We start from the raw sequence: 52,243 nt of genomic DNA, 5'->3' as shown, positions 1-52,243 counted from the left end.
GCGGACTCGTGACCGCCGAGGCGGCACGCGTCCGCGACTCGACGGTCACCACCCCACGACTCAACCCTCCGGGCGGCGGGTGAGGGTGGGGCGGAAGAAGCAGCGGGCGAGGTCGACGTTGCCGGAGGGGCGCAGCGGGGTGGCCTCCTCGAGGTAGGACTGGCGCGCCTCGCCCTGGTGGCTGGGCGGCAGCGACCCGTCGGCACGGACCACCCGCCACCACGGGACACCGCTCCCCTGCCGGGCCATGACCGAGCCGACCTGACGGGGTCCCCCACCGCCGAGCAGCCTGCCCACGACCTCCGCGACGGCGCCGTACGTCGTCACGCGGCCACGCGGGACCTGCTCGACGCAGCGCAGCACGAGCTCGGCGTACTCCTCGGGGTCGATCCGGCCGGTCACCCGGCCGAACCTAGCGTCACGGGATCGCGGTGAACGGGCCGCCCTTGACCAGGTGGAGGCCGTCGATGCCGGAGTGCCGCTGGGCGTAGGCCAGCTCGCGACCGAGGTTCCCGAGACCGTTGGAGCCGGCGAGCGGCGCGATCGCCACGGTCGACAGGGTGCCGACGGCACGGCCCCGTTCGTCGAGGAAGCCGCTGCCGGAGTCACCCGGGATGCCGGGGGTGGCGGTGTAGACGTCGAGGCCCCAGCCGCCGTTGGTCGCCCCCAGCGAGACGCCGGTCTTCGGCGACAGCAGCGTGGTCGGGCGCAGGCTCGACTGGCCGTAGGAGTGGACCTGGCTGCCGGCCGCTGCGGTCGCGGCGAGCCCGGTGGGACCGCCCCAGAACGGGACGGTGGGGCTGACCTTGCCGGAGTCCGCGGCGGCGACGCGGACCAGCGCGAAGTCGTTGGCCGCGCACGCCGCGCGGCTCGCGCCGTGGCGCTGCATCGCCCGCCACGAGCTGTAGACGAGGGTGCCGTGGCCGAGGGTGGTGCCGCCGGTCGCCACGGTGGCGCCCTCGGCGAACCGGACCCGGGTGCCGTAGGGCTGGGAGGCGGTGTCGCACCCGTTGGTGTCGGTGGCCTCGCCCTTGCCCGCGCAGTGGGCCGCGTAGCCGACGTAGGTGCGACCGGCGGCGTCGGCGAAGACGAAGTTGGCGGTGCACTGGGCGCCCGCCGTGAACATCTGGACGCCCGGGGTGATCGTCGCCGCCGCCTGGGCGGGAGGCGCCTGGGTCCCCAGCACGGCGAGGCCGCAGGCGAGCGCGACGAGCAGGGCTCCGAAGGTGGTCCGTGGTGTCCGCATGCCCTCACAACGAGCGCCGCCCCGTCCGGTCACGGACGGGGCGGCGCTGCCGGGGGGGTGAGCTCAGAGGACCGGGGAGAACGGCTCGGTGCCGGGGACCAGCTGGAGCCCGGCGATGCCGCCGTGCTGCTGGGCGTAGGTCAGCTCGCTGTTCAGGTCGCCCACGCCGTTCGAGCCCGCCAGCGGCGCGAGAGCCAGCGTCGACAGCGTGCCGAGCGCGTTCCCCTCGGCGTCGAGGAAGGCCGAGCCGGAGTCTCCGGGGACGCCGGGGCTCACGGTGTAGACGGGGTGGCTCCAGCCGTCACCCTCGGTGCCGAGCGACAGCCCGGTCTTGGGCGACAGCTGCTCGATGCCGGCGCGGAGGCTGGAGTTGCCGAAGGAGTAGACGCGGTCGCCCGCGGCGGTGCCGTCGGTGTTCACGGCGACCGGACCGCCCCAGAACGGGATGCTCGGGTTGACCTTCGCCACGTCTGCGGCGTCGACCTTCACCAGGGCGAGGTCGTTGTAGGCGCAGGTGTTCTCGTCGGTCTCGCCGCGGTCCTGCATCGTGAGCCACGAGCTGTAGGCGAGCGTCCCGTGGCCGACCGTGGTGCCCTCGCTGACCAGGGACCCGCCCCGGGCGAAGGTCACGCGGGTGCCGAGCGGGAGGGAGCCGGCGTCGCAGCCGTTGGTGTCCGTGGCCTCGCCCAGGCCGGCGCAGTGGGCGGCGTAGCCGACGTAGGTGTTGCCGGCGCCGTCGGCGAAGACGAAGTTGGCGGTGCACTGGGCGCCGTCGGTGTACATCTGCACCCCGGGGGTGATGTCCGCAGTGTCGGCCGGCGCCCAGGTGGGGGCGGCGGTGGCCGGAGCAGTGATCGTCAGCGCGGCGACCGCGGCGGCGCCGGCGGCGGCCGCGACGGAGCCGGCGAGTCGGCGGCTGGTACGGGTCAACGACATGGGTGGTTCCCTCCCGGGGTGAGGTGGTGTTGGCGTGACCAACGCCACCGGCCCGAAAGGGTTACGCGCGGGTAGCCCGTTCGGGCCACCCGCGCGTGTGCTGCGCCCGGCGCAGGATCAGTACGACGGCTGCGAGGGGTCGATCTGGTTGACCCACGCGACCACGCCGCCGCCCACGTGGACGGCGTCGGAGTAGCCCGCACCCTTCAGCACCGCCAGGGCCTCGGCCGAGCGGGCGCCGCTCTTGCAGTGGAGGACGACCTGCTTGTCCTGCGGGAGCTGCTCGAAGGCGTTGCCGTTGAGGAACTCGCCCTTGGGGATCAGCACCGAGCCGGGGATCTTGTTGATCTCGTACTCGTTCTGCTCGCGGACGTCGACGAGGACGAAGTCGCGCGAGCCCTCCTCGCGCTCCTTGAGCATGTGCTCGAGGTCGGTCACCGAGATCGTCGATCCCGCTGCCGCGTCGGCGGCCTCGTCGGAGATCGCACCGCAGAAGGCGTCGTAGTCGATCAGCTCGGTCACGGTCGCGTGCTCGCCGCACAGCGCGCAGTTGGGGTCCTTGCGGACCTTGAGCTTGCGCCACTCGAGCTCGAGGGCGTCGTAGATGACGAGCTTGCCGATCGCGGGGTCGCCGATCCCGGTGAGCAGCTTGATCGCCTCGTTGACCTGGATCGAGCCGATCGAGGCGCAGAGGACACCGAGCACGCCACCCTCGGCGCAGCTCGGGACCATCCCCGGCGGCGGGGGCTCGGGATAGAGGCAGCGGTAGCACGGGGCGTCGTCGGACAGGGAGGGCGCGAACACGCTGGCCTGGCCGTCGAAGCGGTAGATCGAGCCCCAGACGTAGGGGATCTTCAGGAAGTAGGCCGCGTCGTTGACCATGTAGCGCGTCGCGAAGTTGTCGGTGCCGTCGACGATGAGGTCGTAGCCCTCGAAGATCCGCATCACGTTGTCGTTGTCGAGGCGCTCGTTGTGCACGACCACGTCCACCAGCGGGTTGACCTCGGCGATGGAGTCCTTGGCCGACTCGGCCTTGGGGCGACCGACGTCGGACTGGCCGTGGATGACCTGGCGCTGGAGGTTGGACTCGTCCACCTCGTCGAACTCGGCGATGCCGAGGGTGCCGACGCCGGCGGCGGCGAGGTAGAGGAGCGCCGGGCTGCCGAGACCCCCGGCCCCGATGACCAGCACCTTGGCGTTCTTCAGCCGCTTCTGCCCGGCCATCCCGACGTCGGGGATGATCAGGTGGCGGCTGTAGCGGCGCACCTCGTCGGTGGTGAGCTCGTCGGCGGGCTCCACGATCGGCGCGAAGGACACAGGCACTCCTCGGGTTGTCGTACTCGGCAGGACCACCCGTCACAACTGTCGTGCGGGCACGGATGTTCCCGTTCACCCCCATGGTGGAGGCGTTTCGCCGTACGCCGCGACCGCTTCCGATATCCGGACGGAAACCGCAAAGTTTGGCAACGATCAGGTGACGAACCCTTGCCATCCCCCGGATCGGCCCTATGAGGTGGCCCGAGTGCGCCATGGCCCGATCGGGCCATGGCGCACTAGTCCGAATCGACCACGGCCCGGCCCCCCGGGACCGTGACTCTCGAAGGGAACACCGTGAGGAGACTCGCACCCGTGCTCGTGGCGGGCACCGCAGCCCTGGCCCTCGGCGCCACCGCGCTGAGCCCGGCCACGGCGGCCACGTCCGCCCCGTCCACCGCCGACCGCGCCGCGACCGGATCACCGGGCGCCGACGGCCAAGTCAGGCGTGACAACCTGCCCAACCCGCTGGCGAAGAAGCAGGCCAAGAAGCGCCGCGAGGCGCTGGAGCTGCTGTCGGCCGGCAAGACCGAGCGCCAGCCGCAGCGCGGCGGCGGTTCCGTCGTGGAGACCCAGAGCGGCGACGCCGTCGAGCTCTTCGACAACGACAAGCAGGCCAACATCTGGACCGTGCTGTCCGAGTTCGGTCCCGAGGTCACCGAGGCCGGCGGGGAGGCCGGTCCGCTGCACAACCAGATGGCCGAGCCCGACCGCAGCCGCGACAACTCGACCCAGTGGACCGAGGACTTCGACGTCGCCCACTACGACGAGATGTTCAACGCCACCGACGGCGAGTCGTTCCGCAACTACTACCTCGACCAGTCCAACGGCGAGTACACGACGACCGTCGAGGTCGAGGACTGGGTCACCGTGCCGCGCAACGGCAACTACTACGGCGACAACGACAACGAGGCCCGCGGCTACTGGGACTTCGTCAACGACACCGTCGACGCCTGGTACGAGAAGAAGAAGGCCGACGGACTCTCCGACCAGGAGATCGCCGCGGAGCTGGCCGAGTTCGACCAGTGGGACCGCTACGACTTCGACCAGGACGGCGAGTTCAACGAGCCCGACGGCTACATCGACCACTTCCAGGCGATCCACGCGGGCGCCGGCGAGGAGGCCGGTGGCGGCGTCCTCGGCGACGACGCCATCTGGTCGCACCGCTGGTACGCCGACTACACCACCATCGGCCAGGTCGGCCCCACCGTCGGTGAGCAGAAGAACCTCAACGGTGGCCAGGAGATCGGCGACACCGGCATGTTCGTCGGTGACTACACCGTCGAGCCCGAGAACGGCGGCCTGGGCGTCTTCGCCCACGAGTACGCCCACGACCTCGGCCTGCCCGACTTCTACGACACTGCCGGCGGCGAGAACAGCACCGCCTTCTGGACCCTCATGTCCTCCGGCTCGTGGATGGGCCACGGCGACGAGGCCACCGGCTTCCAGGTCGGCATCGGCGGCACGCCCAACGACATGGGCGCCGAGGAGAAGCTCTTCCTGGGCTGGCTCGACCCGCAGGTCGTCGAGGCCGGCGACCGCGGCACCCACACCCTCGAGGCCGCCGGCGTCGACGGCAGCAACGACGCGCTCCAGGTCGTGCTCCCCGACGTCACCCGCACCCGGACCGTCGGCGAGCCCTTCGCCGGCGAGATGGCGTGGTACTCCGACTCGGGCGACGACCTGAACAACGCGCTCACCCGCGACGTGCCCGCCGGCGACTCCGTCACTGTCGACGCCCAGGCGTGGTACGACACCGAGGCCGACTACGACTACTGGTACGCCCAGTTCTCCACCGACGGCGGCAACACGTGGGAGAACCTCGGCACGTTCGACGGCCAGTCCAACGGCTGGGAGCCGGTCAGCTTCTCCTACGACGCCGGCGGCGCCGCGTCGAAGTTCCGGTTCCTCTACAAGACCGACGGCGGCGTCAGCAACCCCGGTCTGATGCTCGACGAGATCACGACGACGGTCGACGGCGAGGCGCTCGACACCGACGGCGCCGAGACCGACACCAGCGCCTGGACGCCCACGGGCTGGCTGCGCACCACCGGCAGCATCACCCAGACGTTCCCGCGCTACTACCTCATGGAGAACAAGTCCTACGCGGGCTACGACGACACCCTGCGCACGGGTCCGTACAACTTCTCCGAGGCCGTGACCCGTCCTGACTGGGTCGAGCACTTCACCTACCAGGACGGCCTGCTGGTCTGGTACGTCAACCACTCGGTGGCCGACAACAACGTGTCGCAGCACCCCGGCAGCGGCTACGCCCTGCCGGTCGACGCGATGCGCAAGCCGCTGCGGTGGAGCAACGGCGAGGTCGCCCGCAACCGGATCCAGGCCTTCGACTCGACCTTCGGCCTGCAGCGCACCGACCGGACCGTGCTGCACCGCCAGGTGGGCAAGGGGAGCTCCGGCAAGTACCGCTCCGAGCGCCTCGTGGCGCCCACGCGGTCGATGGCGTCGACGTTCAACGACCGCAAGGCACGCCGCTACTGGACCAACGCCAACCCGGGCGCCTCGGTGAAGGTCGCCGGCGTGGGCGTGGTGGCCAAGGTCCTCGAGCAGACGGCCGACACGATCACGGTGCGGGTCTCCAACCCGCAGCAGTGACCCCCGCCCCCGGCTGAGCGCCGGTGGCAGCCAGGGGCGGAGGATCCGGAGACGGGTCCTCCGCCCCTCGTGCGTCCACTGCCCGGACCGCTGGTGACCAGCCGGTAGGGTTCAGCGCGGCACCCCCGGTGCCGACGATCGGAGGAGACCACACGTGACGGCGTACGACGACGCAGCCACCCGCCCCCGCGGCGGCCGGATGCCGCGCCGCGAGCGGCGCGCCCAGCTGCTCGAGTCCGCGCTCGAGGTGTTCGTGGCGCAGGGCTACCACGCGGCCGCCATGGACGACATCGCCGAGCGCGCCGGGGTCTCCAAGCCGGTGCTCTACCAGCACTTCCCCGGCAAGCTCGACCTCTACCTCGCGCTGCTCGACGCCTCCTGCGACGCGATCATCGACAACTGCCGCAAGGCGCTGGAGTCGACCCCGGACAACAAGCAGCGCGTGGCGGCCACGATGGAGGCGTTCTACGACTACATCGGCAGCAACGACGGCGCCTTCCGGCTGGTCTTCGAGTCCGACCTCACCAACGAGCCGGCCGTCCGCAACGCCGTCGACCGCGTGACCAGCGACTGCGCGGCGCTCATCACCGAGGTCATCCACGAGGACACCGGCCTCACCGACGAGGCCTCGCGGCTGCTCGCCGTGTCCCTCGTGGGAATGGCGCAGGTGAGCGCACGGTTCTGGGTGACCGACGCGGGCGGCATCAGCCGGCCCGACGCCGTGGCCCTGGTGTCGGGGCTGGCCTGGCGGGGCATCCGCGGCTACCCCCTCACCGACGACCACTGACACCTGTCGACCGACCGGTCGACCACCCACGAAGGGACCATCCAGCGATGGAGATCAAGATCGGCGTCCAGCAGGCGCAGCGCGAGCTCGTGGTCGAGTCCGAGGCCTCGGCCGACGAGGTCCAGAAGCTGGTGGCCGACGCGCTCACCGCCGGCGGCGTGCTCACCCTGTCCGACACCAAGGGCCGCACCGTCGTGGTGCCGGTCGAGAAGCTCGCCTACGTCGAGATCGGCGGCGGCGTCGCGGGTCAGGTCGGCTTCCGCTCCTGACGCCGTAGCCCGGCGGGGACTCGTCAGGAGTCCAGGCCCAGCTTGGCCATCCGTTCGGCGTGGAGCTCGGTGATCCGGGCGAACATCCGGCCGATCGCGGCCAGGTCGAGCGCCGGGCGGTCGACACCGCCGGCGAGGAGGGCGGTGAGCGCGTCGCGCTCGGCCGCGACCCGCTGGGCCTGGGTGAGGGCCTCCCCCATCAGCCGGCGGCCCCAGAGGGCGAGTCGGCCGCCGAGGCGGTGGTCCTCGGCGATGGCGGCCTGGACCCGGTCGACGACGAAGTCGGAGTGGCCGGTGTCGGCGAGGGAGGCGATGACGACGTCGCGGGTGCGCGGGTCGAGGTAGGCCGCGATCTCGCGGTAGAAGTCGGCCGCGAGCCCGTCACCGACGTAGGCCTTGACCAGGCTCTCCCACCAGTCCGCGGGTGCCGTGTGCTCGTGGAAGCGGTCGACGGCGGCCCGGAACGGCGCGAGCGCGGCGTGGGGGTCGGCGCCGAGCTCGGCGATGCGGGCCTGCAGCAGGTCGACGTGGCCGAGCTCGACAGCAGCCATGCGCGCGACGGCGAGCTTGTCCTCGAGCGTCGGCGCCAGCAGGGAGTCCTCGGCGAGCCGGTCGAAGGCGGAGATCTCGCCGTAGGTGATGGCCGCCAGCAGGTCGACGACTGCTTCGCGGTAGGCAGGATCGGCGAGCGCGCCGGTCTCGGGAGCGGGCTCGACCGGGCCGTCCGCGTCGCGCGATGCAGTCATGCGAGGAGCCTACCGATAGCATGGACCGCGGAGCCGACGCGCGGACCGCGTTCCCCGACCGGCTCGTCGCCCCACCGGGGCGGCCGCATGTGCGCGGCTGAGTGTGGATCAGCCGCTGGCTGACCACATCTCACGAAAGCGAACAGAATCATCACTACCTTCCGCGAGCTCGGGGTCCTCCCCGAGATCTGTGACCCGCTCGAGCGCGCCGGCATCACCACGCCGTTCGCCATCCAGGAGATGACCCTCTCGGTCGCCCTCCTGGGCACCGACCTCATCGGCCAGGCCCGGACCGGCACCGGCAAGACGCTCGCCTTCGGCATCCCCGTGCTCCAGCGCTCGGTGGCGCCCAAGGACCCCGACTACTCCGAGATGCCGCAGGGCAAGCCGCAGGCGCTGATCGTCGCCCCGACCCGCGAGCTCGCGCTCCAGGTCTCCGGCGACCTCGCGCTCGCCGGTTCCGACCGCGGTCTGCGCGTGCTGACCGTCTACGGCGGCGTCGGCTACGAGCCCCAGCTCGACGCGCTCAAGGAGGGCGTCGACATCGTCGTCGGCACGCCGGGCCGGCTGATCGACCTCGCGGACCGCCGCGCGCTCGACCTGTCCCACGTCCACGCGCTCGTCCTCGACGAGGCCGACGAGATGCTCGACCTCGGGTTCCTCCCCGACGTCATCAAGCTGATCTCCAAGACCCCCGAGACGCGGCAGACCATGCTCTTCTCGGCCACGATGCCCTCGGCGATCGTCTCGCTGGCGCGCATCCACATGCGCCACCCGATGAACATCCGCGCCGAGTCGTCCTACGAGAACGCCACCGTCCCGGCGACGGCACAGTTCATCTACCAGTGCCACGACCTCGACAAGCCCGAGATCATCGGCCGCGTCCTGCAGGCCGAGGACGCCGGCAAGATGATCGTCTTCACGCGCACCAAGCGGCAGGCGCAGCGGATCGCCGAGGACCTCGACGAGCGCGGCTTCAAGGCCTCGCCGCTCCACGGCGACATGGCGCAGGTCGCCCGCGAGAAGGCGCTGACCAAGTTCCGCGAGGACAAGATCCAGGTGCTCGTCTGCACCGACGTCGCCGCCCGCGGCATCGACGTGCAGGGCGTCTCCCACGTCATCAACTACTCCTGCCCCGAGGACGACAAGACCTACGTCCACCGGATCGGCCGGACCGGTCGCGCCGGTGCGACCGGCACGGCGATCACCTTCGTCGACTGGGCAGACCTCCACCGCTGGAAGATGATCAACAAGGCGCTCGACCTGCCCTTCGACGAGCCGACCGAGACCTACTCGACCTCCGAGCACCTCTTCCACGACCAGGGCATCGCCCCCGGCACGAAGGGCCGGATCGCCGACCCGAAGCCCCGCGAGGAGCGGTCCTCCGAGCGGCCCGAGCGGTCCGCCGACCGCCCGCCGCGCAACCGCAACCGCAGCCGTACGCGCACCCGCGGCGGCCAGCCGGTCGCGGAGGGCGCGGCGACCACCGCGTCGGCCCCGGCCTCCTCCTCCGAGTCCACCGGCGGCTCCTCGAGCAGCTCGCGCCGTCGTCGTCGGCGCCGTTCCTCGGGCGGTTCCGGAGGCTCGGGGTCCAGCGAGTCCTGACCCGCGGACCTCGTTAGGATCGCGGCCATGGCCGACCGGTTGCTCCACCTCCACATCGGCGCGAGCAAGACCGGCACCTCCTCCCTGCAGCGCGGGCTCTTCGGCTCGGCCGACGAGCTCGCGGCGCAGGGCATCGGGGTGCCGCTGGGCGGCCGGCCCTCCCACGTCGAGCGGCTGCTGCGGCCGCTCGGGTGGGTGACCGCGTCGGGGTTCGTCGACGACTACCCCTCCGACGCGCTCGCGCCGCTGGTCCCGGTGCTCAAGGGCACCAGGGGCGACCGGCTGCTGATGACGTGCGAGGACCTCTGCGAGGCCGATCCCGGGCGGATCGAGGTCGTGCGGCACCTCGCCGAGCGCGCCGGTCTGCGGCTGCGCGTGGTGCTGACGCTGCGCGGGCTCGCGAGCGTCGTACCGTCGGAGTGGCAGCAGTACCTCAAGCACCGGATGACGCTCGACTACCCGACGTTCCTGGAGAAGCTGCGCGACGACCAGGGCCGGTGGGCGAAGCACTTCTGGCTGCGCCAGGACGCCGTGGAGATCTGCCGTCGCTGGGGCTCTGTGGTGGGCGACGACGCGATCGACGTCATCGTCACTCCCCCGCGCTCGCGCGACGCCGAGGGGCTCTACCGACTGTTCGGGTCGGTGGTCGGGTTCGACCCGGCCGCGATGCAGTGGCCCGAGAAGGACGTGAACTCGTCCTGGGGCTACACCGAGGCCGAGCTCTACCGGCGGGTCAACGAGGCGCTGGGTGGGCGGCTCAAGGACTACGAGAACGTCTACCAGCCGGCGGTGCGCTGGCCCTTCGTCAAGGGCGTGCTGCGCAAGGGCGCGAGCGCCCGGATCCCGCTGCCGCCGGAGGCGCTGCCGTGGGTCACCGAGCGCGCCGAGCAGCAGGTCGCCTGGCTGCGTGACTCCGGCATCCGGGTCCACGGCGACCTGACCGACCTGGTCCCCGGCCCCGACGCGGCCACTCCGCTGCCGGAGATCGACGACGCCGAGCTGGCCGCTGCCGCCATCGACACCCTGGCCAACCTCGCCGTCCACCAGCGACCGCGTCGCCGGCAGCGGGGGTGACGCGATGCGCGCCGTGAGGGTCTGCACCGGCTTCGTGCTGGTCGCCTCCGGCGCGCTGATGTACGCCGCGTCGTGGCAGCGCTGGTCCGGCGCGTGCGGATGGGGGCAGGAGGAGGGTGCGACCTGCGGGCCCCTCCAGGACCACCGCTACGACTTCGTGGTGCCCCGTGCCCCGTGGGAGCCGGTGGGCGACGCGGCGACCCTGGCGGGGCTGTCCCTGCTGGCGTTGGCACTCGCGGTCGTCGTGCTGCCGGCGGCACTCGCCGGCCGCCGCCCACACCTCGTGGTCTCGGTCGCGGCGGTCGCGCTCGGGCTCGCGGTCGCCGACGCCGGCCTCGCCACGGTGCGCTCCGGGATCGCTGGTCAGGTGATGAGCACGTGGGGCGGTGGCTTGTCCGGGGCGCTGGGGTTCCTCGTCCTCCCGGCCATGCTCGCGGGGCTGGCCGTCGTGACTCGCGGCTGGCCGTTGGCAGCCGCCGTGCTCCTCACCCTCGCGTCGCCGCTGGTCGCCGCGTTCACCTACGCCGTCGGGCCCTACGACGCGCAGCCGTGGTGGGAGGCGGTGTCCGGCACCTTCACCGCGGCCGCCGGCCTCTGCCTGGTCATGGCCGCCCGCGGCGTACGACGCCCGTCGGCGTCCGGCCTGTCGCCGACGCCGGTCAGGACCTAACGCGGAGGAAGACCAGGGCGGAGTCTTCGATCGCTGCGGCCGACCAGGTTTCAGCGGGCTGCTGAGGCCTCGAGCCGGTGCTCGACGATGGGCCGCCAGTGCCGTGCCCGCAGCTCCGGGCGCGCGTCGTCCAGCGACACCCACGACCCGGTGACCACCGGGTCGACCTCGACGGTCGGCTCGAACACGGGCACGTGGGCCCACGGTGTCGGATGCGGGTAGGTCGCGTCCGGGACGGGGACGACGTTGCGGACGTAGCCGACACAGGCCAGGTCGACGTCGGCGTGGCCCAGGGTCTGCACCACGAGCTGGGCCAGCCCCTCGTCGACGCTGACCCTTCCCGGCCCGGGACCGAGCGGCTTGGTCGGCAGGTCGAGGCCTCGGGCGGTCGGGACGCAGAAGAACCGGTGTCCCTCGGAGGTCGTCCGGGGGAGAAGCAGGCTGACGATGATGCACGGATCGGGGACCTCGACCGCCGTCCCCGCCCACACCTCCGCCGTGCTCCCGTCCGACAGCCAGGGAGCAGCGGGTGTCGACGTCACGAGCTCGACCGGGGTCACGGCACTCATGCGATCACTCGTAGTAGCCGGGCCTGGCGACGAGGACCGACTCGAAGTAGCGCCCTTCCACGTCGTCGGGACCTTCAGGGAGCGTGGGGCGCCAGAACGCCACGAGGAGGTCGGGCAGCGTGACGGCGCGCCCCTCCTCGTCGACCTCGACCACGTGGTCGGCCCTGAGGACCTGGATCAGTTCCTCCGCCGACGCCGCGAACACGTCATGGCCCGAGTAGACGACGAGGTCCTCGTCGCTGTCGGGGCGACCGATCTCGATCGCCTCCACTCGGTCGTCCGAGTCGAAGTACACGAACAGGGCCAGCCCGCTCGGCCGACGTACGACGAGGGACGGCGTCCCCTCTCCGCCACGACGGAACTCCTCGGGGTCGCCCAGCCGTGCACACCGGTCGCGGGCCACGCCGCGCGGGGATCCGAGGGCGACGCCGGCGACCTCCCGGGGCGGGAGCAGGTCGAACTTCACCCGGCGAGTAGACCACCGCATCGGGAGCAGCGGAAAGGTGCTGGGCCCACGAACGTCGTGCCGCCATCCGCCCAGCGGCATGAGCGTGCACCGTTCGGCCTCGTAACGGAACCGGCACAACGGGTGCTGCGCCTTTCAGCTCCCCTCATGGGGTAGGCGATGTGGACGGTTGTGCCGGTTCGGTTACGGCGAGCACGACAGCGCTCATCGGCATGACAGTGCCCCAGTCCCGAGCCATCTCCTGACCGAGCAGGGGCGCAACGGCTCCGGTGAGCAGGCCTACGACCGTGCTCTTCTCGGCATGGCCGATCAGCGACATGACGGGATACGACTGAGTAGCCTCCGCCACGTGGAGGAGCAGTGGCACCTGCCGGAGGACACTCGGCCCGTCGAAGCGCCGAAGGTTGCCGAGCTGATCCAGCGGCGAGTCTCGGAAGGCACGATGACCACCTGGCTCGAGAGCTCTCGAGGTCGCACGATCGTCCTGGTCAGCAATGGCTCACGGGCGATGGTCATGCTCCTCGACCACGGCAATGGTGACCCCGGGGAGCATGCGACCGACCCCACCGCAGCCGGGTCGAGTGACGGGTTCGTCCTGGAGAACGGGCAGGTCGACGAATACCCGGACCACGACACCGTGCCGATGAGGGAGGCCTTGAGGATCGTGACTCATCTGGTGGCCGACGGGACGCCACCGAGTGATGCGTCGTGGCACGTGGATCGATAGTGCACTCGCAGGGCGACCGGGCGGCAGCTGGTTCGCCGGAGCTGTCAGACCCTTCACCTAGAATCGAACACATGTTCGACACGCTCGCTGACGCCGACACCGGGGCCGCCACGGCCGCGGACGTCCTCGCGCGAGCCGCGTCCGAACGCTCCGCCGCCGATGCTGCCGAGGCCCGTCTGCTGCAGCAGGCTGCGGTGTGGGCCGACCTCCACCCGCCCGAGTCGATCCACCACGCCGCGACCTTCGGGCACGCCGTTCCCGGTTCCGAGCACGAGGTCCCCATCGCCGGTGCCGGGTGCCCGCTGGTCGCGGAGTTCTGCATCGCCGAGCTCGCCGCCGCCCTCGCGATGTCGACCACCGCCGGCAAGCGACTCATCGGCCACGCCCTCGAGCTCAGGCACCGACTCCCCCGCCTCTGGGCGACCGTACACAGCGGGCAGGTGCCCGCCTGGCGCGCCCGCCGCGTCGCGGAGGCCACCATCCACGCCGACCTCACCCCCGCCGGGGCGACGTTCGTCGACCAGATGGTCACCCCGTTCGCCCACGCGGTCGGGATCGCCCAGCTCGACCGGATCATCGCGGAAGCCCTGCAGCGTTACGGCACCCACAGTCCCAGCCCCGACCCCGAGGGTGGCGACAGGGTTCACGATTCGCGGTTCGTGCAGATCGACCCGCCCCTCGACCCCTACGGCGGTACCGCCCTGCTCCGCGGCGAGCTCGACCCCGCCGACGCCCTCGACCTCGAAGCCGCCCTCGCCACCGGCGCCGCCGCATTGAAGGACCTCGGCTCGCAGGCGTCGCTCGACGTACGCCGCTCGATGGCCCTCGGCGACCTCGCCCGCCGCCAGAACAGCCTCGACTACGACCACGACGAGGAGTCCGCCGGTTTCGAGGCTCGCTCCGCTCGCACCTCAACCACCGGACGATACGTGGTGCTGCGGGTCGGACTCGCCGCCGCCGTCACCGGTGAAGGCCCCGGCAGCACCGTCGAGTTCGACAGACTCGCGACCCTCGACCAGGGTCAGCTCCAGGTCCTCCTCGACCAGGTCAAGAGCTGGTGCGCCGCGACCCACACCGCCGTGACGGTCCAACCGGTGCTCGACCTCGCCGCCCGCATCAGATCCCGCGGCTACCAGCCCTCCGCGTTCCTCCGCGAACAGGTCATCGAACGCGACCGCACCTGCGTCTTCCCCTGGTGCTCACGTCCCGCCCGCGGCTGCCAGCTCGACCACATCGAGCCCTACGACCCCGACCCCGACGCCGACGCCGACGCCGACGGACCCTCCGGCACCCACACCGACAACCTCGCCTGCCTGTGCACCTTCCACCACCGCCTCAAGACCCACGGCGGCTGGACCTACCGCATGCTCAGCCCGGGTGAGTACGAGTGGACCTCGCCCCACGGCCACCACTACCTCCGGGACCACACCGGCACCCGACAACAACCCCGCCCCTGACCCCACCAGACAACTGGTGGCGCCCTCGGCACGCCCGCAGGCGGCTACGGGGTGACGACGACGGTCGTACCGGTCTGGGCGAAGGCCCACATCGCCTTCGCGTCCGACCGCTTCTGCCGGATGCAGCCGTGGGAGGTGGGTGTGCCGAGCTCGTCGACGGTCTGCACCTTCTCGCCCTCGTCGACCGGGATGTCGTGGAAGCCGATGGCCGCACCGCTCGGACCCTGGGTGAAGCGGACGAAGTACTTCATGGTCCCCGAATCGTCGATGCCGATCGCGCTCTCGGAGCGGCTGTAGACCTGGTAGGTGCCGGGGTCGAGGTTGTCGTGGATGCTCCCCGACACGAGATAGGTCCGGACGACCTTCTCGCGACCGTTCACGATCCAGACCCGCTGCTGGCCCTCGCTGAACACCGCGCGGCGCCCGACGCCGGAGTCCTCGGGGAGCAGGTCGGCAGCCGTGACCCGCTGCTGCTCGCCCCGCGTCGACAGCGACCGCTCCCCGGCGTCAGGGCCGGGCGCGGGAGAGGGAGAGGAGGCCCGCGGAGCAGCAGCCGTCGTCCGGAGCGCATCGCGCGGCCCTGGTTCGTCCGCGGCGGACGGCAGCATGCCGGTGCCACCGAGGACCGCCACCGTCGTCACGCCGAGCGACGAGACGGCCGCCGCCAACCGCCCGTAGCGCGGGCGGAGCTGGCGGCGGTGGTCGGTCATGCGCTCAGCGCTCCGCCCGGGCGAGCAGGTTGGCGGCCACCTCGCGATAGGCCTTCGCACCCTTGCTGCTCCGGCTGGTCGCGAGGATCGAACGGCCCCGGGCCGGGGCCTCGGCGAACTTGATCGTCTTCGGGATCGGCGGCTCGACCACGTCGAGGTCGTAGGTCTCCGAGATCGTGTCGAGGACCGTCCGCGCGTGGTTGGTGCGGCCGTCGTAGAGGGTCGGCAGCACGCCCCACACCTCGAGGCCGCGGTTGGTGAAGCGGCGTACGTCGTGGACGGTGTCGAGCAGCTGGCCCACACCGCGGTGGGACAACGTCTCGCACTGCAGCGGGATCAGGACGCCCTGAGCGGCCGTCAACGCCGCGACCGTGAGGACACCGAGCGACGGCGGGCAGTCGAGCAGCACCCAGTCGTAGGCGTCCTCGAGCGGCTCCACGGCCGCCTTCACCGCGTGCTCGCGACCGGTGCGCGTCAGCAGGTCCGCCTCGGCCCGGGCCAGCTCGATCGTCGCCGGCAGCAGGTCGACGCCGTCCTCGGTCTCGAGGATGACCTCGTCGGGGCTCGTGCCCTTCGTCAGCACGTGGTGGACCGACACCTCGAGGTCCTCGGGATCGATGCCCAGGGAGAACGTCAGGCACGCCTGGGGGTCGAGGTCGACCAGCAGGACGCGCTGGCCGAGCTCGGCGAGGGCCGCCCCCAGGGAGGCGACCGACGTCGTCTTGGCAACGCCGCCCTTCTGGTTGGCGACCGCGAGCACGGTGGTCATGGTGAGGCCCATCATGCCGGAGCCGGTTGCCCGATCGTGGACGACACCGCTTCGATGGACGGCATGTCGTCACCAGGAACGCGTCCCGACACCGCCCTCGTCACCGGCGCGACCGCCGGCATCGGCCTCGAGTTCGCCCGCCAGCTCGCCGCCCGAGGCCACGACCTGGTCGTCGTCGCGCGCGACGTCGAGCGCCTCGAGAAGGTCGCCGCCGAGCTCCGCTCGACCGGTCGCGACGTCGAGGTGCTCCCCGCCGACCTCACCGACCGGGCCCAGCTCGCCACCGTCGAGGCCCGCCTGGCCGACCCCGACCGCCCGGTCGACCTCCTCGTCAACAACGCCGGCTTCGGCCTCCTCGGCCGCTTCCTCGACAACTCCGTCGAGGACGAGACCCGCATGCTCGAGGTCCTCGTCACCGCGCCGATGCGCCTCTCCCACGCGGCCCTCGGCGCGCAGGTCACGCGCGGCCGCGGTGGCGTCATCAACGTCGGCAGCGTGGCGTCCTTCTTCCCCCGTGGCTCGTACGGCGCCGCGAAGGCCTGGCTGAACCGATTCGGGGTCTGGGCGGCGGCCGAGTACGGCCCGCGGGGCGTCCACGTGATGACGCTCTGCCCCGGCTTCGTGAAGACCGAGTTCCACGAGCGGCTCGGTGGCAGGCGCGGCAGCGGCCGGATGTGGCTCGAGCCCGAGTTCCTCGTCACCGAGGCGCTGTCCGACTGGGACCGGCGCCGCACCTTCTCGATCCCGGGGCGCCAGTACAAGGCGCTCACGATGGTCGGGAAGGTCGTCCCCGCTCGCCTGATGCTCCGCTTCCAGAACGTCGGCCGTCGCTGACCCCGACGATCAGCCCAGCCCGTCGAGGTAGCGCGCCACGGCGTCCGGCGGCCACTCCTCCTCCAGCGCGGCGACGACCCGGTCGAGCACCTCACCGGGCGAGCCCTCCGACGCCGTCCAGGCCGAGCGCTCCCAGCCGAGGAGGTAGTCGTCGGCACCCGTGTCGCCGAGCCGCATCGCCGCCTCGTCGATCGCCGCCTGGAACCGCGGCGCCAGCTCGGCCTTGACCACCTCGTCGCCGGCCCGTGCCGCGACCATCGACGGAAGCTCGCGCCACCGGGTCACCTGGTAGTCGGTCATGCGCCGAGCCTAGTGGCCCGTGGTCAGCCCTCGCCCGCGATGAACGCCCGCACCGAGTCGGCGACCAGCTGCACCGCGATCGCCGACAGCAGCAGACCGGCGATCCGGGTCACCAGGAGCACGCCGGACTCGCGGATCACCCGCAGGATCGGCAGCGAGTAGCGCATCGAGGCCCACAGGCACACGTGCACGGCGATCACGCCGAGGGCGACGGCGAGGAACTCCGACAAGCCGCCGATCCCCTGGACGAACAGCATCACCGCGACGATCGCGCCGGGGCCGGCGAGCAGCGGCGTCCCGAGCGGCACCAGCGCCACGTTGGTGCCTGCGGCCGCGGTCGGCTCCTGCTCGTTGTCGGTCAGCAGCTCGAGCGCGACCAGCAGGAGCAGCAGCCCACCGGCGCCCTGGAGCGCCGGCAGCGAGATGTGGAGGTAGCCGAGGATCTGCTGGCCGAAGAAGGCGAACAGGCTGATCACGAGGAAGGAGACCGCGACCGCCTGCCACGCCGCGCGACGCGCGGAGGCCTGCGACCGACCGCCGGTCAGCGACAGGAAGATCGGGACCGTGCCGACGGGGTCCATGATCACGAAGAGGGTCACGAAGACCTCGACGAAGAGCACGGTGTCCACGAATGAGAATCGTAGGACCGCGGAGGCCCACCGCGCCCAATCCGCGACCCCTCCGGGCAGGGAGATGCTGCTCACCCCCTCGGGCCGGGGTGGTTGACTGCTCGCCATGGGCGACGGTTGGGGCAGGGTCGAGCGCCCTGACGCCGAGATCTGGTTCCTCGACACCGGGCCCACCGACGACGAGCGCCCGCTGGTGGTCCTCCTCCACGGGCTCGCCGGCTACGCGCTCGAGTGGGGCTCGACCATCGCCGCCCTGCGCGAGGACTTCCGTGTCGTCGCCGTCGACCAGCGCGGCCACGGCTCCAGCACCCGGCGTCCCGACGACGTCTCCCCCGCGGCGTACGTCGCCGACGTGGTCGCCGTCCTCGACGACCTGGACGCCACCTCGGCCACCCTCGTGGGCCAGTCCATGGGCGGTCACACCGCGATGCTCGTCGCCTCCCACCACCCCGACCGGGTCGACCGGCTGGTCCTCGTGGAGGCCGGGCTCGGGGGCGACGACCCCGGCGGCGTCGAGGCGGTGACCCGCTGGCTGCGCGGCTGGCCGGCACCCTTCGCGGACCGGGAGGAGTTCCTCGCCTTCTTCGGTGGTCAGCGGCTCGTGGCCGAGGGCTGGGCCGACGGGCTGGACGAGCGCGACGACGGCCTCTGGCCCCGGTGGGACGCCGACACCCTGGGCCGGGCGCTCGCCGGCATCTCCACCCACGAGCACGTCGACGAGTGGGCGCGGATCACCGCCCCCACGCTGGTCGTCCGCGGCGAGCACGGCTCGATCCCGGAACGCCAGGTCGAGACCATGCGGGCGCTGCGCCCCGGGACACAGCTGGCCGTCCTGTCGGGAGCGGGCCACGACCTCCACCTCGAGGCGGCCGACGCGCTGCTCCCGGTCCTGCGCCGGTTCCTCGCCGACGACTGAACCCTCACCAGACCGGTCCGGGCCCCTCGCACGGCATCTCCACGAGGTGGGGCCCGTCGTCGGCGACGTCGCGCAGCCACCACTCGTCGGCGAGCAGCAGGACGGCCGACGCGGGGTGCAGCACCAGCCACAGCCACCGGCCGGTCACCTCCCCCGCCACGACCGAGCGGTCGAGGTCGACGTCGGCGCCGGCCGTCGACACCGGCCACAGCGCCACCCCCTGGCTGCCGACCCGCACCCGGACCGTCGGCGGCCCGTGTCCGAAGTCGGGGCCCGGGTCGGTGCCCTCCAGCCCGGCGCACCGGCCGCCGAGTCCGATGCCGGGCTCCTCGACGACGACCAGCACGTCGACCCGGCCGTCCGGCCCGGTCGTGCCACTGACGCACGTCACCGTGGCGGCCGGGCCGTCGTCGCCCGCGACGACCCCGAAGTCGGAGACCCGCCACCCCGACCCCATCGGCCAGGGCAGGTAGGTCGGGAAGCCGGCCGCCCGCTCGAGGTGGGCCGTGAACGCGTCGTAGGAGGTCACCTCGGGACGCCACAGCGGCGGCTGCTCGCCGTGGGCCGGGCACTCGCGCGGCCCGTCGGCGGCGAACCGCTCGCGGCAGCGCGGGCACCCCGCCTGCAGGGTCACGCGTTCCACCGCAGCACCACCGGGGTCTCCCGCTCGTGGCCGAGCACTGACACCGTCGACGTGTCGAGCCGCAGCAGCCGCCCCTCCGACACCGGAAGCCCCAGCCACCGGGCGCTCAGCGCGCGCAGGGCGTGACCGTGGGCGAAGAGCAGGACCCGCCCCTCGACCCGGCGGACGCGCTCGACGACGCGGTCGAGCCGCTCGGTCACCTGTCCCGCGCTCTCGCCCCCCGGCACCGGGTGGGTCCAGACCGACCAGCCCGGCACCGTCTCGCGGATCGTCGCGGTCGTGACACCCTCGTAGTCGCCGTAGTCCCACTCGACGAGGTCGTCGTCGACCCGGGCGTCGCCGCGGCCCGCCAGCTCCGCCGTACGCCGGGCGCGCTGGCGGGGGCTGGTCAGGACCAGGTCGAACGCCTCGCCGACCAGCCGGGGCCGCAGCGCGGCTGCGGCCTCCTCCCCCAGCGGGGTCAGCGGCAGGTCGGTGGTCGAGGTGTGGCGGTGGTCGCGGCTCCACTCGGTCTCGCCGTGCCGGACCAGCCACACCTCGCTCACGTCAGGCCTCCTGGGCTCCGGGCCAGTTCTTGTCCGGCTGCGGCACGGGTCGGCCGGGCTGCTCCCCACCACGGGCCTCGAGGTAGCTCTCCTTCGGCACCATCACCTTGCGGCGGAAGATGCACACGACCTTGCCGTCCTGGTTGTAGCCGATCGTCTCGACGTGGACGACCCCCCGGTCGTCCTTCGAGGTCGACTCCCACTTGTCGAGCACGGTCGTCTCGCCGTAGAGCGTGTCGCCGTGGAAGGTCGGCGCGACGTGGCGCAGCGACTCGATCTCCAGGTTCGCGATCGCCTTGCCGGAGATGTCGGGCACCGACATGCCGAGCAGGATCGAGTAGACGTAGTTGCCGACCACCACGTTCTTGCCGAACTGCGTCGTCTCCTCCGCGTAGTGCGTGTCGAGGTGGAGCGGGTGGTGGTTCATGGTCAGGAGGCAGAAGAGGTGGTCGTCGTACTCCGTGACCGTCTTCCCGGGCCAGTGCTGGTAGGTCGCACCGACCTCGAACTCCTCATAGCTGCGGCCGAATTGCATGAGCGACATCGTGCCGCCACTGCCGCTCCACGGCTAGGCCTCCGGCGCCGCGGGGCGGGTGGGAAACCTCACCCGCGGCCGGCGTCAGTAGCCGAACACCTGGTAGTCGCGGGCGTACTTCTCCTCGACGATCGACCGCAGCTCCGCCGAGGCGTTGTGGCGGCTCACGCCCTGGGGCTGCGACTGGTTCTGGCGCACCGGCTCGCTCCAGTGGAGCCCGATCGTCGAGCAGACCGTGCTGAAGTCGGAGCCGAAGGTCTCCATCCGGCCGAGGAAGTCGACCTGCGAGAGGTCGATCAGCCGCGACTGCAGCGCGATGTGACGGTCGGTCGACGCGAGGTCGCGCAGGTCCTGCTCGGCGACCCAGGCCGCGAAGTGCTCGATGGTCTTCATCCGCTCCCACCGTCCGGGAGAGAACTTGAAGTGGTTCTGCTGGTGGACCTTGTCCTGCCAGGCGGAGATGAACCGGTCGAGCGGGTCACGCACGAAGCCGAACTTGAAGTAGTCGGCGAAGGCGGCCGTGGGGTACTGGGTCCGGGACAGCACGAGCAGCCGGTCGTCGACCTGCTGGTCGTCGAGGAACCCGAGGATGGTGCGGGTGCCGACCTTGGCGTTGCGGAACCACACGAACCTGTGGGGGTGGCTGACGGTGACGTTGTAGGTCAGCGGCGACAGCGAGCCGGAGGCCCGGTCGAGGTCGCGGAGCTCGTTGAGCAGCGCCGCCGAACGACGGGTGAGGACCTTGGGGTGCCCGCGCGGCGACTTCAGCGCCGTCGGGTCGACCCCCGCGTCCAGGGCAGGGTGAGGTGGGCGGTCGTCAGACCGCTCGGGGTGGTGGTGCGCCACGGCGGCACCGTATCAACCGGTGTGGCGCACCCCGCCCGCTGCGGCTCAGGACCCGCCGCCCCCGGCCTTGCGGCGGTGCATCTGCGGCGCCGCGCTGCCGGAGACCTCGGAGCCGTGGACCTTCTCGTGGAGCGGGCCCTCGTCCTCGTGGGCCTGCTGGCGGCCCTTCTTCGCGTCCAGCGCCTGGCGCATCTTTTCCTTGAGGTCCTCGTTCATGCGTGTGCCTCCCGGGATCGTGTGCGGATGGCCCACTGTGCCATCCGGCCACGGCCGGGTCGAGGCGGTTTCCGGTCCGGCCCTACGCCGCCGCTAGCCTCGGTCCGGTCGAAGGGAGCCACCGTGGCGCGTCGCCTGTTCCTGCACGTCGGCACGATGAAGTCCGGCACGTCCTACCTCCAGTCGTTGTGGTGGCAGAACCACCGCACGCTGGCCGAGCGGGGCCTGCTGCTGCCCGGCGACCGGCGCGGCGTCCACTTCCACGCCGCGACCGAGGTGTGCGGCCGCGCCGACGTGAGGGCGCTGATGAGCGAGGAGCACCGCGGCTCCTGGGACCGTGTGCGCCAGGAGGCTGCCGCCAGCGACACCGACGTGCTGGTCAGCCACGAGCTCTTCTCACGTGCCACGCCCGACGAGGCCGACACCGCGCTCCGCGAGCTGGAGCGGGTGTCCGAGGAGGTGCACGTCGTGCTCACCGCCCGGGACCTGTCCCGTCAGCTGGCCTCCTCCTGGCAGCAGGACGTCAAGCAGGGCTCGACCGACACCCTCGAGCACTACTGGCGTCGCGCCGCCGACGACACCGGACGGACCGGGGAGTTCTGGACGCTCCACGACGTCCCGGCGATCCTCGAGCGCTGGTCCCGGGGACTCCCCGACGACCGTGTCCACCTCGTGGTGCTGCCGGGCCCGGGCGCACCACGCGACTGGCTCTGGCGTGCGGTCTGCGAGCTCACCGGGGTCGATCCCGCGGGACTCGACGACGACGCGCAGCGCAGCAACGACTCCCTCGGGCTCGCGGAGGTCGAGGTGCTCCGCCGCGTACAGGCGTCGTTGCCCCCGGAGTCCCGCCACCTGGAGACGACGCGCTTCCTCAAGGGCTTCTTCACCCGGCAGGTGCTCGCCGGCAGCGGTGACGGGGAGCGGTTCGTGCTCGGGCCGGAGCGGCATGCGTGGGCCCGCAGCCTGGCCGAGGACCAGGTGGCCGACCTCCGGACCCGGCCGTGGCACGTGGTCGGCGACGTCGCCGACCTGCTGCCGCCCGAACAGCCCCTCCCCGGCCGGACGCCCGAGGAGGTCTCGGCCGAGGAGGTGGCCGACGCCGCCGTGAACTCGCTGGTCGGTCAGCTGCTGCGCAGCCACGAGCAGCGTGACCGGGTCAGGTCGCTGCGCGAGGAGGTACGCCGCCTGCGGGGCTCGTCGTGAGGTCCGGGTCAGCGTGACCGGAGGCGCCGCTTGACCCTGCCCGCGACCGAGCGCGCCCGGGCGACGGCTCCCGTGGGAGCCGCCGCGGCCCGGCGGTCCTGCTGGCGGGCCGTGCGCTGGGCCTCCTGGCGAGCCTGCTGTCGCTGCTCCTTGAGCAGCTTGCGACGGGCGTTGCGGGCACCGGCGCGCCGGGCCTCCTCGGCCGAGGACTGCGCGAGCGCCTCGGCGTCGACGTACATCGAGACGTAGCGCTCGCGCACGACGTCGAGGCGCGCCTGCGCCTCGTCGTCGAAACCGCCCGACCCGGCGAGCACGAGCAGCTGGTCCCAGACCTCCTGGGCCATCTCGCGTACCTCGTCGGGGCAGTCGATGTCGCTCCACTCGGTCCGGACCCGGCGCAGGTCCGGGTCGACGAACTCGTCGATCTCGGCCTGCTGGGCCTCGCTGAGGTCGGCGGGCCCGGTGAGCTCGAGCTCGGCCGCGACCCGGGCGACCTGGCCGCGCCAGTCGGCCAGCAGGTCCTCGTAGACCACGAAGGTGCGGCTCGCGTCGCGGGTGGTGGCCTCGGTGAAGAGGGCGACGTTGAGCCAGCTCGCGACCCGCGTGGTCTGCGCCTGCCGCGGCGACTCCCCCGCGTTGGTGTTCTTGTAGTACTTGTCCTTGCTGCCGACGACCTCGGCCGGGTGGCGCAGCATCGTCAGGAAGGCCACCTCGGCCCCCGCGTCGGTGGCCGCCGTGCGCCACATCGGCAGGAACCAGCTGTCGCGCGGGTCCTTGACCAGCAGCTCACGGCTCTGGGCGAGGTGCTGGCGCACCCAGGCGCCGACCTCCTCGCGGACCTCGGGCTCGGCGGCGACCTTCGCGGTCTCGTCGAAGGCGGCCGGCCGGGAGTCGGTGAGGACGACCGAGGAGCGGCGGAGCAGCTTCGTCTGGAACTCGACCGCCCACTTCGGCTCGAAGAAGCCTCGGGGGTTGGTGCGGTTGCCGGGCACCTCCGGCGGTGGGATGAGCAGCCCGGCGGACTTCAGGACGCCGGCGATGGTGCTGGTGCCGCTCCGGCCGGAACCGGCGACGACGACCACCTTGGCGGTGCTGGTGGCCGGGCTGCCAGGGGTCGTCATGGGGTGCCTTCCGTCGAGCCTGCGGGGGCGGGTCGCGCCCGCGACGCACACCCTAGACTGACCGCGACCGAAGTGAGGAGCCCCCTTGGCACAGCGCGTGTACCTGCACGTCGGGACCCCGAAGTCCGGCACGACCTACCTGCAGGCCGGACTCTGGCAGAACCGCGAACCGCTGCGTGACCTCGGGATCCTCTTCCCCGGTCGGGGACCCTTCGACCACAACCGCGCCTCGATCGTGGTCCGCAAGGGCAGGCACCTGCCGGGCCGCAAGAGGGGCGTGCCTCCCCTGTGGCGCCGCTTCACCGATCAGGCGGCGGCGTACGACGGGACGGTGGTGCTGAGCAACGAGTGGTACCTCGCCGCCGACGCCGACCAGATCACCGCCGCGGTCGACCAGCTCGGCGGCGAGAAGGTCCACGTCGTCGTGACCACCCGCACCCTGGTCCGGCTGGTGCCGGCTGCGTGGCAGGAGAGCCTCAAGGTCGGTCGCGGTCACAGCCTCGCCGACTTCGTCGACGGCCTGGGCGACGGCCGGACCAAGTGGACCTGGGACGTCCTCGACCCTGCCGCCGTGGCGCGGCACTGGGCCTCGGTCGTCGGTCCCGAGCGCGTCCACGTCGTGACCATGCCCGAGAGGCCGACCCACGCCGGCCAGCTGTGGGAGCGGTTCGCCCGCACCGTCGGCTTCGACCCCGAGGCGGTCGAGCTGCCACCGCGCGAGGCCAACGAGTCGATGTCGGTCCAGGCTGCCCGGTTGATGCAGGAGTTCGGCCCGGCGCTGCGCGCGGAGGTCGACGGGCACGACGCGAGCTGGCGCGGGCACGCCCGCTGGCTGCGCACCGCCGTCGTGCGCCGCGTGCTGGCCGGCGTGCCGGGCGACCCGATCGGCGTCGGCGAGGAGCTGCGCGGCGACCTGCTGGCCCGCGGCGAGCGGATCGTCGCCGACCTGCGTGCCCTCGGCTGTCCGGTGACCGGCGACCTCGAGGAGCTGCTCGGCGGCACCGACCGCGAGGGGTCCCGCCACCCCGACTCCGTGACCGAGGCCGAGCTGCTCGAGGTCTCGCGACAGCTCGCCGTGGGCCTGCTCGCCGGTCAGATCGACCGGGCCGCAGCGGACGGCGACGGCCACGACCACGACGAGGAAGAGGACGACGAGTGACGCCGACCGACCGACCAGGCACGGGGCGGCGCAAGCAGCGTCGCGCGCCCGGCGTCGACTACGCCGACACGATCGCGACCCACCGCGGCGACACCACGGGGCTCACCCGCCGGTGGACGTTCCTGGTGCCGTCGGCCTACGCCGCGGGCGGGATCGCACGCACGGTCTTCACGACCGCCAACACCCTCGCCGAGCGGGGCCACGACGTCCGCATCCTCACCCTGGGCCGCTCCTCGGCCGAGCCGAAGTTCCGGCTCGACCCGCGGGTCGAGCTGGTCGCGCTCCAGGACCGCTACGACCCCGCCAACCCCGGCAAGCCGCGGCGGGCGACGAAGAACGACCCGCAGGCCGATCCCGCGCTGCGCGAGCTCGACCGGGCCGAGTCCCGGCTCGTCGACGGTGCGAAGAAGACCTTCTCGGCCCTGGTCGACCGGCTGCTGCGTGAGCAGCTGGAGGGCCGGCCGCCGGGCGTCGTGGTCAGCACCCGCCCGGAGTTCGCCGTCGCTGCTGCGCTCTGGAGCGACCCGGGCTCGGTGCTCCTCCACCAGGAGCACCTCTCGTTCGTCCCCCGCCCCGAGCCGCTGCGTGCCGCGCTGCGCGACCTCGCCCTCGGGCGTGGTCCCGCTCGCCCGATCGACGCGCTGCTCACGCTCACCGAGGCCGACCACGAGCGCTGGACCGACTACCTCGGTGACACCTCCGTCGCGCCGTGGCTGCGCACCGGCGTGATCCCCAACCCGACGCCGTTCCAGGTCGGCGAGCCCGCGCCGCTGGAGAACAAGGTCGTCATCGCGGCCGGCCGGCTCACCGCCCAGAAGGGCTTCGAGCGGCTCGTCGACGCGTGGACCCCGCTCGCCACCAGCCACCCCGACTGGCAGCTGCGGATCTACGGCGACGGCCAGCGGTGGGACGACCTCAACGCCCAGGTGGCGGCCGCCGACGTCGGCGACCGGATCCTCATGGGCGGGGTCACCGACCAGCTGGAGTCGGAGCTCGCGAACAGCTCGATCTACGCCATGTCCTCGCGCTACGAGGGACTGCCGATGGTGCTGCTCGAGGCGCTCAGCAAGGGCGTGCCCCCGGTGTCCTTCGACTGCCCGGAGGGCCCGCGCCAGCTCATCGACGACGGCGTCAACGGGCTGCTCGTCCCCGAGGGCGACGTCCCCGCCCTCACCGCGGGGCTGCGCCGCCTCATGGACGACGCGGAGCTGCGCCGCCGCCTCGGCGTCCGTGCCCTCGACACCGCCCGCGACTACGAGGCCCCCGCCGTCGCCGACCGCTGGATCGCCCTCGCCGAGGAGATCCTCGCCGACCGCTAGGGCCTCATGCGCTTGAGCCGGTCGGTGATCTTCTGGCCGGTCTTGCGGGCGCCCTGCTCGGCGATGCGCCGGGTGACGGGCTGCCTCTTCGGGGCGGGACCCTCGGTGAGGACCAGCGGCACCAGGACGTCGAGCGAGCGCTCGAGGAGCTGGGCGTCGGTGACCTCGTCGGGCGAGGTCCCGGCCGGGTCGAACGCGGGCTCCAGGTCGGCGAGGTCGCCGACGACCGGGCAGCCGTGGCCGCGGATCGCCTCGAGCATCTCGGCCGACACGCGGCGTACGTCGTCGTGGTGGGCGGGCGGCACCGACAGGCTGCCGCCGGTCTTCTCCTTCACCAGCCGCTTCTGGGCCAGCCGCCGCTTCACCTGGCGGGAGTAGGTCGGCCACGCCAGGTCCTCGGGCAGCCGCGCCACGACGCGGCGCAGCAGCTCGGTCTCGACGGTGCCGAGCGAGGGGTTGCGCGGGACGTCGGGGATCTCGTAGTCGACGTCGGGCAGCCCGACCGCCTCGACGAACCTGCGCCACAGCACGTCCTTGTCGGCGCCCGACGGCGGCACGGTCACGATGACCACGTTGTCGTGGCCCACGACCGAGCCCCAGCGGTCGGCGACCGAGGCGAGGTTCTGACCCCGCCACATGCCGGCCGAGGCTCCCGGCCCGTCCCAGCCGTCGAACGACTCGGCCAGGAAGTCGGCGTAGGTGACCGTGTCACCGTTCTTGACGCCCTCCTGCCAGACGGCCGGGAACTGCCGGCCGAGGTCACGGCAGGTGATGACGACCCGCAGCCGGCGCCCGGGCAGGCTGTCGGCGGCGCGCTGCACGATCCGGCGCTTGGAGCCGCCGAGGATCTCGTGGCTGAGGAGCGTCGGGCCGTCGTGGGCGAGCACCTCGGCGACCGTACGGTCCCAGGCACCCTCGGCGCTCTCGAACTCGTGGCCGCGGAAGCCGCCCTCGCGCAGGCTCATCGCCTCGATGAAGTGGCCCTGGTTCTCCCCGGGGTAGAGAAAGCCGTGGGAGCGCAGCAGCGCGCGGTTGCCGGCCAGGATGTTCTGGAGCGAGGTCGTGCCGCTCTTGGGGGTGCCGACGTGGAACGTGACGGGGTGGCCGTCGTGGGAGGGCATGGGCGAGACGCTACCGGCCGTGCCGGCGGACCAGCCGCCGGCCGAGCCGCTGCGCGAGCTGGTCGGAGCCGGCGTCGGGCACCGGCACCTGCGGCAGGCAGTGCTCCCACGCGGCGACCAGGGCGCGACGTACGTGGGCAGGATCGGGTGGCGGCACCTCGGCCGGCGCGCCCGGCCGCGGCTCGGTCGGCAGCTCGTCGGCCGACCCCACCAGCCGGACGTCGTGGCGCGTCACCGCGTCGAGGATGTCGGCGTTGAGGGCGGCCGCGAGCGCCGCGCCGGACTCGGGGAGCACCGGCTTCCCCTCCTGGGACCGCAGCGGCAGCAGCGCCTCGAGCAGTCGCTTGCGCGCCTGGGTGTAGCCCCGCTTGTCCAGCGGCTCCAGCGCGCGGTTGAGCCGGACCAGCGCGTCGCAGGAGGCGTAGCCCAGCGACTCGTTGGACCTCCGACCGGCAGCCTCGGGGTCGCCCGCCTCGACGCCGGCGGCCTCGCAGAAGCGCCGCCACAGGGCGGTCGGCTCGGATCCCGACGGCGGCACCACGACGACGGTGGTGCTGACGTGGTCGCCGAGGCCGTCCCACCGCCGCAGGATGCCGGCGACGTCCTGGGCACGTCGGAAGCTCTTCACCGCCTTGCCGCGCCGGCCCTTCCGGCCGCCCGCCATGCGCTGCAGCCTCTGCACGTAGCCCGCCCAGTCGTCGAGACCGCGGTTGCGGGTGAAGCTCTGCCACTGGGCGGGGACGGCGCCGTGCTGGTCACGCACGGCGACGACGACCTCGACCGGCGTCCCGCCGAACGAGTCGACGATCTGCCGCGCCCTCGGCGGACGGGCGAAGCTGAGGAACTCCTGGCTGAAGACCGCGACGCCCTCCCGGCCGTTCGCCTCCTCGGCGAGCGCCTGCCACTGCTCGGGGCGCCGCTGTCCCTCGGGGCGCAGCAGCCGCCGGACGGCCGAGGTCTGCGCCCCGAAGGTGCCGCCGACGTACCAGCCACCGGCGGGCTCGAGGACCCCGCTGCTGAGCACGTCCTGGAGGTAGGTCGTGCCCGACTTCATGGTCCCGATGTGCAGGACGACGCGCTCAGCCACGAGGGCTAGTCAACCTCACTTCAGCGCGTAGTCCTTCAGCAGGCTCCGCCCGATGATCATCTTCTGGATGTCGGAGGTGCCCTCGCCGATCAGCATGAACGCGGCCTCGCGGTAGAGCCGCTCGATCTCGTACTCCTTGGAGTAGCCGTAGCCGCCGTGGATCCGGAAGGACGCCTCGACGACCTCGTTGCAGTACTCCGACGCGAGCATCTTGGCCATCCCGGACTCGACGTCGTTGCGCTCGCCGGAGTCCTTCATCCGGGCCGCGCGGACCATCATCGAGTGGGCGGTCTCGACCTTGGTCGCCATCTCGGCGAGCCGGAAGAGCACGGCCTGGTGCTGGGCGATCGGCTTGCCGAAGGTCTCGCGCTGCTGGGAGTAGGCGATGCCGAGCTCGAAGGCACGGTTGGCGATGCCGCAGGCGCGGGCGGCCACGTTGACGCGGCCGACCTCGACGCCGTCCATCATCTGGTAGAACCCCTGGCCGGGCGCCTCGCCGAGGACCTGGTCGGCGCGGAGCCGGTGGCCCTCGAACACCATCTCCGTGGTGTCGATGCCCTTGTAGCCCATCTTGTCGATCTTGCCCGGGACGGTGACGCCCTGGGCGGTCTCGCCGAAGCCGGGCTCCTTCTCGACCAGGAAGGTCGTCATGTTCTTGTAGACCGAGTCCTCGCCCTCGTCGGTCTTGGCCAGCACCGCGACCAGGGTCGAGGAGCCGCCGTTGGTCAGCCACATCTTCTGCCCGGTCAGCTCGTAGCCGCCGTCGTCGGTGCGGGTGGCCTTGGTCTTGACCGCCGCGACGTCGGACCCGAGACCGGGCTCGGACATCGAGAAGGCGCCGCGGATCTCGCCGGCCGCCATCTTCGGCAGGTACTTCCGCTTCTGCTCCTCGGTGCCGTGGCGCATCAGCATGTAAGCGACGATGAAGTGGGTGTTGATGACGCCCGAGACGCTCATCCAGCCGCGAGCGATCTCCTCGACGCAGAGCGCGTAGGTGAGCAGCGACTCGCCGAGCCCGTCGTACTCCTCGGGGATCATCAGCCCGAAGATGCCGAGCTCCTTGAGGCCCTCGACGATCTCGGTGGGGTACTCGTCGGCGTGCTCGAGCTCGGTGGCGACGGGAAGTATCTTCTCCTCCACGAAGGTGCGCACCGCCTTGAGGATCTCCTGCTGGTCCTCGGTCAGTCCGTCGGTCTGGCACAGGCGGCCCATGGTGATGCTCCCTTCGTCGCGCCCCGTGGTCGGGTCCGCAGGAAGGCTACCGGCGAGTCACGTCCCCGGCTCCTGACTGTGACCCTTTCCACGCTCCCGGACTCGACCCTGCCACCGGACCAGCGGTCCGGGCTTGCGCCAGGTCGTGGCGCGCAGCTCGGCCACCTCCGCGGCGAGCGCGTCGCGCTCGGTGGTCAGGGCGGCGACGTCGCCGTCGAGCCCCTCGGCGCGGGCGCTGACCTCACGGACCCGCACCAGCATCTCCGCCAGCACCTCGGGGAGGTGGTCGAGCTGGGCGAGCCGGTCGACGTCGTCGGGATGGGGCGACCCCTCCGGCGCCGCGACCGGGAGCAGGTCGTCGAGGTCGCCGTGGACCTGGTAGCCGCCGGCCCGGACCGTGTCGATCCAGTGGCGGGACACCGGGGTCAAGCACTCGGCGAGCTCCGACGGGGTCGCCGGCTTCGACGACCGGCCGCGCGTGAGCAGCGTCTGGGCGAACCAGCGCTTGGCGATCCGGGAGTGCCACGGCTGGGGCAGCCGGTCGCCCACCTCGACGAGCACCTCGCGCAGCAGCGCGACCTGCGCGGTGCCCAAGGACTCGTTGCTGCGCGGCACCCGGTCGAGGTCGACGACGTCGACGGGGAGGCCGACCGCGTCGGCGAAACGCTCCCAGAGCTGCGACTTCGGTGCTCCCGGCCCGGGGCAGGGCACGACGTGGGTGTGCTCGGGCGGCGCGACGGCCGACCAGCGCTCGAGCAGCCGGCCGAGGTTCTGGGACCGCCAGAAGCCGGCGTCGTCCGCAGGATCCTCCGGCAGTCCGTCGAGCAGGCCGGCGGTGAACTCGGCGAAGGTGTCGGCCTCGCCGTTCTTCACCTGCTCCTGCCACTCGGCCGTGGCCGTGCGGCCGAGGTCGCGGGCGGTGACGACGAGGTGGACCTCGAAGCCCTCGAGCTGCTCACGCATCGCCTCGATCCGGTTCGGCCCGGCGGACCCGAAGATCTCGTGGCTGATCACGACCGTCCCGCCGAGGCGACGGCCCCGGCGCAGCAGGTGGGCGAAGGTCCCGGCGACGTCGTCGGGGTCCTGGCCCCACCGGCGGGCGCTGCCGACCATCTCGACCGCGGCGAGGAACATCCCCTCCTGCCGCACGTAGGGATAGACGAAGCCGCGGTCCTTGAGCGCCTCGCGGTGGTTGCCGAGCGCTGCCTGCAGATAGGTCGAGCCGCTCTTCGGGAGTCCGATGTGGAAGTAGAGCCGCTGCCGTCCCTCGTCGGGGGTCACGAGCACAGACTAGGACTCGTCGTCGTCGAGGTCATCAGGGGCGGCGTCGCCCTCGCGACCCCCACCCGCGAGCCTCCGGAGGCGCCCGCGGAGGCCGCCCTCCCGCTCCCCCGCCGTACGCCGCCGCACGGCCGCCTCGGAGCGCTGGGTCAGGACGGTGCCGAGTGCCGCGACGGCCGCCGCGGCGACGTCGGGCTCGGCAGGAGTCGGGTCGCCCGGGTCGAAGGCGGACTCGAAGCAGCGGAGGTCCTCCAGCGTGCCGACCACGTCGTAGCCGGCCTCGCGGATGGCCTCCGCCTGCTGCTCGGCCACGGCCACGCACCAGCCCCGGACGTCGTCCGGCACCAGGATCCGGTCGCCCTGCTGCTGTCCCAGGACCTGGGAGGCGAAGAACCGCTTGCCGACGTCGCCGTAGACCTGGCGCCGCCGGTGCTCCGCGCTCAGCTCACCGTTGACCCGGCGCAGCAGCTCGGCCTGGGCCATCCCGAGGCTGGTGTTGCTGGCCCGAGCGGACGGCTCCAACGTGGCGGGGTCGACGCCGAGGACCTCGCAGAAGCGGGCCAGGAGGAGGTCGGTGCGGCTGCCGCGGGGCGGCACGGTGACGACGTGGATCCGCTCCGGCGCGAGGTGCTCGGCCCAGCGTGCGAGCACCGTCGGGGGGTCGAGCTGGATCCACGGGTGCCGCGTCAGCCCGCGCTCCTGGTAGTCACGCAGCCGGGCGAGGTAGTCGCCCCACGACTCGGTCTTGCCGGACTTGAGCTCCTGCTGCCACGACGACGGGAGCTGGCGCGCGAGGTCGCGCACGGTGAGCACCACGTGGACCTCGCGGTCGCCGCACGCGTCGAGCAGGCGGCGTACCTGGGGCGGCCGCGAGGCCGCGAGCGACTCCTGGCTCACCAGGGCCCGGTCGCCGGGGGCCGCGTCCAGCGCCGCGGAGAACCGCTCCAGGGCACCCGCCGCGCTGGCGGGATCGCGCTCGGGGTTGAACCGGTCGCGGACGACCAGCATCAGCTCGAAGGCCTCGCGCCGGCCGGCCGGCAGCAGGTCGAGGCCCTGGTCGGCCAGGACCCCGGCGTTCTGCTGGAGCACGCCCTGGAGGTAGGACGTGCCGGTCTTCTGCAGGCCGAGGTGGAGGAAGACGCGTCGGGGCGTCCCGGTGTCGGGCATGGGGACACTCCTACGGCAATCGGGCGACCCGCGGCAAACCCCGGTGGGGGACGGCGACGCCTGCTCAGCGCAGCTGCGCGAGCAGCTCCTCGCCCTCGGCCAGCCCGATCTCACCGGTGCGCACCACGACGCGGGTGCGCTCCTGGAGCATCACGCTGGTGAGGATGCGGTTGGCGTCGATCCGCTGGACCGCGCGGCCGCCACCGCTGCGCAGCACGAAGGTGCGGGACATCCCGGACTTCCGCCACGCCCGGAGGCAGTCGCCGGTGCACTGCTCGACGCTGCTCGTGCCGAGCTCCGCCGCGACGCGGGTGAGGCCGCGCTCGCGGCGCGTCAGCTCCGGGCTGCGGGTCAGGTAGCGCACCTCGACACCGCGCTTCATCGCGGAGCGCAGCTTGCGGAAGACCACGCGGATCGCGAGCCCGGTGCCGACGACGTCGAGCCGGTCGCCCGGCTCGGTCGCGACGACGGCCTCGGTGATGGCGCTGATCGCGCGTCGCTTCTCCGCGGCGTCGCCGGCCGGGTCGCTGGCGAGGCGCTGGGTGTCCTCGGGGCTGTCGGTGGTCCAGTCGAACCCGCCGACCACGGCGTCGTGGTCGGAGCGGAGCTCGACCGGCTTGTGCTGGGTCGCCCCGAGCAGGTCGGCGCCGCGGTTGAAGAGGTAGTCGATGGTCGCGCCCTGGTGGTCGCCGGTGGCGAAGAAGCTGTCGAGGGTGTCGTAGGTCGGCACCATCCCGGCCTCGGTCAGCAGGTCACGGGGGTAGCGGCCGCTCTTGTAGTGGACGTTGAAGTCGCCGCCGACCAGCACCGGCCCGGAGGCCGACAGCTGCTCCACGAGCCCACCGATCCGACGGACCGAGGGCCGCAGCAGGTCGGGCATGTTCCGGTCCAGCGGCGCGACGTGGGCGGCCACCACCGACATGGTGCGGCCGTCGGCGTCCTGGAGCGTCACCCAGTTCGCGAAGCGCAGCCCGAGCATGATGTTGCGGTTGCGCGGGACCTTCCGGTAGTTCGAGACCCGGATCGTGCCCTGGTCCACCGCGGTCCACCGGTCGCTGCGCCACGCCACCGCCGTGGCCTTGGTGTAGCGGTTCTTCATCTTGCGGTAGACGTCGTAGCCCTCGGGGGCGAGCACGTCGTCGTAGCGCAGCGGCACCTCGTTGTAGGTGACCACGTCGGGGCGCATCGCCAGGACGTCGGCGACGTCGGCGCGGAAGCGCTCCGTCGACAGGTCGGACTTGATGTTCGCCTGGATCGCGACGACCGCGCTGGGGGTGGCGAACGGCGCTCCCTCCGTCTCGCCCGCGGACGCCGGGGAGGGCGCGGCCAGCAGGGCGGCGAGGCCGGTCGCAGCGGCGGCGACGCAGGCGGTGAGACGGGCGGCGGCGGACTTCACGCGGGGCCTGGACGAGGGCGGCGCGGGAGGCATGGGGGGCTCCTCGGGGGACGGCGGGAGGCCGGGGGGAAGAGGCCTGCCGGGGGGCTGAGTCACAGGAATCACACCATCCCCAGAGGTCACACGCAATCGGTTCCAGGGAACTACAGACGTGTAGTTTCCGCAGGTCAGAGGGGGTGTCGGTCCGACTCAGTCGGCGGCCGAGTCGGCTCCCGCGAGCCGCGGCAGACCCAGCCGCTCGGCCAGCGCCGGCGCCAGCCAGCGTGCGTAGTCGGGCGTCACGTGCTCGGAGTCGCGCATCGTGATGAAGTCGCCCACGACGGACGGGCAGAGCCCGTCGGCGCAGAACCACGGCTTCGCGTCGACCACCACGACACCGGCGTCGCGGCCGGCCGCGAACGAGGTCCGGGCCTCGCGCGCGGCGTACTTCCCGGGCTCGAAGGCGCACTCCCCCAGGTCGGGATGGCCCTGGCTCAGGCAGACGCCGGTCTCGCGGGGGAGCTTGGGGGTGCCGCCCACGATCGCCACGTCGCCGGACACCGCGTCGAGCTGCTCGAAGAGGTCGCGCCAGCCCTGGCGGAGCAGCTCGTGGTAGCGCACCAGGTCGGGGCTGCCGGCCACGGTGGCGCCGTTCTCCGGGTCGCGCAACCGTCCGGCCGAGGTGGAGACGACGACGAGCTCCGGCGCGAGGTCGGCGATGGTGTCCATCGCCCAGTCCTTGAAGTCCTCGCACTCGGTCCACGCCCGCCCGGTGCTGCGCTCGATCTGGGTGAGGCTGGTGGCCATGCACCCGCTGTAGACCAGGACGTAGACGCGGTAGCCGTCCTCGCGGCCGATCTCGTCGATCGCCGGCGACAGCGCGCGGGCATGGCTGTCGCCGAGCACGACGATCGACTTCTCCGCGTCCTCGTCGCCGATCGGGCACAGCTCGGTGGTGCCGGTGCGGTAGTCGCAGTCGCCGAGCGACGCAGTCTGCTCCCTCAGGTCGAGCAGGCCCGGGACCAGGTCGCTCGGGACCGGCCGTCCCTCCTCGGCGGCCAGCACCGAGGCCTTGACCAGCGACGTCCAGCGGTCGCGACCGACGACCTGGGGGTCGTAGTCGGAGCTGGTGATGGCGGGCTCGTCGGTCCAGCCGCCGAGCCGCCACGTCATGACCTGGCTGCTGGCGACGACGGTGAGCACCACCGCGAGCACCGACGCGGGATAGATCGCCAGGGCCGGCCGCAGCCGCTGCCACGGGCGGCCCTTCCGGAAGGGTGTCTCGACCCAGCGGTAGGTCGCCCAGCTGAGCACGAAGACGGCCGCGAGCACGAGCAGCCGGACGGCGATGCTGTCGAAGCGTTCGGGTCCGATGTTGCTGCGGACCAGCACGATGACCGGCCAGTGCCAGAGGTAGAGCGAGTAGGACCAGTCGCCGACGCGCACCATCGGCGCGCTCCCGAGCAGCCGGCCGACGACGGAGGGACGTTCGCGCACGCCCTCACCCGCCACGACCACGGCCGCCGTGGCCAGGACGGGCAGCAGCGCGGCCACGCCGGGGAACGGCGTCCGGAGCGTGTAGGTCCACGCCGTGGCCGCGATGACCACCAGGCCTCCGGCGGCGAGGAGCAACCGCACCCGGTCGGGCAGCCGCAGGGTGCGCGGCAGCAGCGCGCAGGCCGCGCCGATCGCCAGCTCGTGGGCGCGGGTGAAGGCCGAGTAGTAGGCCGTCGTCGGCGATGCCCAGGTCGCGTAGACCGACCAGGCGAGGCTGGCGACCACGACGACCCCGAGCAGGAGACCGGCAGCACGGCGCAGGTCGGCGGCCGCACCCCCGCGGCGGCGTACGAGAAGGACGCAGGCGAGGAGCAGCAGCGGCCAGACGAGGTAGAACTGCTCCTCCACCGCCAGCGACCAGTAGTGACGCAACGGGGAGGGCGGCTGACCCTGGGCGAAGTAGTCGGTGCCGGTCAGCGCGAGCCGGACGTTCGCGGCGAAGCCCGAGGCCCACAGCGCGTCGACGAGCACGGTCTGGGTACGCAGCAGCGAGAGCGTCAGCAGCGAGCCGACGACCGTCACGAGCGTGACCAGGGTCGCGGCGGGCAGGATCCGGCGGGCGCGCCGGGCGTAGAAGCCGGCGAGCGAGACCCGACCGTCGCGGTCGGCCTCGCGCAGCAGCAGTGCGGTGATGAGGTAGCCCGAGACCACGAAGAAGACGTCGACGCCGATGTAGCCGCCGGTGAGGAACGACGGCGCGACGTGGTGGGCGATGACGAGCAGCACCGCGATCGCGCGGATGCCCTGGATGTCGGGCCGGAAGCCGAGCGGACCAGGTCGGGTGGCGGCCTCAGCCACCGAAGCTCGCCAGCGCGCTGATGAAGTAGTGGTCGGAGGTCCGCTGCGTCACCGGCGTCGTGTCGCGCCAGTAGCCGCTCCAGCCGACGTCGTAGCCGAGCACCCAGTCGACCGGGAGCGGGCTCGCGGGCGGCCGGCAGCCGCCGGAGTAGCTGCCTCCGTTGGAGGCCACCAGGCCGGTGCGCGGCGGCACGCTGCAGTAGAACGCCTCGCGGTCGTTCATGTCCCCCGTGACCAAGACCGGCACTCCCTCCGCCTTCAGGTTGTTGACCACCGACACCAGGGCGTTCTGGCCGGCGGAGCGCTCCGCGGCGTAGCGGCCCCCGCCTGCGGACGGGTGGGTGTTGACGACGTAGAACTCGCGACCGGTCGCGAGGTGGCGCAGCCGCAGGATCGGCTGCGGGTGGGGATGGCCCATGAAGGTGATCGTGAACTGGCTGCCGCTGACCATCTCGAAGACACCGGGGTCCCAGAGGATCGAGTTGTCGGTCTCGGTGCTGCCCCACGCGTTGCCCGGGTAGGCGGCCATGCCCGTGCGCGAGGTCAGCGCGGCGAGCTGGTCGGCCTGGAGCTCCTGGGTGCCGAGGATGTCGACGCCGTGCTTGCCGATCAGGTTGACGGCGCCGACGTTGCGCGTCGAGGCCGGTGGGTAGCGCTGCCGGTCGCCGCCCGGCGCGGTGTGCTGGCTGCCGAGGACGTTGAAGCTGCCGACTCGCACCTCGAACGGTTCGTTGCTCGTGGCGGCCTTCTCGGCCTTCTCGGCCTTCGCGGCCTCACGCTCGGCGCGCAGCGCCTCGAGGTCGATCTTCTCGACCTCGGTCGCGGCCACGACGCGGCGTACGGGCACCAGCTGGCGGGCGTCGACGAGCTCTTGGACCCGCGGCAGCGACTGCGCCGCCGCGGTGGCTGCCCCGGCGTCACCGTCGAACCGACGAGCGATCACCACACCGGCCACCACGGGCACCACCAGCACCACGGCGAGGAGGGCCGCACCCGCCCGGGAGAGGCGCCTGGCGCCCGTCTCGGGCGCCCTGTGGGAGGGGTTCGGCATCGGCGCAAGTTATCACGGGCGACCCCCACCGACCGATCCGTCGCGAGGCGCTCGCGGGCCTGCCCTAGGGTGACGGCCATGCTGGTCACGGCCTCCACCGTCATGGACTCCCCCGGCAACGTGAGGTTCTTCGTCGAGGCGAACCTCGCCTCGGGGGTCGACCACATGCTCGTCTTCCTCGACGCGCCGCAGGAGCCGGGGCAGCAGGAGGTGGCGGCGATGCTCGACGCCGAGCGCCGGGTCACCTGCATCCGGACCGGCCGCAAGCAGTGGTGGACCGACGGGCGCCCCTCGGGCCTCAACGACCGCCAGCGCATGAACGCCAACTGGGCACGTGCGCTGCTCGAGCCGTTCGGGTGGGCGGAGTGGCTCTTCCACATCGACGGCGACGAGGTGGCCCGGCTCGACCGCGACGCCATCGCCGAGGTGCCCGCGGAGGCCGACGCGATCTGGCTGCCGCCCTGGGAGGCCGTCAGCCAGCCGGACCCCGACACCCGGCCCACGCGCTTCAAGCGGCTGCTCGACGAGGACGACCTCACGCTGCTCCACGTGCTCGAGGCCATCCGCGAGCCCACCAACCAGGCCTACTTCCACGGCCACGTCATGGGGAAGTCGGGGATCCGTCCCCGCTCCGGTCATGCGCTCAGCCTCCACGGGGCGCTCACGGCCGACGGCGACCGCCTGGAGCGCCACGAGGACCCGCGGCTCGGCGTGCTGCACTACGACGCCGTCTCGGGCGAGGAGTTCGTCCGCAAGTGGCAGGCCCTCGCGCGCGCGGGCCACGCCCGCTACCGCAAGTCGCGCCAGCCGATGGCGCGGGCGCTGCGGACCCTGATCGCCAAGGACCTGCCCGAGGAGGTCAGGGCCCGGCACCTGCGGCGGATCTACGACCTCACGACCCGCGACGACGTCGACCTGCTCGGTGAGCTCGGGCTGCTGCTCGAGCTCGACCCGTTGACCGACCCGCTGCCCGCCCGCCCGCTGGCCGACGACGACGCCCGGGCGCTCGCTGCCCGGGTCGAGGAGCTGCGGGCCGTCCCCAAGCACGGGTTCCACGTGGCCGACAAGGTCGCCGACAAGGCGCGGGAGGCCGGCGCGGGCCGCGCCGCCCGGGACGCGGGCCGCAAGCTGCGCCGACTGACCGGCCGCAGCTGATCAGCCGCGGCGGCGGCCCACACGCAGCGCGCGGCCGGCGAGACGCCGCAGGCCGCCCGGCAGTCGGCGGACGACCCGGGAGCCGGTGGCTCCCGGGGTGCGCGCCTGCCTGCGCCGCAGGGTGCGTACGTCGCCGAGCATCGTCGCGACCAGGTCGACCGCGACCCCGGCCACCTCGGCGTCGGTCACCGAGCCGGTGAGGCGGCGTTCCTCGAGCTCGTCGGGGACCCGCAGGTGGTCGAGGTCGCCGACGACGTCGTAGGGCGCCGACCGCAGGTGGGCGACCGCGGCCTCGCCGCGACGACGGCAGTCGGCCACCTGGTCGGGCTCGGGCCAGAACCGCTCGCCGCGGCGCGGCACGAGCCGCTCGTCGGCGAGGAACGTCCGGATGTAGACCCCGCGGTCGAACGCGGAGCGGAACCCCTCGAGCGAACCGTTGACGCGACGCAGCGTCTCGGCCTCGGCGACCCCCATCGAGGTGTTGGGGAAGGAGCCGGACAGGTCGATCCCGTCGGGCGAGAAGCCGACGACGTCGGCGAAGCGGCGCCACACGTCGTCGCGCGGTGCCCCCGGGTCGAGCACGACCACGTGGATCCGCTCGGGCGGCACCGCCTGCGACCACCGCTCGAGGACCAGCCGCAGGTCGAGGGTGCGCCAGTTCCAGATGGCGGTGGGCTTCGGCGACTCGTCGCGGCCGTAGTCGGGCATCGGGGTCGTGGCGCCGTTCTTGAGGCTCTCCTGCCAGCTGGCCGTGAACAGGCCGAGTGGCTCGCGCGCGGTGACGACGAGGTGGACGTCGTCGGTCGGCAGCTCCGCCACCATCGCGCGGGCCTGGTCGGCCGAGGCCGCCGCGAAGAACTCGTGGCTGACCAGGCCGGTGCCGTCGCTGGTGCCGAGCTCCTCGACCAGCCGCCGCCACGCGGTGCGGTGGTGCTCGGGGGCCCGCCGCTGCGCCGGGTCGTGGCGGACGGTGCGGGAGGCCCAGAGGTGGTCACGCCGCTCGGATCCGGGCACCACGACGCCACGCTCGCGCAACGCGTCGCGCTGGGACCAGAGGATCGTCTGGAGGTAGGAGGTCGCGGTCTTCGGAAGGCCGACGTGGACGAAGACCCTCGCGACCACTACAGGGACTTCCGGAACCGCTCGACCGCGGCGTCGACCGCCTCGCGGTCCTGCTGGGCCACCGGGACGAGGAGCTCCTGCACGACGTCGGCGAGCTCGGCCAGCCGCAGCTGGTGCTGGCGCATCTCGGCCAGGTCGGCCTCGAGGTCGGCGACCCGCTCCTCCAGCCGTCGTACGGTCGAGCTCGAGCTCGGCCGCAGCGTCCTCAGGTCCACGCTGACCACTCTCCCACCATTCTCACTGTCGTCCGGTCGCGGTTCGGCAGCCGCTTGGTCACCACGCGTGTGGCGCCGTACCTCCGCAGCAGGGTAGCCACCGCCTCGGCGTCGGGGCGCCCCACCATCCAGTCGGGAGCGTCCTCGCCCGGGTCTCCGGGCCGGTCCCCGCCCGCGGCGTCGTCGACCACGTGGAGGTCGGCGAGCAGCCGACCGCCCTCGCGCAGCGCCATCGAGCACAACCGCGCCAGGCTCTCGCGGCCGAACGCCGACGTCGCGTCGAGGACGTGGCGCGCGAGGACCACCCGCGGCCGGGGGTCGTGGGCGAGGTGGGCCCCCTCGGCGAGGACCGAGCGCCACTCGGTGAGGTTGAGGGGACGGACGTCGAGCGGCAGCTCCTCGGCCGCGGCGACGTCCACCGCGTCGCGCAGCCCACGCGGCACGTAGTCGTAGGCCGTCACGGGCACGCCCTGGCGCGCCAGCCAGACGCTGTCGGCACCGCGCCCGGCACCCACGTCGAGCACCTCGGCGCCCAGCTCCCCGGCCAGTCGCGCGGCACGGCGGGCGAGCACCGACGGTTCCCGGAAGCTGCCCCTGGTCGACGCGGAGGCGCGGCGCTCCCAGTAGCGGATGCCGGGCTGGGTGCCGCGGAACCACCCCTCGAGCGCTCGGGTGGTGCGGGCCGGCGTCGTGAACTTGAACGCCGGGTCCGGCACCTTCCACCCGGCGCCGTACATCGCCTCGAGCAGGTGCTCGGGCTGTGCCGGGACCGGGAGCGTGCGGCCGCTGAGCTGGGCGGTCGTCAGCGGCCACAGCCACTCCTCGAGGAACGGGGTGCCGACCTCACCCATGAGGTAGAGCCGACCGCGGTCGAGGAAGCCACCGAAGACGTCGAGGCCGCGCGTGACGCCGCCCTCCTGGACGTCGACCCGGAACGCGCCGCCGCTGTAGCGGTAGGTGGCGAAGCCGCGCTCGGCGAGCTCCCGCTGGACGCGGAACGACTCACGCGCGACCTGGACGGGGGTGTCGTGACGGCTCACGTAGCCGAGGTCGGCGTCGGAGTCGTGGCCGAGCACCCGACCCTCCCGCACGGCACCGAGCAGGGTGCCGTAGGCGAGGAACGGCTCGAGCCCGCACTCGCGCAGGGCGGCGACGACGGCCTCGGTCGCGTCCAGCAGCGAGCCCAGGTCGCGCTCGGACCGGCCGGCGAAGGTCGGCACGAGCTTCCCGGACTTGTCGAAGCCGAGCTCGACACCCTTCGGGCTGACGACCTCGACCCGGCCCGCGCCCGACCCGAGCGCGAGCTCCTGCTCGAAGTAGGTCGCGCCCGAAGCCGAGTCGCGCACGGCGACGACGCTGCGGCCGTCGAGGTGCTTGACCAGCGGCCGCGGCCACGCGACCCGCCGCAGCGGGCCGGTGCCCTCGGTGTCGCGCAGGGTCCAGAAGGTCCAGACCCGGCGGCCGTCGAAGCAGACGTCGAGGGCACGGTCGTCGAGGGCGCGCAGCCGCAGGCCCTGGTCGTCGACCCTGCTGATCCCGGGCCGGATGCGCGCCCCCGCCACCGCTTCTCCGCTCAGTCTTCCGGCTGCGAGGCGAACGGGTCGTAGGCGCCGTTCGAGACCGAGGTGCCGTCCTCGTAGACGGCGTTCTCGTCACCGCCGAAGATCAGCTGGTCGTTGTCGGCCGCCGCCTGGCGCGCCAGCGTCCCGGTCGGGCAGTTGCGCTTGCCCCAGATGTTCTGGCCGTACCAGTAGTCGAGGTGCTTCTCGTAGCGCAGGACGCGGCTCTTGCTCCGGTAGATCCCGAGGTTCTCGTCGCTGACCTTCGCCAGGCCGGACCAGTTGGCCGAGCCGTTGACCAGGGCGTAGCCGGACCGGTCGCCGTAGTAGTTGCCGCGGATCGTCATCGACTTCAGGTGGAAGTAGTTGTCGAACTCGCCGTCGCAGTTGTTGTCCTGCGTCAGGTGCTTCATCGGCACCGGACCCCGTCCGCTGCTGTCGCGGAGCATCTTGCCGATCGAGATCCCGACCACGGTGTAGCCGATGCGGATGTTGCAGCCGTTGTTCCACATCTTGCGCAGCTTCTTGGCCAGTCGCATGCCGCGGTTCTGACGGATGACGTCGGGCGCGATCTGGATCTTGGTGCGGCCGTTGGCGGTGTTGGTGGCGCCCTTGCAGCTGACCCGGTTGAGCGTCTGCATGATCGGGTCGACCGCGTTCTTGCCGCGGATCGGGAAGGCGATCATCCGGAACTTGTCGAGCTTCTTGTCGGCGTAGGCCGGGAAGACGGGCTTGTCCTTCGCCGCCTGGTGGAAGATCCGCTGGTAGAACTTCCAGACCTGGCGGTTCTTGGTGTGGGTGTAGATGTCGTTCCACTGGTTGGTGGTCGAGGCCACCGTGAAGTTGGCCGACCCCTGCATGACCACGCGGGGGGTCCTGCCCACCTTGGAGAAGGTGAAGAACTTGGTGTGCGCCGAGCCGTTCTGGCTGCGGCAGGTGCCCTCGCACAGCCGCGCCCAGCTGTTGGGCTTCTTGGGGTGGTTCTTGTTGTAGGTGCGCAGCCCCGCCCGCAGCTGCGGGAACGACGGGTTGTCGATCTGGGTGACGTTGCGGTCGTCCATGATCAGCCGCACGGTCACCCCGCGGCGGGCCGCGCGGAGCAGCGCGTCCTTGCCCTGCTGGGTCAGGAAGTTCCAGGAGAAGATGTCGATGCTCGACCCCTTCGGGCTGGAGTTGATCGCCCGCATGATGCGGTTGTAGATCTTGCGCTGCTGCCCCTGGTCGCCGACCGCGCTGTTGAAGGTCGGTCCGGGCTTCGGGTTGAAGGCGTCCGGCGCGGCCTGGGCAGGCGCGCTCGTGGGCAGCATCAGCCCGGCGGTGGCGAGCATCAGGGCCAGAGTCCTGACGAACATGGAAGGTTCCCCTCGTGACGACGACGTGACAGGCGACCAGCGGGCCGCACTGGTGTGACTCAGGCAGCGCACCGCCGGGTTGCGTCCCGGTAGTCGCGATCCTGGTCGAGCGAGCCGTCGGCCTCGTAGACCGTGCCGCCCTGCACACCCCAGAAGCGGTCGCCGAAGACGACGAGCCGCTGCCCCGAGGAGCAGCCGACGGAGTCGCGCTCGACGTAGCCGCCGGACTCGTCGACGCAGCCCCGGTAGGTGCGTGCGATCTTCCCTCCGGACACCCACACCTCGCCGCACACGGGTGCATCGGCCGGCGCGTCGGAGGATTCCGACTCCGCCGGGTCCGAGGACTCCTCCGTGGTCGACGACGCGGCGGTGCCGGGGTCCTGGGCCTCGTCGGTCGAGCCGCCACAGGCCGTCAGCGCGGAGAGCGCGACCGCCAGCAACCCCGACGCAGCAAGGCGTCGTACCGTCGTGTGACCCATGTGGCGCACTATACGCGGCGGGGGCCGGACGGCCGGTAACCTCGCCCCGTGAGCACCACCCCCACCCGTGTGTACGCCGCCCGGCTGGTCGGGCTGCCGATCTTCGACCCCCAGGGCGACCAGGTCGGCAAGGTGCGCGACCTCGTCGCCGCCGTGCGCTCGGAGGTCAACCAGCCGCGGGTGCTCGGCCTCGTCGCGGAGGTCTTCGGGCGCCGCCGGATCTTCGTGCCGATGACCCGGGTCACCAACATCGACAGCGGGCAGGTCTACACGACGGGCCTGCTCAACATGCGCCGGTTCGAGCAGCGTCCGACCGAGACGCTGGTGATCGGCCAGATGCTCGAGCGCACCGTCACCGTGCTCACGACCGGCGCGACCGGCACCGTCTACGACATCGGGATGGAGCACGCGCGCAACCGTGACTGGGTGCTGTCGCGGGTGGCCGTCCAGGAGCCCGGCAGCACCTTCCGGCGCCGTGGCCAGACCCACGTCGTCGAGTGGGCTGACGTCGAGGGGCTCACCCGGCGCGACCGGCCCCAGGGCGCGACCCTCCTGATCGCCCAGCTGGCCGACATGAAGGCGGCCGACGCGGCCCAGGTGCTCCACGACCTGCCGGTCGAGCGTCGGAGTGCGGTCGTCGCCGCGATGGACGACGAGCGGCTCGCCGACGTGATCGAGGAGCTGCCGGAGGAGGACCAGGTCGAGGTGCTCGAGCACCTCGAGGCCGAGCGTGCCGCCGACGTCCTGGAGGAGATGTCGGCCGATGACGCGGCCGACCTGATCGCCGACCTCCCGCCCGAGACCGCCGCCCGGCTGCTCGAGCTGATGGAGTCCGACGACGCCGAGGACGTGCGCCGGCTGATGTCCTACGAGCAGGAGACCGCGGGCGGCATGATGACGCCGGAGCCGGTCATCCTCGGCCCCGACGCCACCGTCGCCGACGCGCTCGCCCACGTCCGCAACGCCGACCTGCCCGTGTCGCTGGCAGCGATGGTCTACGTCTGCCGCCAGCCGCTGGAGACCCCCACCGGCAAGCTGCTGGGCTGCGCCCACATCCAGAAGCTGCTGCGCGAGCCGCCCTCGTCGTTGGCGGCCGCAGCGGTCGACCCTGCGCTCGACGCCCTCCACCCCGAGGCGACGATCGACGAGGTGGCGGCCCACTTCGCGACCTACAACCTGGTCGCGGCGCCGGTCATCGACGAGGAGGGCCGGTTGCTGGGCGCGGTGACGGTCGACGACCTGCTCGACCACATGCTCCCCGAGAACTGGCGCGACGCGCCGCTCCCCGTCGCCCCGGCCGGCGGTCGCGCCCAGGGGGTGGGTCGTGGCTGAGCGGCGGCGCGAGCCGCGCGGCGCCCGCAAGGGCCTCGACACCCCCACGGAGGTCCGGCGTCCGCTGGTGCGCCGTCCGACCTACGACGCCGACGCCTTCGGCTCCTTCGCCGAGCAGTTCGCCCGCTTCATGGGCACCGCCCGCTTCCTGCTCTACATGACGCTGTTCGTCGTCGTGTGGCTGGTGTGGAACGTCGTCGCGCCCCCCGACCTGCGGTGGGACCCCTACGCCTTCATCTTCCTGACCCTGATGCTCAGCCTGCAGGCGTCGTACGCCGCCCCGCTGATCCTGCTCGCGCAGAACCGCCAGGAGGACCGCGACCGGGTCATCGCCGAGCGCGACCGCCAGGCCAACGCGCGCGCCCACGCGGACATGGAGTTCCTCGCGCGCGAGGTCGCCTCGCTGCGGATGGCGATCGGCGAGGTCGCCACCCGCGACTACCTGCGCTCCGAGCTGCGCTCGCTGCTCAGCGAGCTCGACGAGCGGGCCCGGGACGACGAGACCGACGCCACGTCGGAAGACTGAGGAGCGGCAACTACGCTGGGGGCATCATGAGTAGCTCCCTGCTGGACCGCGTCAACGCCGCCCTGGCCACCGTCAACGACCCGGAGATCAAGCGCCCGATCACCGAGCTCGGCATGGTCGACTCCGTCGACATCGCCGAGGACGGCCGGGTCGCCGTGAAGGTCCTCCTCACCGTCGCCGGCTGCCCCCTCAAGGACACGATCAACCGTGACGTGACCACCGCGGTCGGCAAGGTCGACGGCGTCACCGCGGTCGACCTCGAGCTCGGCGTCATGACCGCCGAGCAGCGCGCGGGCCTCAAGGAGGTCCTCAACGCGGGCCAGGCGCAGCGCGAGATCCCCTTCGCCCAGCCCGGCTCACTGACCAAGGTGTTCGCGATCGCCAGCGGCAAGGGCGGCGTCGGCAAGTCGTCGGTGACGGTGAACCTCGCGCTGGCCATGGCCAAGCAGGACCTCAAGGTCGGCATCCTCGACGCCGACATCTACGGCCACAGCGTGCCGGCGATGCTCGGCGTCGCCGACGAGCGGCCCACGCAGGTCGACGACCTGATCATGCCCGTGCCGACGTCCTCGGGCGTCTCGGTCATCTCCATCGGCATGCTCAAGCCGCGGCGCGACCAGGTCGTCGCGTGGCGCGGCCCGATGCTCGACCGAGCCTTGGTGCAGATGCTCTCCGACGTCTACTGGGGCGACCTCGACGTCCTCCTCCTCGACCTGCCCCCGGGCACCGGGGACATGGCGATCTCGCTGGGCCAGCACCTCCCGGGTGCCGAGGTGGTCGTGGTGACCACGCCGCAGGAGGCTGCTGCCGAGGTCGCCGAGCGTGCCGGCACGATGGCGTCGATGATGCACCAGCGCGTCGTCGGCGTCGTCGAGAACATGAGCTTCCTCGCATGTCCCCACTGCGGCCCCGAGCACGAGATCGACGTCTTCGGGTCCGGCGGCGGCGACCGGGTCGCCGGGACCCTGTCCCAGCGTTTCGGCTACGACGTCCCCGTGCTCGGCCGGATCCCGTTGGAGACCTCGCTGCGCGAGGGCGGTGACGCCGGCAAGCCGATCGTCGACTCCGACCCCACCGCGGCTGCGGCCACGGTCCTCACCGATGTCGCGGGCCGGCTCGCCGGCCGGGGTCGCGGGCTGGCCGGCATGCAGCTCGGCCTGACTCCCACCTCCAAGCTCTGACCACCGGGTAGGTTCTGGCTCGTGTTCGGCATCGGGCTCGGAGAGCTGGCGGTCATCGCGCTCGTCGCGATCATCGTCTTCGGACCCGACAAGCTCCCGGACTTCGCACGGCAGGCGGGGCGGTTCCTCCACCGGATGCGCGTCTTCGCCACCGGTGCGCGTGACGACCTGCGCTCGGAGCTCGGGCCCGAGTTCGCCGACCTCGAGCTGCGCGACCTCGACCCGCGGGCCATCGTGCGCAAGCACGTGATGGAGGCGATGGAGGAGGCGGAAGCCGAGTCCAAGAAGCGGCCCCAGCGCTACGGCCTGCGCCCCCTCGGCGAGGGCGAGGTGCCTCCCTACGACGCCGAGGCCACCTGAGCCGAGGCGGGTCAGCCCCGACTCTGGACCGACGCGATCGAGGCGAACGCCACCAGCTCGACCCGGCCGGCGGCGACCTCCACCTCGCAGAAGTCCTGGCCCACCCGACGTACGACGCCGTCGGAGCGGCCGCCGTCGACCCGGTGGACCACGCACCGCTCCCCCGCCTCGGCGAGCCGTCGCAGCGCGGAGCCGACCCCCAACCGGGTGATCGGCGACCAGGCGACCTCCGGCACCGAGCGCGATGACGCCCCCGTGACGGCGACGACGGCGTCGAGCAGCACGACCCACTCCGAACCGGCCGCCTCCAGCAGCAGCCAGCCGGTGGCGACGCGACGCAGGGTCCCGGACAACCGGCCGACCCCGCCCACCTCCAGCGACACCTCGTCCTCGAGGCTGGCCATCAGTCGGCTGGCGAGGGTGACCGCGCCGTACTCGGCGCGGGTCCGGTCGGCGACCTCGGCCTCGCGATCGGCGTCGTAGAGCGCCTCGGCCTGCTGCTCGAGCTCGTCGAGCACCGCGAACAGCTCCTCGTCCCAGCCCACGGCGCGAGCCTGCCACACGGCGACGGAGTCCGAGCCTGTGGACAAAGGGTTGCAATCAGCCTTCGGTCGGCGTTTTCTGATGCAAACAGAAGCAAACGAAAGGATCAGGAGATGACGTTCTCGGGTCGTCCTCTCGCCGTCGCCACCCTGGCGACCACGCTCGCCGCCGCTCTCCTCGCGCTGCTGCTGCCGGCCCTCGTGCCCACCGGGCCGGGCTTCGTGCCGGTCCTGGTCGCCGGTTGCGCGGCAGCCGGCGCGGTGGGCACCTGCTGGCTGTGGATGCTCACCCTGCTGGTCCTCCTCGACGTGCTGCGCGGTCGCACGGTCCGAGACGGCGTCCCCCGGATCGTGCGCCGCGTGGTGCTCGCCGCGTGCGGGCTCTCGCTGGCGGGGAGCCTGGCTGCCCCGGCGTACGCCGATGCGGGCAGTCCCGGAGCGCTGTCCGGGCTCCCGCTCCCCGACCGGACCACCACGACCACCCAGTGGATCGGCTCGCTCAGCCGCGACGCCCACGAGACCACCCCGCAGGACCATGCCCGGGACCGTGACCCGGCCGGCGGTGAGGTGCGGGTCTCCCCCGGCGACACCCTGTGGCAGCTGGCCGAGGCGGACCTCGGAGCCGGCGCAGAGCCGGCGGACGTCGAGCGGCGGTGGCGACAGATCTACGCCGCCAACCGCGACGTCGTGGGCGCCGACCCCGACCTCATCCGTCCCGGCCAGCGGCTGGCGCTGCCGGCGACGTCCGACGCGACCCGGAGGGGCTGACGATGACCACGACGCTCGACCAGCTCTGCCACCAGAAGGTCGTGCCGCTGCGCCGACCCACCCCCGTCGCGACCGTCCAGGGCACCCTCGCCCTCGACCTCGGGCGCGGGCCGGAGGAGCTCCCCGAGCCACCGCCGCTCAGCGTGGTGCCCACGGACTCCCCGGACCACCGGCGGTTCGAGGCGTGGGCCCACCGCTACACCCAGGCCGCGGTGGAGATCGCCGGCGGCGACCGGCCCGTCAGCCAGCTCCTGCGCTGGACCTCCCCGCGGGTCTACCAGGACCTCGCCCGACGCGCCCAGCTCGTGCGCTCAGCCGCCCTCCGCGACGCGAGCACCGCCCGGGTCCAGCACGTGCGGCCCGCCGTCGAGACGGTGCACGCGACGTGGCTCGAGGAGGACGTCGCCGAGGTCTGCGCGCGCGTGCGCTACGGCCGCCGTTGCCGGGCCGTCGCGCTCCGCTTCGAGAAGCGCGCCGGTCGCTGGCAGGCGACCGCTCTCGAGTTCGCCTGACCCCTCAGCCGTTGGCGCGGGCGGTGAGCCCGGTCGGCCCACCCGGTGCGCCGTGGCACTTCTTGAACTTCTTGCCCGAGCCGCAGGGGCACTCGGCGTTGCGGCCCACCGACGCATAGGGGTCGTCGGCGTTGCTGGCCGGGGTGTTGACGGCGGAGTTGTCGTCGCCGACCTCACCCACGCCCTCCTCGGGCCCGGAATAGGTCAGGCGCTGCGGCTGCTTCGGGGCGTCGAGACCCTTGGCCCGGATGTGGGGGGCCTCGCGCGACGCCGCCGGAGCCTCGGGAGCCGCGGCAGCGGCCGCCGTCAGGTCGGGCACCTCCTGCATCAGCGGCTCGGCGACCTCCTCGGCCTCGCCGGTGTCGTCGTCGTCCTCCTCCTCGATGGTCACCTCGAGGTTGAACAGGAAGCCGACCGACTCCTCCTTGATGCCGTTCATCATCGCGGTGAACATGTCGAAGCCCTCGCGCTGGTACTCGACCAGCGGGTCGCGCTGGGAGTAGGCACGGAGGTAGATGCCCTCGCGGAGGTAGTCCATCTCGTAGAGGTGCTCGCGCCACTTGCGGTCGAGCACGGAGAGCACCACGCGTCGCTCGAGCTCACGCATGACCTCCTCGCCCACGGAAGCCGTGCGACGGTCGTACGCCGCCTGCGCGTCGGCCTGCAGGTCGGCGACGAGCTGCTCACGGGACAGGCTCGCGCGGCCGCCGTTGTCGGCGACGTACTGCTCCTGGGTGATGCCGACCTCGTAGAGCTGGCCCAGCGCGCTCCACAGCGCGTCGAGGTCCCACTCCTCGGCGAGGTCCTCGGTCGTGGTGGCGACGTAGCCCTCGACGACGTCGTCGAGGAAGGAGCGGACCTGGCTCTCGAGGTCGGCGCCCTCGAGGACCTCACGACGCTCGGAGTAGATCACCTTGCGCTGGCGGTCCATCACGTCGTCGTACTTGAGGACGTTCTTGCGGGACTCGAAGTTCTGGGACTCGACCTGGCCCTGCGCGTTGGCGATCGCGCTGGTGACCCGCTTGTTCTCGATCGGGACGTCGTCGGGGATCTTCATGACCTGGAGGATCCGGTCGACCCACTCGGACTTGAAGAGCCGCATCAGCTCGTCCTGGAGCGAGAGGTAGAACCGCGACTCGCCCGGGTCGCCCTGGCGACCCGAACGACCACGCAGCTGGTTGTCGATGCGGCGCGACTCGTGGCGCTCGGTGCCGACGACGTAGAGGCCGCCGAGGTCCTTGACCTCGTCGTGCTCGGCCTTGACCTGGGCGCGGATCTTCTCGACCATCGCGGGCCACACGGCGTCGTAGGACTCGCTGTCCTCGGCCGGGTCGAGACCCTGGGCGCGGAGCTCCTGGTCGGCGAGGAACTCGACCGAGCCGCCGAGCATGATGTCGGTGCCTCGACCGGCCATGTTGGTCGCGACGGTGACCGCACCCTTGTGACCGGCGAGCGCGACGACCTTCGCCTCGTCGGCGTGCTGCTTGGCGTTGAGCACCGTGTGGGGGATGCCCTTCTTCCTCATCAGCTGCGAGAGGTGCTCGGACTTCTCCACCGACACCGTGCCCACCAGGACCGGCTGGCCCTTCGCGTGCCGCTCGCCGATGTCCTCGACCACGGCGAGGTACTTCGCCTCCTCCGTGCGGTAGACGAGGTCGGGCTGGTCGGTGCGGGCCATCGGCCGGTTGGTGCGGATCGGCGTGACGCCGAGACCGTAGATCTTGTCGAACTCGCTGGCCTCGGTCATGGCCGTGCCGGTCATGCCGGAGAGCTTCTCGTAGAGGCGGAAGTAGTTCTGGAGCGTGATCGTGGCGAGGGTCTGGTACTCCTCGCGGACCTCCACGCCCTCCTTGGCCTCGATCGCCTGGTGGAGGCCGTCGTTGTAGCGGCGCCCGGCCAGGATGCGGCCGGTGTGCTCGTCGACGATGAGCACCTCGCCGTTCATGACGACGTACTCCTTGTCGTTGCGGAACAGCTCCTTGGCCTTGATCGAGTTGTTGAGGAAGGAGATGAGCGGGGTGTTCGCCGACTCGTAGAGGTTCTCGATGCCGAGGTGGTCCTCGACCTTGGTGATGCCGGGCTCGAGGACCGAGATGGTGCGCTTCTTCTCGTCGACCTCGTAGTCGGTGTCCTTGGTCATCTTGGCGGCGATCTTCGAGAACTCGCCGTACCAGCGGACCTCGTCCTGCGTGGGGCCGCTGATGATCAGCGGGGTGCGGGCCTCGTCGATGAGGATCGAGTCGACCTCGTCGACGACGGCGAAGTTGTGGCCGCGCTGGACGCAGTCCTCGAGCGCGCCGGCCATGTTGTCGCGGAGGTAGTCGAAGCCGAGCTCGTTGTTGGTGCCGTAGGTGACGTCGCAGGCGTAGGCCTCGCGCCGCTCGGCCGGGCGCATCGTCGGCAGGATGACGCCGACGGTGAGGCCGAGGAAGTGGTGGACACGGCCCATCTGCTCGGACTGGAACTTCGCGAGGTAGTCGTTGACCGTGACGACGTGGACGCCCTTGCCCGAGAGCGCGTTGAGGTAGGAGGGCAGGACGGCGACGAGGGTCTTGCCCTCACCGGTCTTCATCTCCGCGATGTTGCCGAGGTGGAGTGAGGCACCGCCCATCACCTGCACGTCGAACGGTCGCAGGCCGAGCACCCGCTTGGCGGCCTCGCGGACCGTCGCGAACGCCTCCGGCATGATGTCGTCGAGGGTCTCCCCGTCGGCGAGCCGCTTGCGGAACTCGTCGGTCATCCCGCGCAGCTCGTCGTCGGTCATCGCGACGAAGTCGTCCTCGATCGCGTCGACGGCCTGGGCGATCGACTCGAGCTGCCGGAGGATCTTGCCCTCGCCGATGCGGAGGATCTTGTCGATGATGGCAGGCACTGGGGACTGACTCCTGGAGTTTGACGTCTCGGTGGCCCGGCGGACGGGTTCGTCCGGCTGCGGGCCATCGGCCATGCTACCCAGCAGTCGAAGTCACGCCACCACCCGCGGTGAAGACTCAGGGACCCTTCAGGTGAGCGCGGCACCGAGGGGCCCGGCGAGGTCGCCCCGGGGCGCGACGACCACGTCGTCGAGCTCCAGCCACCCGGCGAGCCGCTGCAGCTCGACGGCGAGCTGCTCAGCGGTGTCGGCCGGCGCGCCGTCCTCGCCGTAGGCCGCCTGGACGAGCAGCCGGCGGGCCACCCGGTCGGCCTTGAGGTCGACCCGGCCGACGATCTCGTCGCCGAGCAGGAAGGGCAGGACGTAGTAGCCGTACTGGCGCTGCGGGGCCGGGACGTAGATCTCGATCCGGTAGTGGAAGTCGAAGAGCGTCTCGGTGCGGTCGCGTTCCCAGACCAGCGGGTCGAAGGGGCTCAGCAGGGTGCGGGCGCGGACGGCCCGCGGGCGCCGGGCGGAGGTGTGGAGCCAGGCCGGCTTGCGCCATCCCTCGACGCGCACCTCCTCCAGCTCACCGGCGTCCACGAGGTCGGCGATGGCCTCCTTGGCGCTCGGCTGGCTCGCGGCCGCGCCGGTCCCCGGGACGGCCCGCATCCGGTAGTAGTCGGCCAGGCAGGCCGCGGTGCCCACGCCGTGGGACCGGGCGGCGCGGCGCACGAGCTCGCGACCGGCCTCCTCCCGGTCGAGCGGCGGCGCCTCGAGCACCGCGCGGGGCAGGACCCGCTCCGGCACGTCGTAGAGCACCTCGAACTGGGAGGTGCGGCCGGCGATCGCGACGTCGCCGACGAGGAAGAGGTAGTCGAGGACCTTGCGGGCGTCGGACCAGTTCCAGCCCCAGTGCTCCTTGGTCCGCGGACCGCTGAACTCCTCGTCGAGCTGTCGCGCGGTCACCGGGCCCTCGAGCCTCACGGCGTCGAGGACGCGCGGCTCGAGGGTGGCGTCGGCGGTGAAGCCCCACTTGCTGCGCCGGGCGCGGTAGTGGTCGCGGCGGAACTGCATCGCCGGCCAGAGGTCGACCGGCATGAACGCCTGGACGTGGGCCCAGTACTCCAGCACGCGACGGGTCTCGCGGCCGGAGCCGGCCCGGTCGAGCAGGGTGGTGTCGTAGGGGCCCATCCGCGAGTAGAGCGGCATCAGGTGGGCGCGGGCCAGCACGTTGACCGAGTCGACCTGGAGCACGCCGGTGCGCTCCAGGGTCCGGGCGAAGGTCCGCATCGTCGGCGGGTCGTGGGGCTTGTCGAGGAACCCCTGGGCACCCAGCGCGATCCGGCGCGCCTGCGCCCTGCTCAGCTCCAGCACACGGCGTACTCAACCACGCTCCGCCGACAGGCTTGA

General features: G+C 72.2%; 53 protein-coding genes. 20 read left to right on the top strand and 33 right to left on the bottom strand.

The genetic code is table 11. From position 1 onward, the window contains the following. Positions 1–60: 60 nt before the first annotated feature. From ABD091_RS15650 to moeZ, 4 genes are all read right to left on the bottom strand, one after another. Positions 61–402, bottom strand: a complete 342-nt coding sequence (locus ABD091_RS15650; RefSeq protein WP_343920103.1) for an MGMT family protein — start codon at positions 400–402, stop codon at positions 61–63. Positions 403–418: 16 nt separating this feature from the next. Continuing rightward, positions 419–1,246 carry a hypothetical protein gene (locus ABD091_RS15645; RefSeq protein WP_343920101.1) on the bottom strand — a complete coding sequence of 276 codons (828 nt, stop codon included), beginning with the start codon at positions 1,244–1,246 and terminating at the stop codon, positions 419–421. A 63-nt stretch (positions 1,247–1,309) separates the two neighbouring features. Next, entirely contained in the window at positions 1,310–2,182 is an 873-nt protein-coding gene (locus ABD091_RS15640) for a hypothetical protein (protein WP_343920099.1), read from the bottom strand. Positions 2,183–2,299: 117 nt separating this feature from the next. Continuing rightward, on the bottom strand, positions 2,300–3,499 hold the full coding sequence (gene moeZ / locus ABD091_RS15635; RefSeq protein WP_343920097.1) for an adenylyltransferase/sulfurtransferase MoeZ: 1,200 nt from the start codon (positions 3,497–3,499) through the stop codon (positions 2,300–2,302). 294 nt (positions 3,500–3,793) lie between these two features. On the opposite strand from moeZ, the gene ABD091_RS15630 reads away from it, so the two are divergent. The 3 genes from ABD091_RS15630 (at position 3,794) to ABD091_RS15620 (ending at position 7,168) form a co-directional block, all read left to right on the top strand. Next, positions 3,794–6,112 (top strand): immune inhibitor A domain-containing protein, encoded by a 2,319-nt coding sequence (locus tag ABD091_RS15630; protein WP_343920095.1) that lies wholly within the window; start codon positions 3,794–3,796, stop codon positions 6,110–6,112. Between the two features lie 199 nt (positions 6,113–6,311). Beyond that, positions 6,312–6,899: a TetR/AcrR family transcriptional regulator gene (locus tag ABD091_RS15625; protein ID WP_343920956.1), complete on the top strand. Its 588-nt coding sequence runs from the start codon at positions 6,312–6,314 to the stop codon at positions 6,897–6,899. 47 nt (positions 6,900–6,946) lie between these two features. After that, positions 6,947–7,168, top strand: coding sequence for a DUF3107 domain-containing protein (locus ABD091_RS15620; RefSeq protein ID WP_343920093.1), 222 nt, complete (start codon positions 6,947–6,949; stop codon positions 7,166–7,168). Positions 7,169–7,191: 23 nt separating this feature from the next. On the opposite strand, the gene ABD091_RS15615 is transcribed toward ABD091_RS15620, so the two are convergent. Beyond that, positions 7,192–7,914 (bottom strand): ferritin-like fold-containing protein, encoded by a 723-nt coding sequence (locus tag ABD091_RS15615; RefSeq protein WP_343920091.1) that lies wholly within the window; start codon positions 7,912–7,914, stop codon positions 7,192–7,194. 240 nt (positions 7,915–8,154) lie between these two features. On the opposite strand from ABD091_RS15615, the gene ABD091_RS15610 reads away from it, so the two are divergent. Genes ABD091_RS15610 through ABD091_RS15600 form a run of 3 tightly spaced genes read left to right on the top strand, consistent with a single transcriptional unit; the run spans position 8,155 to position 11,263 of the window. Further along, positions 8,155–9,519, top strand: coding sequence for a DEAD/DEAH box helicase (locus tag ABD091_RS15610; protein ID WP_343920089.1), 1,365 nt, complete (start codon positions 8,155–8,157; stop codon positions 9,517–9,519). A gap of 27 nt (positions 9,520–9,546) precedes the next feature. After that, entirely contained in the window at positions 9,547–10,593 is a 1,047-nt protein-coding gene (locus ABD091_RS15605) for a hypothetical protein (protein WP_343920087.1), read from the top strand. A 4-nt stretch (positions 10,594–10,597) separates the two neighbouring features. Next, on the top strand, positions 10,598–11,263 hold the full coding sequence (locus ABD091_RS15600) for a hypothetical protein (RefSeq protein WP_343920085.1): 666 nt from the start codon (positions 10,598–10,600) through the stop codon (positions 11,261–11,263). A 50-nt stretch (positions 11,264–11,313) separates the two neighbouring features. Here ABD091_RS15600 and ABD091_RS15595 read toward each other — a convergent pair whose 3' ends face one another. Then, on the bottom strand, positions 11,314–11,832 hold the full coding sequence (locus tag ABD091_RS15595; RefSeq protein ID WP_343920083.1) for a hypothetical protein: 519 nt from the start codon (positions 11,830–11,832) through the stop codon (positions 11,314–11,316). 4 nt (positions 11,833–11,836) lie between these two features. Further along, on the bottom strand, positions 11,837–12,298 hold the full coding sequence (locus ABD091_RS15590) for a hypothetical protein (RefSeq protein ID WP_343920081.1): 462 nt from the start codon (positions 12,296–12,298) through the stop codon (positions 11,837–11,839). Positions 12,299–12,647: 349 nt separating this feature from the next. Between ABD091_RS15590 and ABD091_RS15585 the strand changes: the two genes are divergently transcribed. After that, on the top strand, positions 12,648–13,025 hold the full coding sequence (locus ABD091_RS15585) for a hypothetical protein (RefSeq protein WP_343920079.1): 378 nt from the start codon (positions 12,648–12,650) through the stop codon (positions 13,023–13,025). 71 nt (positions 13,026–13,096) lie between these two features. Next, complete coding sequence (locus ABD091_RS15580; RefSeq protein ID WP_343920077.1) at positions 13,097–14,482, top strand: HNH endonuclease signature motif containing protein; 1,386 nt, start codon at positions 13,097–13,099, stop codon at positions 14,480–14,482. Positions 14,483–14,526: 44 nt separating this feature from the next. On the opposite strand, the gene ABD091_RS15575 is transcribed toward ABD091_RS15580, so the two are convergent. Beyond that, positions 14,527–15,192: a L,D-transpeptidase gene (locus tag ABD091_RS15575; protein WP_343920075.1), complete on the bottom strand. Its 666-nt coding sequence runs from the start codon at positions 15,190–15,192 to the stop codon at positions 14,527–14,529. Positions 15,193–15,196: 4 nt separating this feature from the next. Further along, positions 15,197–15,961, bottom strand: a complete 765-nt coding sequence (locus tag ABD091_RS15570; RefSeq protein WP_343920073.1) for a ParA family protein — start codon at positions 15,959–15,961, stop codon at positions 15,197–15,199. A gap of 63 nt (positions 15,962–16,024) precedes the next feature. Here ABD091_RS15570 and ABD091_RS15565 point away from each other — a divergent pair, with 63 nt between their 5' ends. After that, positions 16,025–16,795, top strand: a complete 771-nt coding sequence (locus ABD091_RS15565) for an SDR family NAD(P)-dependent oxidoreductase (RefSeq protein WP_343920071.1) — start codon at positions 16,025–16,027, stop codon at positions 16,793–16,795. Between the two features lie 9 nt (positions 16,796–16,804). Here the strand turns inward: ABD091_RS15565 and ABD091_RS15560 are convergent, their stop codons facing one another. Both ABD091_RS15560 and ABD091_RS15555 read right to left on the bottom strand, forming a co-directional pair. Beyond that, positions 16,805–17,095 carry a virulence factor gene (locus ABD091_RS15560; protein ID WP_343920069.1) on the bottom strand — a complete coding sequence of 97 codons (291 nt, stop codon included), beginning with the start codon at positions 17,093–17,095 and terminating at the stop codon, positions 16,805–16,807. A 23-nt stretch (positions 17,096–17,118) separates the two neighbouring features. Beyond that, positions 17,119–17,724, bottom strand: a complete 606-nt coding sequence (locus ABD091_RS15555; protein ID WP_343920067.1) for a MarC family protein — start codon at positions 17,722–17,724, stop codon at positions 17,119–17,121. 106 nt (positions 17,725–17,830) lie between these two features. Between ABD091_RS15555 and ABD091_RS15550 the strand changes: the two genes are divergently transcribed. Further along, entirely contained in the window at positions 17,831–18,640 is an 810-nt protein-coding gene (locus tag ABD091_RS15550; RefSeq protein WP_343920065.1) for an alpha/beta fold hydrolase, read from the top strand. 4 nt (positions 18,641–18,644) lie between these two features. Here the strand turns inward: ABD091_RS15550 and ABD091_RS15545 are convergent, their stop codons facing one another. The 5 genes from ABD091_RS15545 to ABD091_RS15525 all read right to left on the bottom strand — a co-directional run bounded on the left by ABD091_RS15545 (position 18,645) and on the right by ABD091_RS15525 (position 21,425). Beyond that, a complete protein-coding gene (locus ABD091_RS15545; RefSeq protein WP_343920063.1) occupies positions 18,645–19,274 on the bottom strand; it encodes a DUF6758 family protein in 630 nt (209 codons plus the stop codon). Further along, positions 19,271–19,828 carry a histidine phosphatase family protein gene (locus ABD091_RS15540; RefSeq protein ID WP_343920061.1) on the bottom strand — a complete coding sequence of 186 codons (558 nt, stop codon included), beginning with the start codon at positions 19,826–19,828 and terminating at the stop codon, positions 19,271–19,273. Before ABD091_RS15540 ends, ABD091_RS15545 begins: the two co-directional genes overlap by 4 nt. A 1-nt stretch (position 19,829) precedes the next feature. Beyond that, a complete protein-coding gene (locus ABD091_RS15535; RefSeq protein WP_343920059.1) occupies positions 19,830–20,363 on the bottom strand; it encodes a MaoC family dehydratase in 534 nt (177 codons plus the stop codon). 84 nt (positions 20,364–20,447) lie between these two features. Beyond that, positions 20,448–21,209 (bottom strand): sulfotransferase family 2 domain-containing protein, encoded by a 762-nt coding sequence (locus ABD091_RS15530; protein WP_343920057.1) that lies wholly within the window; start codon positions 21,207–21,209, stop codon positions 20,448–20,450. Between the two features lie 45 nt (positions 21,210–21,254). After that, the gene (locus ABD091_RS15525; protein ID WP_343920055.1) at positions 21,255–21,425 is read right to left on the bottom strand and encodes a DUF5302 domain-containing protein; all 171 of its coding nucleotides are present in this window, start codon (positions 21,423–21,425) and stop codon (positions 21,255–21,257) included. Positions 21,426–21,548: 123 nt separating this feature from the next. Between ABD091_RS15525 and ABD091_RS15520 the strand changes: the two genes are divergently transcribed. Further along, the gene (locus ABD091_RS15520) at positions 21,549–22,628 is read left to right on the top strand and encodes a hypothetical protein (RefSeq protein ID WP_343920053.1); all 1,080 of its coding nucleotides are present in this window, start codon (positions 21,549–21,551) and stop codon (positions 22,626–22,628) included. A gap of 8 nt (positions 22,629–22,636) precedes the next feature. Here the strand turns inward: ABD091_RS15520 and ABD091_RS15515 are convergent, their stop codons facing one another. After that, the gene (locus tag ABD091_RS15515) at positions 22,637–23,749 is read right to left on the bottom strand and encodes a sulfotransferase family protein (protein WP_343920051.1); all 1,113 of its coding nucleotides are present in this window, start codon (positions 23,747–23,749) and stop codon (positions 22,637–22,639) included. A gap of 85 nt (positions 23,750–23,834) precedes the next feature. Between ABD091_RS15515 and ABD091_RS15510 the strand changes: the two genes are divergently transcribed. Both ABD091_RS15510 and ABD091_RS15505 read left to right on the top strand, forming a co-directional pair. Then, entirely contained in the window at positions 23,835–24,908 is a 1,074-nt protein-coding gene (locus ABD091_RS15510) for a hypothetical protein (protein ID WP_343920049.1), read from the top strand. Beyond that, complete coding sequence (locus tag ABD091_RS15505) at positions 24,905–26,227, top strand: glycosyltransferase family 4 protein (RefSeq protein ID WP_343920047.1); 1,323 nt, start codon at positions 24,905–24,907, stop codon at positions 26,225–26,227. Before ABD091_RS15510 ends, ABD091_RS15505 begins: the two co-directional genes overlap by 4 nt. On the opposite strand, the gene ABD091_RS15500 is transcribed toward ABD091_RS15505, so the two are convergent. From ABD091_RS15500 to ABD091_RS15465, 8 genes are all read right to left on the bottom strand, one after another. Next, complete coding sequence (locus ABD091_RS15500) at positions 26,224–27,348, bottom strand: hypothetical protein (protein ID WP_343920045.1); 1,125 nt, start codon at positions 27,346–27,348, stop codon at positions 26,224–26,226. The genes ABD091_RS15505 and ABD091_RS15500 overlap by 4 nt on opposite strands. 10 nt (positions 27,349–27,358) lie before the next feature. Beyond that, positions 27,359–28,435: a hypothetical protein gene (locus ABD091_RS15495; protein ID WP_343920043.1), complete on the bottom strand. Its 1,077-nt coding sequence runs from the start codon at positions 28,433–28,435 to the stop codon at positions 27,359–27,361. Positions 28,436–28,450: 15 nt separating this feature from the next. Continuing rightward, on the bottom strand, positions 28,451–29,647 hold the full coding sequence (locus tag ABD091_RS15490; RefSeq protein WP_343920041.1) for an acyl-CoA dehydrogenase family protein: 1,197 nt from the start codon (positions 29,645–29,647) through the stop codon (positions 28,451–28,453). A gap of 57 nt (positions 29,648–29,704) precedes the next feature. Next, positions 29,705–30,928 carry a hypothetical protein gene (locus ABD091_RS15485; protein ID WP_343920039.1) on the bottom strand — a complete coding sequence of 408 codons (1,224 nt, stop codon included), beginning with the start codon at positions 30,926–30,928 and terminating at the stop codon, positions 29,705–29,707. A 9-nt stretch (positions 30,929–30,937) separates the two neighbouring features. After that, positions 30,938–32,095 carry a hypothetical protein gene (locus ABD091_RS15480; protein WP_343920037.1) on the bottom strand — a complete coding sequence of 386 codons (1,158 nt, stop codon included), beginning with the start codon at positions 32,093–32,095 and terminating at the stop codon, positions 30,938–30,940. Between the two features lie 64 nt (positions 32,096–32,159). Then, positions 32,160–33,524 (bottom strand): endonuclease/exonuclease/phosphatase family protein, encoded by a 1,365-nt coding sequence (locus ABD091_RS15475; protein ID WP_343920035.1) that lies wholly within the window; start codon positions 33,522–33,524, stop codon positions 32,160–32,162. 156 nt (positions 33,525–33,680) lie between these two features. Next, positions 33,681–35,825, bottom strand: a complete 2,145-nt coding sequence (locus ABD091_RS15470; protein WP_343920033.1) for an acyltransferase family protein — start codon at positions 35,823–35,825, stop codon at positions 33,681–33,683. Next, entirely contained in the window at positions 35,818–36,876 is a 1,059-nt protein-coding gene (locus ABD091_RS15465) for an endonuclease/exonuclease/phosphatase family protein (RefSeq protein ID WP_343920031.1), read from the bottom strand. Before ABD091_RS15465 ends, ABD091_RS15470 begins: the two co-directional genes overlap by 8 nt. 78 nt (positions 36,877–36,954) lie before the next feature. Between ABD091_RS15465 and ABD091_RS15460 the strand changes: the two genes are divergently transcribed. After that, entirely contained in the window at positions 36,955–38,031 is a 1,077-nt protein-coding gene (locus ABD091_RS15460; protein WP_343920029.1) for a glycosyltransferase family 2 protein, read from the top strand. Here the strand turns inward: ABD091_RS15460 and ABD091_RS15455 are convergent, their stop codons facing one another. From ABD091_RS15455 to ABD091_RS15435, 5 genes are read right to left on the bottom strand one after another with little or no spacing between them, the layout of a single operon-like run. Then, positions 38,032–39,153, bottom strand: a complete 1,122-nt coding sequence (locus ABD091_RS15455) for a hypothetical protein (protein ID WP_343920027.1) — start codon at positions 39,151–39,153, stop codon at positions 38,032–38,034. Continuing rightward, complete coding sequence (locus ABD091_RS15450) at positions 39,153–39,368, bottom strand: DUF6752 domain-containing protein (RefSeq protein ID WP_343920025.1); 216 nt, start codon at positions 39,366–39,368, stop codon at positions 39,153–39,155. Before ABD091_RS15450 ends, ABD091_RS15455 begins: the two co-directional genes overlap by 1 nt. Continuing rightward, complete coding sequence (locus tag ABD091_RS15445) at positions 39,359–40,930, bottom strand: class I SAM-dependent methyltransferase (protein ID WP_343920023.1); 1,572 nt, start codon at positions 40,928–40,930, stop codon at positions 39,359–39,361. Before ABD091_RS15445 ends, ABD091_RS15450 begins: the two co-directional genes overlap by 10 nt. Before the next feature lie 11 nt (positions 40,931–40,941). Next, the gene (locus ABD091_RS15440) at positions 40,942–42,279 is read right to left on the bottom strand and encodes a phospholipase D-like domain-containing protein (RefSeq protein WP_343920021.1); all 1,338 of its coding nucleotides are present in this window, start codon (positions 42,277–42,279) and stop codon (positions 40,942–40,944) included. Between the two features lie 59 nt (positions 42,280–42,338). Beyond that, positions 42,339–42,758 carry a hypothetical protein gene (locus tag ABD091_RS15435; protein WP_343920019.1) on the bottom strand — a complete coding sequence of 140 codons (420 nt, stop codon included), beginning with the start codon at positions 42,756–42,758 and terminating at the stop codon, positions 42,339–42,341. A 48-nt stretch (positions 42,759–42,806) separates the two neighbouring features. Between ABD091_RS15435 and ABD091_RS15430 the strand changes: the two genes are divergently transcribed. From ABD091_RS15430 to ABD091_RS15415, 4 genes are read left to right on the top strand one after another with little or no spacing between them, the layout of a single operon-like run. Beyond that, positions 42,807–44,090, top strand: coding sequence for a magnesium transporter MgtE N-terminal domain-containing protein (locus ABD091_RS15430; RefSeq protein ID WP_343920017.1), 1,284 nt, complete (start codon positions 42,807–42,809; stop codon positions 44,088–44,090). Continuing rightward, positions 44,083–44,616 (top strand): DUF1003 domain-containing protein, encoded by a 534-nt coding sequence (locus tag ABD091_RS15425; RefSeq protein ID WP_343920015.1) that lies wholly within the window; start codon positions 44,083–44,085, stop codon positions 44,614–44,616. The genes ABD091_RS15430 and ABD091_RS15425 overlap by 8 nt, the downstream gene beginning before the upstream one ends. 26 nt (positions 44,617–44,642) lie before the next feature. After that, positions 44,643–45,797, top strand: a complete 1,155-nt coding sequence (locus tag ABD091_RS15420) for an Mrp/NBP35 family ATP-binding protein (RefSeq protein WP_343920013.1) — start codon at positions 44,643–44,645, stop codon at positions 45,795–45,797. Between the two features lie 21 nt (positions 45,798–45,818). Further along, a complete protein-coding gene (locus ABD091_RS15415) occupies positions 45,819–46,157 on the top strand; it encodes a sec-independent translocase (protein WP_343920011.1) in 339 nt (112 codons plus the stop codon). Positions 46,158–46,168: 11 nt separating this feature from the next. Here ABD091_RS15415 and ABD091_RS15410 read toward each other — a convergent pair whose 3' ends face one another. Then, positions 46,169–46,702 (bottom strand): hypothetical protein, encoded by a 534-nt coding sequence (locus ABD091_RS15410; protein ID WP_343920009.1) that lies wholly within the window; start codon positions 46,700–46,702, stop codon positions 46,169–46,171. Between the two features lie 111 nt (positions 46,703–46,813). Here ABD091_RS15410 and ABD091_RS15405 point away from each other — a divergent pair, with 111 nt between their 5' ends. Both ABD091_RS15405 and ABD091_RS15400 read left to right on the top strand, forming a co-directional pair. Further along, entirely contained in the window at positions 46,814–47,467 is a 654-nt protein-coding gene (locus ABD091_RS15405; protein WP_343920008.1) for a LysM peptidoglycan-binding domain-containing protein, read from the top strand. Between the two features lie 2 nt (positions 47,468–47,469). Further along, positions 47,470–47,979, top strand: coding sequence for an Rv3235 family protein (locus ABD091_RS15400; RefSeq protein WP_343920006.1), 510 nt, complete (start codon positions 47,470–47,472; stop codon positions 47,977–47,979). Positions 47,980–47,983: 4 nt separating this feature from the next. Here ABD091_RS15400 and secA read toward each other — a convergent pair whose 3' ends face one another. Further along, positions 47,984–50,851 carry a preprotein translocase subunit SecA gene (gene secA, locus ABD091_RS15395; RefSeq protein ID WP_343920004.1) on the bottom strand — a complete coding sequence of 956 codons (2,868 nt, stop codon included), beginning with the start codon at positions 50,849–50,851 and terminating at the stop codon, positions 47,984–47,986. Positions 50,852–50,980: 129 nt separating this feature from the next. Further along, positions 50,981–52,207 carry a winged helix-turn-helix domain-containing protein gene (locus ABD091_RS15390; RefSeq protein ID WP_343920002.1) on the bottom strand — a complete coding sequence of 409 codons (1,227 nt, stop codon included), beginning with the start codon at positions 52,205–52,207 and terminating at the stop codon, positions 50,981–50,983. Positions 52,208–52,243: the final 36 nt, after the last annotated feature.

The organism is Nocardioides aestuarii (assembly GCF_039527245.1).
In the GTDB taxonomy this organism is placed as follows: Bacteria; Actinomycetota; Actinomycetes; order Propionibacteriales; family Nocardioidaceae; genus Nocardioides; species Nocardioides aestuarii.
Note: the sequence above shows the minus strand (reverse complement) of the source record. Positions and strands in the feature narration are given on the sequence as shown.

What these genes read in the sequence shown, in the direction of transcription:
- ABD091_RS15475 (WP_343920035.1), bottom strand. Translation starts at nt 33,524, where the DNA reads ATGCCTCCCGCGCCGCCCTCGTCCAGGCCCCGCGTGAAGTCCGCCGCC.
- ABD091_RS15535 (WP_343920059.1), bottom strand. Translation starts at nt 20,363, where the DNA reads ATGCAATTCGGCCGCAGCTATGAGGAGTTCGAGGTCGGTGCGACCTAC.
- ABD091_RS15500 (WP_343920045.1), bottom strand. Translation starts at nt 27,348, where the DNA reads ATGCCCTCCCACGACGGCCACCCCGTCACGTTCCACGTCGGCACCCCC.
- ABD091_RS15640 (WP_343920099.1), bottom strand. Translation starts at nt 2,182, where the DNA reads ATGTCGTTGACCCGTACCAGCCGCCGACTCGCCGGCTCCGTCGCGGCC.
- ABD091_RS15420 (WP_343920013.1), top strand. Translation starts at nt 44,643, where the DNA reads ATGAGTAGCTCCCTGCTGGACCGCGTCAACGCCGCCCTGGCCACCGTC.
- ABD091_RS15405 (WP_343920008.1), top strand. Translation starts at nt 46,814, where the DNA reads ATGACGTTCTCGGGTCGTCCTCTCGCCGTCGCCACCCTGGCGACCACG.
- ABD091_RS15465 (WP_343920031.1), bottom strand. Translation starts at nt 36,876, where the DNA reads ATGCCGAACCCCTCCCACAGGGCGCCCGAGACGGGCGCCAGGCGCCTC.
- ABD091_RS15515 (WP_343920051.1), bottom strand. Translation starts at nt 23,749, where the DNA reads ATGACGACCCCTGGCAGCCCGGCCACCAGCACCGCCAAGGTGGTCGTC.
- ABD091_RS15605 (WP_343920087.1), top strand. Translation starts at nt 9,547, where the DNA reads ATGGCCGACCGGTTGCTCCACCTCCACATCGGCGCGAGCAAGACCGGC.
- ABD091_RS15600 (WP_343920085.1), top strand. Translation starts at nt 10,598, where the DNA reads ATGCGCGCCGTGAGGGTCTGCACCGGCTTCGTGCTGGTCGCCTCCGGC.
- ABD091_RS15400 (WP_343920006.1), top strand. Translation starts at nt 47,470, where the DNA reads ATGACCACGACGCTCGACCAGCTCTGCCACCAGAAGGTCGTGCCGCTG.
- ABD091_RS15440 (WP_343920021.1), bottom strand. Translation starts at nt 42,279, where the DNA reads ATGTTCGTCAGGACTCTGGCCCTGATGCTCGCCACCGCCGGGCTGATG.
- ABD091_RS15490 (WP_343920041.1), bottom strand. Translation starts at nt 29,647, where the DNA reads ATGGGCCGCCTGTGCCAGACCGACGGACTGACCGAGGACCAGCAGGAG.
- ABD091_RS15595 (WP_343920083.1), bottom strand. Translation starts at nt 11,832, where the DNA reads ATGAGTGCCGTGACCCCGGTCGAGCTCGTGACGTCGACACCCGCTGCT.
- ABD091_RS15645 (WP_343920101.1), bottom strand. Translation starts at nt 1,246, where the DNA reads ATGCGGACACCACGGACCACCTTCGGAGCCCTGCTCGTCGCGCTCGCC.
- ABD091_RS15565 (WP_343920071.1), top strand. Translation starts at nt 16,025, where the DNA reads ATGTCGTCACCAGGAACGCGTCCCGACACCGCCCTCGTCACCGGCGCG.
- ABD091_RS15525 (WP_343920055.1), bottom strand. Translation starts at nt 21,425, where the DNA reads ATGAACGAGGACCTCAAGGAAAAGATGCGCCAGGCGCTGGACGCGAAG.
- ABD091_RS15435 (WP_343920019.1), bottom strand. Translation starts at nt 42,758, where the DNA reads ATGGGTCACACGACGGTACGACGCCTTGCTGCGTCGGGGTTGCTGGCG.
- ABD091_RS15560 (WP_343920069.1), bottom strand. Translation starts at nt 17,095, where the DNA reads ATGACCGACTACCAGGTGACCCGGTGGCGCGAGCTTCCGTCGATGGTC.
- ABD091_RS15570 (WP_343920073.1), bottom strand. Translation starts at nt 15,961, where the DNA reads ATGACCACCGTGCTCGCGGTCGCCAACCAGAAGGGCGGCGTTGCCAAG.
- ABD091_RS15460 (WP_343920029.1), top strand. Translation starts at nt 36,955, where the DNA reads ATGCTGGTCACGGCCTCCACCGTCATGGACTCCCCCGGCAACGTGAGG.
- ABD091_RS15550 (WP_343920065.1), top strand. Translation starts at nt 17,831, where the DNA reads ATGGGCGACGGTTGGGGCAGGGTCGAGCGCCCTGACGCCGAGATCTGG.
- ABD091_RS15575 (WP_343920075.1), bottom strand. Translation starts at nt 15,192, where the DNA reads ATGACCGACCACCGCCGCCAGCTCCGCCCGCGCTACGGGCGGTTGGCG.
- ABD091_RS15580 (WP_343920077.1), top strand. Translation starts at nt 13,097, where the DNA reads ATGTTCGACACGCTCGCTGACGCCGACACCGGGGCCGCCACGGCCGCG.
- ABD091_RS15620 (WP_343920093.1), top strand. Translation starts at nt 6,947, where the DNA reads ATGGAGATCAAGATCGGCGTCCAGCAGGCGCAGCGCGAGCTCGTGGTC.
- ABD091_RS15625 (WP_343920956.1), top strand. Translation starts at nt 6,312, where the DNA reads ATGCCGCGCCGCGAGCGGCGCGCCCAGCTGCTCGAGTCCGCGCTCGAG.
- ABD091_RS15615 (WP_343920091.1), bottom strand. Translation starts at nt 7,914, where the DNA reads ATGACTGCATCGCGCGACGCGGACGGCCCGGTCGAGCCCGCTCCCGAG.
- ABD091_RS15610 (WP_343920089.1), top strand. Translation starts at nt 8,155, where the DNA reads ATGACCCTCTCGGTCGCCCTCCTGGGCACCGACCTCATCGGCCAGGCC.
- ABD091_RS15480 (WP_343920037.1), bottom strand. Translation starts at nt 32,095, where the DNA reads ATGCCCGACACCGGGACGCCCCGACGCGTCTTCCTCCACCTCGGCCTG.